General features: G+C 70.4%; 35 protein-coding genes and 1 pseudogene. 18 read left to right on the top strand and 18 right to left on the bottom strand.

All coding sequences use genetic code 11. The annotated features are described in order from the left end of the window. The first annotated feature begins 156 nt into the window (after positions 1-156). From speB to AB0E14_RS28460, 6 genes are all read left to right on the top strand, one after another. On the top strand, positions 157-1,137 hold the full coding sequence (gene speB, locus AB0E14_RS28485; protein ID WP_362424174.1) for an agmatinase: 981 nt from the start codon (positions 157-159) through the stop codon (positions 1,135-1,137). 107 nt (positions 1,138-1,244) lie between these two features. Beyond that, complete coding sequence (locus tag AB0E14_RS28480; protein ID WP_362424171.1) at positions 1,245-2,927, top strand: thiamine pyrophosphate-binding protein; 1,683 nt, start codon at positions 1,245-1,247, stop codon at positions 2,925-2,927. 70 nt (positions 2,928-2,997) lie between these two features. After that, positions 2,998-3,207 (top strand): type II toxin-antitoxin system VapB family antitoxin, encoded by a 210-nt coding sequence (locus tag AB0E14_RS28475; protein ID WP_362424168.1) that lies wholly within the window; start codon positions 2,998-3,000, stop codon positions 3,205-3,207. Then, positions 3,204-3,626, top strand: a complete 423-nt coding sequence (locus AB0E14_RS28470) for a PIN domain nuclease (protein WP_362424165.1) — start codon at positions 3,204-3,206, stop codon at positions 3,624-3,626. Before AB0E14_RS28475 ends, AB0E14_RS28470 begins: the two co-directional genes overlap by 4 nt. A 133-nt stretch (positions 3,627-3,759) precedes the next feature. Next, the gene (locus AB0E14_RS28465) at positions 3,760-7,506 is read left to right on the top strand and encodes an ABC transporter ATP-binding protein (protein WP_362424162.1); all 3,747 of its coding nucleotides are present in this window, start codon (positions 3,760-3,762) and stop codon (positions 7,504-7,506) included. A gap of 137 nt (positions 7,507-7,643) precedes the next feature. Continuing rightward, positions 7,644-7,988, top strand: coding sequence for a hypothetical protein (locus AB0E14_RS28460; protein ID WP_362424180.1), 345 nt, complete (start codon positions 7,644-7,646; stop codon positions 7,986-7,988). A gap of 126 nt (positions 7,989-8,114) precedes the next feature. On the opposite strand, the gene AB0E14_RS28455 is transcribed toward AB0E14_RS28460, so the two are convergent. The 4 genes from AB0E14_RS28455 to AB0E14_RS28440 all read right to left on the bottom strand — a co-directional run bounded on the left by AB0E14_RS28455 (position 8,115) and on the right by AB0E14_RS28440 (position 10,388). Then, the gene (locus tag AB0E14_RS28455) at positions 8,115-8,336 is read right to left on the bottom strand and encodes a DUF397 domain-containing protein (protein WP_362424159.1); all 222 of its coding nucleotides are present in this window, start codon (positions 8,334-8,336) and stop codon (positions 8,115-8,117) included. After that, positions 8,329-9,123, bottom strand: a complete 795-nt coding sequence (locus AB0E14_RS28450; RefSeq protein WP_362424156.1) for a helix-turn-helix transcriptional regulator — start codon at positions 9,121-9,123, stop codon at positions 8,329-8,331. Before AB0E14_RS28450 ends, AB0E14_RS28455 begins: the two co-directional genes overlap by 8 nt. Positions 9,124-9,585: 462 nt before the next feature. Next, complete coding sequence (locus AB0E14_RS28445; RefSeq protein WP_362424153.1) at positions 9,586-10,047, bottom strand: hypothetical protein; 462 nt, start codon at positions 10,045-10,047, stop codon at positions 9,586-9,588. Positions 10,048-10,121: 74 nt separating this feature from the next. After that, positions 10,122-10,388: an AHH domain-containing protein gene (locus tag AB0E14_RS28440; RefSeq protein ID WP_362424150.1), complete on the bottom strand. Its 267-nt coding sequence runs from the start codon at positions 10,386-10,388 to the stop codon at positions 10,122-10,124. 27 nt (positions 10,389-10,415) lie between these two features. On the opposite strand from AB0E14_RS28440, the pseudogene AB0E14_RS28435 reads away from it, so the two are divergent. Then, positions 10,416-10,811: pseudogene (locus AB0E14_RS28435) on the top strand (tyrosine-type recombinase/integrase); the annotation flags it as partial. A 164-nt stretch (positions 10,812-10,975) separates the two neighbouring features. Here the strand turns inward: AB0E14_RS28435 and AB0E14_RS28430 are convergent. Then, positions 10,976-11,548, bottom strand: a complete 573-nt coding sequence (locus tag AB0E14_RS28430; RefSeq protein WP_362424145.1) for a suppressor of fused domain protein — start codon at positions 11,546-11,548, stop codon at positions 10,976-10,978. Further along, a complete protein-coding gene (locus tag AB0E14_RS28425; RefSeq protein WP_362424142.1) occupies positions 11,545-18,888 on the bottom strand; it encodes a polymorphic toxin-type HINT domain-containing protein in 7,344 nt (2,447 codons plus the stop codon). Before AB0E14_RS28425 ends, AB0E14_RS28430 begins: the two co-directional genes overlap by 4 nt. 598 nt (positions 18,889-19,486) lie before the next feature. Here AB0E14_RS28425 and AB0E14_RS28420 point away from each other — a divergent pair. Then, positions 19,487-22,768 (top strand): VCBS repeat-containing protein, encoded by a 3,282-nt coding sequence (locus tag AB0E14_RS28420; protein WP_362424139.1) that lies wholly within the window; start codon positions 19,487-19,489, stop codon positions 22,766-22,768. Positions 22,769-22,843: 75 nt separating this feature from the next. On the opposite strand, the gene AB0E14_RS28415 is transcribed toward AB0E14_RS28420, so the two are convergent. Then, complete coding sequence (locus AB0E14_RS28415) at positions 22,844-24,310, bottom strand: hypothetical protein (protein WP_362424136.1); 1,467 nt, start codon at positions 24,308-24,310, stop codon at positions 22,844-22,846. A gap of 156 nt (positions 24,311-24,466) precedes the next feature. On the opposite strand from AB0E14_RS28415, the gene AB0E14_RS28410 reads away from it, so the two are divergent. After that, positions 24,467-25,918 carry an aminopeptidase gene (locus AB0E14_RS28410; RefSeq protein WP_362424133.1) on the top strand — a complete coding sequence of 484 codons (1,452 nt, stop codon included), beginning with the start codon at positions 24,467-24,469 and terminating at the stop codon, positions 25,916-25,918. A gap of 28 nt (positions 25,919-25,946) precedes the next feature. On the opposite strand, the gene AB0E14_RS28405 is transcribed toward AB0E14_RS28410, so the two are convergent. The 3 genes from AB0E14_RS28405 to AB0E14_RS28395 form a co-directional block, all read right to left on the bottom strand. Beyond that, positions 25,947-26,579 carry a hypothetical protein gene (locus AB0E14_RS28405; RefSeq protein ID WP_362424130.1) on the bottom strand — a complete coding sequence of 211 codons (633 nt, stop codon included), beginning with the start codon at positions 26,577-26,579 and terminating at the stop codon, positions 25,947-25,949. A gap of 87 nt (positions 26,580-26,666) precedes the next feature. Then, a complete protein-coding gene (locus tag AB0E14_RS28400; RefSeq protein WP_362424127.1) occupies positions 26,667-28,448 on the bottom strand; it encodes a glycoside hydrolase family 3 protein in 1,782 nt (593 codons plus the stop codon). Positions 28,449-28,635: 187 nt separating this feature from the next. Then, positions 28,636-29,550, bottom strand: a complete 915-nt coding sequence (locus tag AB0E14_RS28395; protein ID WP_362424124.1) for a LysR family transcriptional regulator — start codon at positions 29,548-29,550, stop codon at positions 28,636-28,638. Between the two features lie 141 nt (positions 29,551-29,691). Between AB0E14_RS28395 and AB0E14_RS28390 the strand changes: the two genes are divergently transcribed. Further along, entirely contained in the window at positions 29,692-30,651 is a 960-nt protein-coding gene (locus AB0E14_RS28390; protein ID WP_362424119.1) for an EamA family transporter, read from the top strand. Between the two features lie 61 nt (positions 30,652-30,712). On the opposite strand, the gene AB0E14_RS28385 is transcribed toward AB0E14_RS28390, so the two are convergent. Then, positions 30,713-31,759 carry a LacI family DNA-binding transcriptional regulator gene (locus AB0E14_RS28385; RefSeq protein ID WP_362424116.1) on the bottom strand — a complete coding sequence of 349 codons (1,047 nt, stop codon included), beginning with the start codon at positions 31,757-31,759 and terminating at the stop codon, positions 30,713-30,715. Between the two features lie 166 nt (positions 31,760-31,925). Between AB0E14_RS28385 and AB0E14_RS28380 the strand changes: the two genes are divergently transcribed. Genes AB0E14_RS28380 through AB0E14_RS28370 form a run of 3 tightly spaced genes read left to right on the top strand, consistent with a single transcriptional unit; the run spans position 31,926 to position 35,034 of the window. Beyond that, a complete protein-coding gene (locus tag AB0E14_RS28380; protein WP_362424113.1) occupies positions 31,926-33,077 on the top strand; it encodes a Gfo/Idh/MocA family oxidoreductase in 1,152 nt (383 codons plus the stop codon). Continuing rightward, positions 33,074-34,225 (top strand): dihydrodipicolinate synthase family protein, encoded by a 1,152-nt coding sequence (locus AB0E14_RS28375; RefSeq protein ID WP_362424110.1) that lies wholly within the window; start codon positions 33,074-33,076, stop codon positions 34,223-34,225. The genes AB0E14_RS28380 and AB0E14_RS28375 overlap by 4 nt, the downstream gene beginning before the upstream one ends. A gap of 29 nt (positions 34,226-34,254) precedes the next feature. Next, positions 34,255-35,034, top strand: a complete 780-nt coding sequence (locus AB0E14_RS28370; RefSeq protein ID WP_362424107.1) for a sugar phosphate isomerase/epimerase family protein — start codon at positions 34,255-34,257, stop codon at positions 35,032-35,034. A gap of 221 nt (positions 35,035-35,255) precedes the next feature. On the opposite strand, the gene AB0E14_RS28365 is transcribed toward AB0E14_RS28370, so the two are convergent. Both AB0E14_RS28365 and AB0E14_RS28360 read right to left on the bottom strand, forming a co-directional pair. Beyond that, on the bottom strand, positions 35,256-35,741 hold the full coding sequence (locus AB0E14_RS28365) for a DUF937 domain-containing protein (RefSeq protein WP_362424104.1): 486 nt from the start codon (positions 35,739-35,741) through the stop codon (positions 35,256-35,258). 10 nt (positions 35,742-35,751) lie between these two features. Next, positions 35,752-36,537, bottom strand: a complete 786-nt coding sequence (locus AB0E14_RS28360; RefSeq protein WP_362424101.1) for an alpha/beta hydrolase — start codon at positions 36,535-36,537, stop codon at positions 35,752-35,754. Positions 36,538-36,655: 118 nt separating this feature from the next. Here AB0E14_RS28360 and AB0E14_RS28355 point away from each other — a divergent pair, with 118 nt between their 5' ends. Together AB0E14_RS28355 and AB0E14_RS28350 are read left to right on the top strand one after the other, a co-directional pair. Beyond that, entirely contained in the window at positions 36,656-38,881 is a 2,226-nt protein-coding gene (locus tag AB0E14_RS28355) for an ATP-dependent RecD-like DNA helicase (RefSeq protein WP_362424097.1), read from the top strand. Between the two features lie 179 nt (positions 38,882-39,060). Then, entirely contained in the window at positions 39,061-40,350 is a 1,290-nt protein-coding gene (locus tag AB0E14_RS28350; RefSeq protein WP_362424094.1) for a citrate synthase, read from the top strand. A 387-nt stretch (positions 40,351-40,737) separates the two neighbouring features. Here the strand turns inward: AB0E14_RS28350 and AB0E14_RS28345 are convergent, their stop codons facing one another. Together AB0E14_RS28345 and AB0E14_RS28340 are read right to left on the bottom strand one after the other, a co-directional pair. Then, positions 40,738-42,972 (bottom strand): heavy metal translocating P-type ATPase, encoded by a 2,235-nt coding sequence (locus tag AB0E14_RS28345; protein WP_362424091.1) that lies wholly within the window; start codon positions 42,970-42,972, stop codon positions 40,738-40,740. A gap of 209 nt (positions 42,973-43,181) precedes the next feature. Continuing rightward, positions 43,182-43,415, bottom strand: a complete 234-nt coding sequence (locus tag AB0E14_RS28340; protein ID WP_362424088.1) for a cation transporter — start codon at positions 43,413-43,415, stop codon at positions 43,182-43,184. A gap of 136 nt (positions 43,416-43,551) precedes the next feature. Between AB0E14_RS28340 and AB0E14_RS28335 the strand changes: the two genes are divergently transcribed. Continuing rightward, the gene (locus AB0E14_RS28335; RefSeq protein ID WP_362424085.1) at positions 43,552-44,766 is read left to right on the top strand and encodes a cation:proton antiporter; all 1,215 of its coding nucleotides are present in this window, start codon (positions 43,552-43,554) and stop codon (positions 44,764-44,766) included. Here AB0E14_RS28335 and AB0E14_RS28330 read toward each other — a convergent pair. After that, positions 44,744-45,403 carry a TetR/AcrR family transcriptional regulator gene (locus AB0E14_RS28330; protein ID WP_362424082.1) on the bottom strand — a complete coding sequence of 220 codons (660 nt, stop codon included), beginning with the start codon at positions 45,401-45,403 and terminating at the stop codon, positions 44,744-44,746. The two genes, AB0E14_RS28335 and AB0E14_RS28330, sit on opposite strands and share 23 nt — an antisense overlap. A 283-nt stretch (positions 45,404-45,686) precedes the next feature. On the opposite strand from AB0E14_RS28330, the gene AB0E14_RS28325 reads away from it, so the two are divergent. Then, complete coding sequence (locus tag AB0E14_RS28325) at positions 45,687-47,864, top strand: MMPL family transporter (protein ID WP_362424177.1); 2,178 nt, start codon at positions 45,687-45,689, stop codon at positions 47,862-47,864. A 95-nt stretch (positions 47,865-47,959) separates the two neighbouring features. On the opposite strand, the gene AB0E14_RS28320 is transcribed toward AB0E14_RS28325, so the two are convergent. Together AB0E14_RS28320 and AB0E14_RS28315 are read right to left on the bottom strand one after the other, a co-directional pair. Then, the gene (locus tag AB0E14_RS28320; RefSeq protein WP_362424079.1) at positions 47,960-48,157 is read right to left on the bottom strand and encodes a MerR family transcriptional regulator; all 198 of its coding nucleotides are present in this window, start codon (positions 48,155-48,157) and stop codon (positions 47,960-47,962) included. 248 nt (positions 48,158-48,405) lie between these two features. Further along, the gene (locus AB0E14_RS28315; RefSeq protein ID WP_362424076.1) at positions 48,406-49,314 is read right to left on the bottom strand and encodes a sugar phosphate isomerase/epimerase; all 909 of its coding nucleotides are present in this window, start codon (positions 49,312-49,314) and stop codon (positions 48,406-48,408) included. Between the two features lie 341 nt (positions 49,315-49,655). On the opposite strand from AB0E14_RS28315, the gene iolC reads away from it, so the two are divergent. Next, the gene (gene iolC / locus AB0E14_RS28310) at positions 49,656-50,648 is read left to right on the top strand and encodes a 5-dehydro-2-deoxygluconokinase (protein WP_362424073.1); all 993 of its coding nucleotides are present in this window, start codon (positions 49,656-49,658) and stop codon (positions 50,646-50,648) included. Positions 50,649-50,799: the final 151 nt, after the last annotated feature.

The raw sequence follows: 50,799 nt of genomic DNA, 5'->3' as shown, positions 1-50,799 counted from the left end.
TTGTCTATCACCCCCCCTCCCCCCCCCACACGCCCGCGCCGGTGCCGGGGGGGGGGGGGGGGGCGGGGGCCCCCCCCCCCCCCCGGGGGGGGGCCCCCCCCCCCCCGGCGGCCCCCGGCCGGACACCACCGACACCCCCCCCAGGAGGACCCGACCATGAGCAGCAGCGACCAGAACGCGTTCCGCGGCCCGATCGACTCGTCCCGCATCCCGCGGTACGCCGGTCCCGCGACGTTCGCCCGGCTGCCGCGACTCGACGAGGTCGGCACCGCCGACGTCGCCGTGGTCGGCATCCCCTTCGACAGCGGCGTCTCCTACCGCCCGGGCGCCCGCTTCGGCGGCAACGCGATCCGCGAGGCCTCCCGCCTCCTGCGCCCGTACAACCCGGCGCAGGACGCCTCGCCGTTCGCCCTCGCGCAGGTCGCGGACGCCGGTGACATCGCCGCCAACCCGTTCAACATCAACGAGGCCGTCGAGACGATCGAGGCCGCGGCCGACGACCTGCTCGGCACCGGCGCGCGCATGATGACCCTCGGTGGCGACCACACCGTCGCGCTGCCGCTGCTGCGCTCCGTCGCCAAGAAGCACGGCCCCGTCGCGCTGCTGCACTTCGACGCGCACCTCGACACCTGGGACACCTACTTCGGCGCCGAGTACACCCACGGCACCCCGTTCCGCCGCGCCGTCGAGGAGGGCATCCTCGACACCTCCGCCCTGTCGCACGTCGGCACGCGCGGCCCGCTGTACGGCAAGCAGGACCTGACCGACGACGAGAAGATGGGCTTCGGCATCGTCACCTCGGCGGACATCTACCGCCGCGGCGCCGACGAGGTCGCCGACCAGCTGCGCCAGCGCATCGGCGACCGCCCGCTGTACATCTCCATCGACATCGACTGCCTCGACCCGGCCCACGCCCCCGGCACCGGCACCCCCGAGGCGGGCGGCATGACCTCGCGCGAGCTCCTGGAGATCCTGCGCGGCCTGTCCTCCTGCAACCTGGTCTCCGCGGACGTGGTGGAGGTCGCCCCGGCCTACGACCACGCGGAGATCACCGCCGTCGCGGCCTCGCACACGGCGTACGAACTGACGACGATCATGTCCCGCCAGATCGCGGCCGGCCGCGCCTCCGGCGCGTAGCAACCCCCTGGTGGTGTGTGGGCATGCGTTCCGCCGGAGCGGAACGGGTGGGCACACACCACCCACCGGGCCGCACCCGACCACCGAGCCACGCCCAGAGGGACCTCATGACCCACGACCACGACCTCGTGCTGCGCCCCACGGCCGCGCAGACCGCCGCCGCCCTCGACCCGCCGGCCGGGCGCAACGGCGGTGACCTCGTCGTCGAGACCCTGACCGGTCTCGGGGCGACGACCGTCTTCGGGCTTCCCGGCCAGCACGCGCTCGGCATGTTCGACGCGCTGCGCCGCTCCTCCCTCACGTACGTCGGGCTGCGCGTCGAGAACAACGCGGGGTTCGCGGCCGACGCGTACGGCCGGATGACCGGCGAGGCGGCCCCGCTGCTGCTCTCCACCGGCCCCGGCGCGCTGATGTCGCTGGCCGCGCTCCAGGAGGCGGCGGCCGCCTCGGCGCCGGTCCTCGCGATCGGCAGCCAGGTCCCGGTGGCGGGTCTCGGCGGCGGGCGGCACGGCTACCTCCACGAGCTGCGCGACCAGCAGGCGTCCTTCCGGGACGTCGTGAAGTCCGTGCACACGGTCCGTACGCAGTCCCAGATCCCGTCCGCCATCGCGGCGGCCTGGGAGTCGGCGCTGACCGCACCGCACGGCCCGGTCTGGGTGGAGATCCCGCAGGACGTCCTCCTGGCGGAGACCACGCTTCCGGTCGTCACGGCGATGGACGCGACGCCGGAGGAGGTCGTCCCGCGCCCCGAGCTGACGGCGGTGGCGGCGCACCTCCTGGCGAACGCCGAGCGCCCGGCGATCATCGCGGGCGGCGGGGTGGTCCGCTCGGACGCGTCCGGCAAGCTGCTGGCCCTGGCGGAGCGGATCGACGCGCCGGTCGTGACCACCTTCGGCGGCAAGGGCGCGTTCCCGTGGGAGCACCCGCTGTCGCTGCAGTCCTGGCTGGAGGACCGGCACACCACCGACTTCCTGGAGGACGCGGACGTCCTCCTCGTCGTCGGCTCGGGGCTGGGCGAGCTGTCCTCGAACTACCACACGTTCGCGCCCCGCGGCCGGGTGATCCAGATCGAGGCGGACGCGGGCAAGCTGGAGTCCAACCACCCGGCGCTCGGCATCCACGCGGACGCCCGCCTCGCGCTCCAGGCGCTCCTGGAGACGGTTCCGGTACGGGAGGACGCGACGGCCCCGGACCGCGTGAAGGAGGTCCTGACGAAGGTCAGGGACCGCATCGCGGCGCAGGACCTGGGCCTGGAGCAGCGGATCGTGGCGTCGGTCCGGGAGGCCCTGCCGGACGACGCGCCGAGCTTCTGGGACATGACGATCCTGGCGTACTGGGCCTGGTCGGCCTTCGACGCCCGCCGGCCGAACACCATGCACTCCGCCCAGGGCGCCGGCGGCCTCGGCTACGGCTTCCCCGCCGCCCTCGGCGCCGCGGCGGCCGACCCGACCCGCCCGGTGCTCGCGGTCTCGGGCGACGGCGGCGCGATGTACTCGATCGCGGAGCTGGCGACGGCCAAGCAGTACGGCTCGAACGTCACCTGGCTCATCGTCGACGACGGCGGCTACGGCATCCTGCGCGAGTACATGACGGAGGCCTTCGGCGAGGCCACCGCCACCGAACTGGCCCGCCCGGACTTCGTGGCCCTGGCCGAATCCTTCGGCGTCCCGGCCCTCCGCACGACCCCGGAATCCCTGACGGAAGACCTGTCGAAGTCCCTGTCGACCCCGGGCCCGTCGGTGGTGGTCCTCCCGGCACTGCTGCGGATGTTCGAGCCCACGCACCTCTGAGTGAAGGGCATTGCTGCCCTGACCTGCACGGCATATCCTCCTTATGTCCAGTACATAGGGAGGATCTGTCATGTCGAACCTGTATGTGGAAGTCGATGACGACGCTCTCGCCGAGGCCGCGGAGATACTGGGCACGAAGACGAAGAAGGACACGGTCAACGCGGCTCTGCTGGAGGTGGCCCAGCGCCACAAGCGGCTGCGGGCGCTGGAGGCGCTGACCGCGATGGCCGAGCGGGGCGACTTCGACATCCTCATGGACAAGAAGAACTACCGTCGATGAGTCCCGTCACCCACCTCGTCGACACCTCGGCCGCCGTCCGGATCCTGGCTCGTCCGCACGTGCAGGACGAGTGGCGCCAGCACACCACGGAGGGCGTCATCGGCCTCTGCGACCTCAGCGAACTGGAGATCCTCCACTCCGCGAGGTCGGCCAACGACAGGATCCTCAAGGAGGACCTCCTCGCCCAGGTGTTCAACCGGGTCCCTGTCCCCGACGGGATCTACCAGCGGGCCCGGAAGGTCCAGCAGATGCTCACCAACCGGGGCGAGCACCGGAGCGCCGGCCCGGTGGATCTGCTCGTGGCGGCGACCGCCGAGCTGGCGGGCCTGACTCTCGTCCACTACGACAAGGACTTCGACACCGTCGCCCGCCTCACGGGCCAGCCCACCCAGTGGGTCGCCCCACCGGGCACCGCCTGACGAGCCCCGGACGGTCCTAGGACCGGAGACCGGTCTTGTCGCTTCCGTCCGCGCGAAGTGTTGCGGCGGGATGAAATCGCACGCCAGCCGCGTTGGAGCCTTCCGGTAGAGCAGGACGAACGGGAGGCACCACGTGGCAGCGGCGGGGCAGAAACAGGCGGAGCGGCAGGCTGCGGCGCCGCAGGGGCAGGGGTGGGCGCGGCGGCTGAGCGCGTACGCCTGGCGGTACAAGGCCAACGTCGTGCTCGCCCTCGGCTCCTCCCTCGCCGGGATGGCCGTCCTCGCTCTCGTGCCGCTCATCACCAAGGTCATCATCGACGACGTCATCGGCGCGAAGACCCGGTCCCTGACCGTCTGGACCGGCCTCCTCATCGGCTCCGCCCTCGCCGTCTACGCCCTCACCTACATCCGCCGCTACTACGGCGGCCGGCTCGCCCTCGACGTCCAGCACGACCTGCGGACCGAGATGTACGCCACCATCACCCGGCTCGACGGGCGGCGCCAGGACGAGCTGTCCACCGGGCAGGTCGTCGGCCGGGCCACCAGCGACCTCCAGCTCATCCAGGGCCTGCTCTTCATGCTCCCGATGACGATCGGGAACTTCCTGCTCTTCCTGATCTCGCTGGCCGTCATGGCCTGGCTCTCCCTCCCGCTCACCCTCGTCGCCCTCGCCGTCGCCCCCGCCCTCTGGTTCATCGCCAAGCGCAGCCGCGCCCGCCTGCACCCCGCCACCTGGTACGCCCAGGCGCAGGCCGCCACCGTCGCCGGGGTCGTCGACGGGTCGGTGACCGGCGTCCGCGTCGTCAAGGGCTTCGGCCAGGAGGACCAGGAGACCGGGAAGATCCGCGAGGCCAGCCGCAAGCTCTTCGCGGGCCGCCTGCGCACCATCCGCCTGAACGCCCGCTACACCCCGGCGCTCCAGTCCGTGCCCGCCCTCGGCCAGGTCGCCGTCCTCGCGCTCGGCGGCTGGCTCGCCACCCGCGGCCAGATCACCCTCGGCACCTTCGTCGCCTTCTCCGCCTACCTCGCCTCCCTCGTCGGCCCCGTCCGCATGCTCGCCATGGTCCTCACCGTCGCCCAGCAGGCCCGCGCCGGCGTCGAGCGCGTCCTGGAGCTGATCGACACCGAGCCGGTCATCAAGGACGGCACGAAGGAGCTGCCGGCCGACGCCGAGGCGACGGTCGAGTTCGACGACGTGACGTTCGCGTACGAGGACGGGCGCCCCGTCCTCGACGGGTTCTCCCTCGAGATCCGGGCCGGCGAGACCGTCGCCGTCGTCGGCGCCTCCGGCTCCGGCAAGTCCACCGTCTCCCTCCTCCTGCCCCGCTTCTACGACGTGTCCCACGGCGCCGTCCTCGTCGGCGGCCACGACGTCCGCGAGCTGACCCAGGACTCCCTGCGCGCCGCCATCGGGCTGGTCCCCGAGGACAGCTTCCTGTTCTCCGACACCGTCCGCGCCAACATCGCGTACGGCCACCCCGACGCCACCCAGGAGCAGATCGAGACCGCGGCCCGCGCCGCCCAGGCGGACCGCTTCATCGCCGAGCTGCCCGACGGCTACGACACCAAGGTCGGCGAGCACGGCCTCACCCTCTCCGGCGGCCAGCGCCAGCGCGTCGCCCTCGCCCGGGCGATCCTCACCGACCCCCGGCTGCTCCTCCTCGACGACGCCACCTCCGCCGTCGACGCGCGCGTGGAGCACGAGATCCACGAGGCGCTCGCCTCCGTGATGGCCGGCCGCACCACCCTCCTCATCGCCCACCGCCGCTCCACCCTCGGCCTCGCCGACCGGATCGCGGTCCTGGACGACGGCCGGCTCTCCGACATCGGCACCCACGAGGAGCTGGAGGAGCGCTCCCCGCTCTACCGCAGGCTCCTCACCGACCCCGACGAGCTCGGCGGCGTCTCACCCGGCCACACCCTCCCCGTGGAAGTCCCCGAGGACCGCAGCCTCCGCGCCGAGCTGGACGCCGAGTTCGACGCCGAACGCGGCATCACCCCCACCCTCTGGGTCCGCGAGGAGACCGAGAGCGAGGAGTCCCAGGCCCCCGGGGCCACCCCCGAGCTGCTCGCCGCCGTCGAAGCGCTGCCGCCCGCCACGGACACCCCGGACATCGACGAGACCCGCGCGGTCACCCCCGAGGACTCGTACGGACTGCGCCGCCTCCTGCGCGGCTTCAAGGTCCCCCTCCTCATCAGCCTCGGCCTCGTCGCCGTCGACGCGGGCATGGGCCTGCTGCTTCCGGTCCTGATCCGGCACGGCATCGACGACGGCGTGAACAAGCTCGCCATGGGCGCCGTCTGGGCCGCCTCCGCGCTCGCCCTGCTCACCGTCGTCGTGCAGTGGTTCGCCCAGACCGCCGAGATCAAGATGACCGGCCGCACCGGCGAACGCGTCCTGTACGCCCTGCGTCTGAAGATCTTCGCCCAGCTCCAGCGGCTCGGCCTCGACTACTACGAGCGCGAGCTGACCGGCCGGATCATGACCCGGATGACGACGGACGTGGACGCCCTGTCGACGTTCCTCCAGACGGGTCTGGTCACCGCCTTCGTCTCCGTCACGACCTTCTTCGGCATCATGGGCGCGCTGCTCGTGCTCGACCTCCAGCTCGCCCTGGTCGTCTTCGCGACGCTGCCGGTCCTCGCCGTCGCCACGTACTTCTTCCGCCGCTCCAGCGTGAAGGCGTACGAGCTGGCCCGCGAGCGGATCAGCGTCGTCAACGCCGACCTCCAGGAGTCGGTCTCCGGCCTCCGCATCGTCCAGGCCTTCCGCCGCGAGCACTCCGGCGTCGCACAGTTCACGGCCCGCAGCGACGAGTACCGCGAGGCCCGTGTCCGGGGCCAGTGGCTGATCTCGATCTACTTCCCGTTCGTCACCCTGCTCTCCTCGGTGGCCGCGGCGGCGGTGATGATCGTCGGCGCGAACAGGATCGAAGCCGGCACCCTCACCACAGGCGCCCTGGTCGCGTACCTCCTCTACATCGACCTCTTCTTCGCCCCCGTCCAGCAGCTCTCCCAGGTCTTCGACGGCTACCAGCAGGCCACGGTCTCCCTGAAGCGCATGCAGGAACTGCTCCAGGAACCGACCTCGACCGCCGAGGCGCCCGAACCCCGCGAAGTCCTCTCCCTGCGCGGCGAGATCGCCTTCGAGAACGTGACGTTCGCGTACGGAGACGAGGAAGAGGCCCTCAAGGAGATCGACCTCCACATCCCGGCAGGCCAGACGGTCGCCTTCGTGGGCGAGACGGGCGCGGGCAAGTCCACCTTGGTCAAACTGGTCGCCCGCTTCTACGACCCCACCTCCGGCCGGGTCACGGCCGACGGCGCCGACCTCAAGGACCTGGACCTCACCTCGTACCGCCACCGGCTCGGCGTCGTCCCGCAGGAGGCGTACCTCTTTCCCGGGACGATCCGCGACGCCATCGCGTACGGCCGCCCCGAGGCGAGCGACGCCGAGGTCGAGGCGGCGGCCCGCGCGGTCGGCGCGCACGACATGATCGCGACCCTGGACGGCGGCTACCTCCACGAGGTCGCCGAGCGCGGCCGCAACCTCTCCGCGGGCCAGCGCCAGCTGATCGCCCTCGCCCGCGCCGAGCTGGTCGACCCGGACATCCTGCTCCTCGACGAGGCCACCGCCGCGCTCGACCTGGCCACCGAGGCCCAGGTCAACCAGGCCACCGACCGCCTCGCAGGCCGCCGCACGGCCCTGGTCGTCGCCCACCGCCTGACGACGGCGGCCCGCGCGGACCGCGTCGTCCTGATGGCACACGGCCGCGTCGCCGAGGACGGCACGCACGACGAACTCCTGGCGAAGGGCGGCGCGTACGCGACGCTCTGGAAGGCCTTCATCGGCGAGGAGGAGCCGGCAAGGGCCGTCTAGGACGGCCGGACGCAACCACCGGGGCCCCTCCTGCGTCGTACGCATGTACGGCAAGGAGTCGGGAGGGGATCCAGGTGTTGTTTGGGTTCAAGGTGACGAAACACGGCCGCCGCCTACTCGGCCACGCCCTGGCGGTCCTGCTCACGGCCACCACCCTCACCCTCGCCGGCCCGGCGGTCGCGACCGCCGACGCCGCCTCCCTCTGCGTGGGCCGCCCGTCGAAGACCGTCACCTTCCCGGGCGGCGAACTCCGCCTCTACCGCAGCCGCCAGTACGTCTGCGCCACCACGGTCGCCACCCACCCCGGCGCCCGCCGCGCCATGTCCCTCTCCCTCCAGCCCCGAGGCGGCCGCCCGGCGGTCGACTCCGGCCGCTACACCCGCCAGGCCGGCCCCATCACGGTCCACGCCCTCAACCGCTGCGTCCGAGCCTCCGGCTCGATCGCGGGCCGGGGGACGTCCACGGGGTGGGTGCTGTGCTGACTGGCGGATGACGTGTTGAAGCGTCAGAGAGGCCACGCGGGTGACCTAACTGATCGCGCGATGCCCTGGACCGTGTGCCGAAGAAGGTTCCCCGCCCCTTCTCGATAGTGCGATCACCGGTGGCGGTCAGACGAGGTGGTTGCCGCTCTTGAGGCTGGAGACGAACAAGGTCCATCCGACAGTCGTGAAGACAAGTGCGGGGCCGGCTGGGGACTTGGAGTCGCGGACCGGAATTCCCGAGGTATGGCCGTCCAGAACCTCGACGCAACTCCCTGACTCGTTCCCGCTGTAGGACGATTTGCGCCAGCCGCTCAGCGTGGAGGAGTCAGAGATGATGTGCTCACTCATGGTGTCCATGTTCCTTCGCGATCGCCCGCATCAGCGTCAGTGACTCTTTCAAGGGCAACGCGTCGCCCAGCGCCAGATCGTAGACGCCTTGCAGTCGCTGAACGACGGATGGGGAGTCGTGCAGCTTGCCGATCGAGACACCCTCGCTGTACGCGGCCGGTGGCTGGTCCTCGAACCACATCAGCGTCAGCATGCCCTGCATGAGCGGATGGACGCCGAGGCTCACGGGGAGGACATGCACCCGCACTCGGTCCTTCTCCACTAAGTGGATGAGGTGCGCGATCTGCTCAGCCATGACCTCCGGTCCGCCGATGGGGCGGCGCAGGACCATTTCGTCGAGCAGTGCCCACACCACAGGCATCACCGGGTCAGCCAGGATCCTGGATCGCTCGATCCGCGTGGCAACGTGCCTGTCCCGCTCCTCCTCGCTCCTGGGAGGAAAGGTCGTGCCCAGAACCGCGCGCGCATATCGCTCCGTCTGGAGAATGCCGGGCACGAAGGAGCTGGCGAACTCCCGAATCATCGTCGCCTGTTGTTCGAGCTGACGTGCGGTTTCGAAATAGTCGGCGATCGTGTCGTCGACCTGCGGCAGGAAACTCTGCAGCACGTCCCCGGTCCCCAGAGCCCTATCCAGTCGTCGCGCGTCTTCCAGCGATGGGATCCGACGGCCTGCCTCGATGTGGGCGATGTGCGAACGCGTCATGATTGCTAGGTCGGCCAGCTCCTGTTGGGTGAGGCCGGCCGCCTCCCGTTGAGCCTTCAGCCACTTCCCGTAGACGTTGCTCATCGTCAACCCCTCTGCGGCAAACGCCACGTCCCCGACCGCAGTTCAGGGTAGCCGCAGTGGTCTCAAGCCGTGAGGGAATCGCTACAGAGCGAGATCCCGGCAGACGAACGCGTCCGACCAAGCCGCCGAGGGGAGACCTCTGCGGCCGTCGTGAACAGTCGCGGCCTGCCCGTCGCCACCGTCGGCAGCACCGTCGGTGACTGCCTGACCTACCGGATTGACAGCCTCGCGGCCCACCTGCTCCGCGAGAGAATTCGCCCCGGCCAGGATGCTTCCGGCTACTCACCGCAACCGCAGCCTGCCAGTCCTGGATGCTGCCCGTGCCGCCAGCTCCCACGCGCCGTACAAACTGGCCCTGTGCACGGCCTCCGCGCCCCGGCGACCCGCCTGACGTACCAGTTGTCCGCTGGTGTTGCCGTCATTACGCCAGGAGGCCCCACCGGAATCGAACCGGTGATCTAGTTAAACCATCTCTTTCCAGATTGCAAAATCGCGAACGGTTTTCATGGCGAGGCGATTTGAAATTTCAGCTCGAGACACAGACTCCAGCCAGCTATCGAAGGAAACCTCGTCACCGGGGAACCACCACTCCGAATGGCTGCCTACACAGTCAAGGTCATCATCCAAGAAGTATCTCAATTCGAACTGCACCTGAATGTAGGACTCGTGTCCGCCAGTCGCGTCGACGACTTCAAGCTGCCGGAGAATGCCGAGAGCGAAGGTGGGCTCCGGAAACCAATTGACCTTACCGTACTGGAAGAGATATCCGTCTGCGTCGGGGAGTTCCGGCACTTCAAATTCGATCGCCGAAAACTGCCTCACCAGCTGGGTCAGTCCCGAAAGTGACCTGTCGAAGCCACCCATCTCCTCGACGAGTTGGCGTGCGATGCCCTCCGCCAAATCTACCTGCTGCTTCCTGGACATGATCACCTTTCGAGTCCTGCGGTACGCCCCCTTGCGGGCGCCCGCTCATCCCCCAGTGGTCGGGCCCCTTCGGCCTACGGCCAGCCTCCACCCTGCAGTTGGCGTCTGACGTGGTCTATGACGTCAAGCGCTTCACTCCTGTTCCTTGCTCCGCTCATCAAGTCATTCACGTACGCGTAGTACTCATTCGTGTGAATCGTAGAGTGCACCGACAACCCGTGTGGGTTGGGAGATGAACTGCTTCGCGGGAGCCAGACGCCGTTCTCGGCATCGTTCACGCCGATTCCGAATCTATCCAGCTGCACCCTTGCGGGGGCGGCCTTCGGTGAATTCCCTGCCACGATGTGGTGCGGGGAATGAGGCGTTGCTCTCTCAAGGAGCGCAAGGAACAGCAGGACGAGGAGCGCGAGACGGCAGGGCCAGCTTGGAGGGACAGCGGACTCGTCTTCACCACGCCGACTGGCGGCTCTCTCGACCCGGCCAACCTCACCCGCCGCTTCCGCAGCTTCCTCGACCGGGCTGGCCTCCGGCGCATCCGCTTCCACGACCTCCGGCACTCAACCGCGACTCTGCTCCTGGAACAGGGCGTGGACCTGGTTGTGATCAAGGAACTTCTGGGCCACGCCCATATCGGCGTCACTGCCGGCGTCTACGCCCACGTCCGACTCCGCCTCCAACGCCAAGCCATCAACGCGTTGGGACACGCCCTCGGCGGCCAGGACGACGAGCCCGACGGCCCGCCCGCCGCTGCCGTCGTCCGCTGACGTCAGCGTTGCCGTCAAACCCGCTGCAGGGCCCCGCCAGACCATATTTCTGGCGGGGCCCTACAGCGGTTTCCTGCATCCCACGGGTAGCGATTAGCAGCAGCCAGGAAGGAACCGATCGCCTTACGGCTCTCAATGCGAGCCGTAAGGCGACAAGGGTTTTCTCAGGCAATCGGACTTCTATCGGGATCCAATACGTTTACGCCTTCCGCGTCCAGCATGGATTCGAAATCGTCAAGAGTCTCGCGCTTGATGAAATCAGCCTCGCTCTTGTGGATCGGAAGCAGCCACAGGAATCGCGCACCACCCGCTTCCGTCGGAGCCCATTCAAGTTCAGGCCCGTAGGGATAGGGCAGACTCACCAGGAGGTGATCCATGCGAGAATCCGGCATCCAGGGGCGGCCAATATTGATGACCGATCCCACGTCCAACTGATGAGCCTCGAACGAGTGATAGTGACTCACCATTGCCAGCGTTTCCGAGTGAACGTCGGCAGCCACGGGCGACATTACGAAGAACTCGATTCCACCGACTGTAGATCCATGCACAGAGGACCCGACTGTCACGTAGACCCAGGCCTCACCAGCACGCTGGGGGTAGACCCGATAGGTGGCGAAGTGCGGAACTCGGTCCAGGATCGGCCCGAGATCCCAGGGGGCAGATTCCACAATATGGCCGTCCCAGAATCCCCGAACATGCCGCTCAAGGGCCGACAATCGTTCGCTTTCTTCGGTCATAGTCCCAGATTCCTCTTTATCGCCTTGGAGACCTTCGCCATCTCGGCCCCCTGCGATCGCTGGCAGACCTGACATGCAGCCCCATTGATGCCGTCATTCCTTGCGTAGGCTCTTCGCTCCGCGTTCGTCATTTCCGACCCGCCGCCGCGATAGTAGTGGAGAACAAGCGGCGGATCATGCTCGGGAACGGGGGCATGAGCGGTTCCTGATGTCATCGTAGCGCCGCACTCCGGGCACGGCTGGCCCTCACCCGCCGCTCGCGCCGCACGGCCGCCAGGGCCATTTGTCTGAGAACCGCCGTAGTGCGTAGCCCGACTGTACGGAACTGTGGCCGTGACCGGGTTTTCCAGGTCACTCGCAACCCCGCTGGAATCCACTTCGAACCGGGCGCCACCGCAATTGTGAACGAGGACCGGAGTGGCCCCCGCCAGCACATGGTACGTGTGCACGTCCGCGACTGTGAGGTTGTACGTGTCCTGCTGTGCTTCGTAGGCACGCACGCTCTCCACAGTGACAGTGGTGCCGTCGTCCGCGCGGAGGGTCATTCCGGACTTGAGGTCGCCGGCCTTGAGCCAGGTCTTCTCGGATTCTGACCAGAAGGGGTGGTGATCCGTCGTGGTGAGGTTGTCCGATTTCCCTTCGTCTGCAACGGTGAGCTCGACAAAGGTCTTGTCCGTTGCCGTGAAGATCACGGCCGTGGCGGATCTCTTCTCGGTCTGTCCAGTCTCGGGGTCGGTCGCGAGGACCTCATCACCGACTTCGACGTCCTCGATCGGCTTTGTGCTGCCATCAGCGAGGAGCACCGCTGTGCCGGCGACGAAACTGTTGTTCTCACATGGCTTGAGCGGCTTAGTCGGGTTGGCCTTCTTTAGCAAGGGTTTGAGCGGCTTGACTCGCCCAAGTCCTGGGATCGCGCCGACCATGCTCCAGCCGGCCTCTTCGTAGTCTCCATCCCAGATGTCGATGCCCGCCGAAATGATGCTGGCCGGGACCGAGAAGACAGGGAGCGGAGCCTCGGACATCACCTCGGCTGTTTCTTCCCAGTTCTTCGGGCGGTCCTGTACGACTTCCCAGGTGTAGCCGCTGCCGATTCCCCCCACGCCGTACTGGACGTAGTCACCGTCCTTGTTGGTCTTCTTTCCCTTCCAGATCCAACCGTCACTGGTGCGTGTCCAAGACTCATGGACCTGCTCCGAGAGACCAGGGTGACCACACGTGGTGTTGTTCCCGCCGCAGCGTCCGTCCGGCGCCAGACCCGATGGGTCGGACAACGTGACCGGGCTGCCGTTCGCGTACGTGTACCCGTTCATCTGGAGCGGGTCCGTGATGTCGATGATCGGGTCCGCCGATATGAAGCGGCCCGTTGTCGGGTCGTATTCGCGGGCGCCGATGTGGGTGAGGCCTGTCGTCGGGTCGTTGACGCCGGTGCCCACGAAGGTCTGGCGGCCCGGCCAGTTGTCGGTGGCCGTCGGGTCCGTGGTGCCGCGGGGGTTGCCGTAGGGGTCGAAGGCGCGGCGGGTGAGGGGCTGGCCGGTGGACATGTCGACTGCTGTTGTCGAGGTGCCCTGGTGGTCCGTGAGGAGGACCGACAACTTCGCGGAGCTGGCAGAGCCGGCCGTCGTGCGGATCGTCGTCGGCGCGCCCGGGTGGGTGTAGTAGCGCTCGGCGCTGATCGCCCCGCCAACCGTGGAGACCGTCACGCGGGCGTCCGGCAGGTAGAGCGTGCGCGTGGTCGCCGTGTTCTCGATCAGGCGGTTGCCGGACGCGTCATAGATGTACTGCGTCTCGTCGCCCGGCTGCCACTTCTGCGGGTTCTGCTCGTCGCAGGCGACGAGCTGGAGGTCCTTGCCGTCCGAGTAGTCGCCGTTCGGGATGTCTACGCAGGTGTTCGACTGCGGGTGGTAGAGCGAGTCGTCGTCAGGACGGTCGACGAACTCCTGCGCCTTGTTCCCCGCCGTGCACGTCTTGACGACCAGCTTCGTGCCCTCGGCGGTCGCGCACTTGCCCAGCACCCTGAGCGCGTCGCCGTTCGCGTTCCACCGCTGGGCGGCCGTGCCGTTGCACGTGTAGAGCTGTATCGGGGTGCCGTCTGCCGTGACCGCGCCCTGAAGGTCGAGGCATTTGCCGGAGTGGTTCTTCCAGACGCCCGAGCCGTTGCCGAAGCCGCTGACCGAGGTGACCTTGTTCCGGCGGTCCCACGTCAGGGTCTGCGTGTCGCCGCCGACCATGCGCTGGGTGGTGTTGCCCGCCGTGTCGGAGACGTAGGTGGACAGAGAGGTGACCGAGGATCCTTGTTCCTTGACCGCGCCGTCCACACGCGTCAGCGTGTGCGGCTGCACCAACTCTGGCGCCTGCGTACCGTTGTTGGTGTTCGTCCTGCCGTACGTGTACGTGAAGACGTCGTCCAGGGTGCCGTTCGCCAGGTCGTGGACCGTCATCTGCGTGCGGTTGCCGATGGCGTCGAAGGCGTACGAGTGCCAGTAGCCGCCACCGTTGATGCCGGCAGCGACCTGGGTCCGGTCAGGTTCGGCAGCTTCCTCCGTCGTCGAGGCGGTCGGGCAGCCCGTCTGGCCCGTCCAGGCGTGGACCATGCGGCCCATCGGGTCGTACGAGAAGCACTGCTGGTCCGTGGCCGTGGAGGCCACGCCGCCGTTGACGTCGGTCTGCTGGTCCGCGATCGACGTGACGTTGCCGACCGTGTCGTAGCCGTACGTCCGCTTCGAGATCGTCGAGTTGGGGATCGTGGCTTCCCGTAGGCTCTGGGTCTCCTGCAGCCTGCCGGTGAACTCGTCGTACAGGTTGTTCGTCCACACCCGCAGCGGAGCCTTGCCCGACGTGGTGCGCAGGACCTGGCCGAGGGGGCCGTAGAGCGTGCCGGACGTGTACCAGGCGGAGCCCGAGGTGGTGACCGGGGCGCCTTCCTCGTCGTACCGGGTGATCAGCTTCTCTGCGGCGAGGCCGGCCGGGGTGGCCGGAAGGCTCGTCGACTGGAGCTTGCCCGTCGGGGTGTACGTGTAGGTGTACGCGTACGTTCCGGCGAGGCCGGTCGTCTCCGTGCCGGCCGGGATGGTGAGCTTGCTGCCTGTGGGGCGGTACTCGATGTCATAGCCGGTGACTTCACTGGTGTAGGCGCCGCCTTCGGCGTAGTGGATCGTCGCGACCGGCTGCCCCTTCGCGCCCGGTAGATCGTCGTACGTCCACTTGGTGACCAGCGGTCCGGTGAGAGAGTCGTTCCGCAGCTCGGTCGTGCGGCCCAGGCTGTCGTACAGCGTGTACTGCACGTGCTTCCGGGAGTCCTCCGACGAGACCTTGCGGTCCAGTTCGTCGTAGCCGAAGGCCGACTGGCCCATATCAGGGTCGGTGGTCGTGGTCAGTCGGCCTCGGACGTCGTACGTGTACGTCCAGGCGTTGCCGTTGGCGTCCGTGACCTTCGCGAGCTTGCCGCGAGGATCGTAGGTGTACGAGGTGGTGACCCCGGCAGGTACAGGACCGGTGAGGTTGGTCGTCGTGTAGTGCCGGACCTCGGTGGTGCGGCCGAAGGCGTCCGTCGTGGTTCGGGCGGAGCGGCTGCCCGCGAGCGGGGTGGTGCCGTCCGCCGACATCCCGGTGCGGCTCAGCGTCCAGTCCGGGCCGTACTGGGTGACCGCGGAGTGCTGCGGGTCGTCGTTCTTCATCGTGGTGACCCGCACCGCGCGGCCGAGTCCGTCGTACGCGGTCTCCGTGGAGTGCGGAACCTCGAACACGGTCTGCGGAACGAACACCTCGGCGACCGGGTCGCCCGGCGCGAGGTAGGCGCTCTTGGTCTCGCTCACCGCGCCGTTTGCGTTGTACAGGGTGTCGGTGACGATACGGCCGGGGCCGTGCGCCTCGCTCTGCGTCTGGCGCGGGCGCAGCAAGCCGTCGTAGAGGGCGACGGACGAGGCGTACGTCCCGTTGTCGCGGAGCGTCCGGGTGGTGACCGAGGGGACCGCGTTGTCGGAGAGCTGGTAGTCGAACCGTACCGATGCCGGCGCAGGGGCCTTGCGCGACGGGGACCAGACGGCTGTGACGCGTCCGAACGCGTCGTACTCGCTCGTCGTCGTACGGTCGTTCGTGTCCGTCGCGGACAGGACGGAGCCGCGGGCCGGGTCGACGGTGGTGATCGACGTGTGGGCCTTGGCGTTGGTGGTCTTCACCTGGAACGCCGGGCCCGTGGCGGGAACGTACTCGGTCGTCGTGGAGTTGTTCTTCGCGTCCTGCACCTTCGTCGCGCGCCCCAGGGCGTCGTACTCCGTGCGTGCGGACGTGATCCAGCCGTCGCCGTCACCGTCGATGGTGTCGACCTGGCGCGGCAGACCCTTGGTGGGGGCGGCGCCGAAGGCGTTGAGGGCGTCGTAGGAGGTGCGGGTCTCGGCGATGATCCGGTCGGGTGAGGGGCCGGCCACGAGGCAGGAGCCGGTCACGCTCCGCATGTGGGACGGCAGGCCGATCAGGTGTGCCCCGGTGTTGTGGACGTACTGGGTGGACCTGCAGGACTCGTCGGATCGGGTGGTGCCGTCGGCTGCGACCGCGTAGGTGCGTTCGGTGAGCGGGAGGCCGTACGTGTCGTCGTGGTCAATCTCGGTTCGGATGGTGCGGGCGCTGGTTCCGCCGAGGGACTGGATCTTGTCGGTACGGACCGTTCCCGTGCGGTACGCCTTGAGCGCGGGCAGACCGTCGCCACGCGCACGCGTGGCGGTCTCCTTCACGTACGGCCAGAACAGTTCGCGGGCGTGGACGGTGCCCCCGGCCCCGGCCTTGGTGTACGTGAGGGATTCGGCGACACGGCCCTGGTAGGCGGGCAGGTCTTCGGCAAGCGTCAGCTCGCCCTCGGAGTCCTTGACGGTGATCTCCGCACGGCCGGCGTCACCGGACATGCCTCGGAAGTAGCGCGTGACCGACTTGGACTGCTCTGTCGCCTTGGACGTGCCGCTGTTCGCCGTCTCGCCGCGCGTGACGGTGACCATGGAGTGACCGCGCCACTGGTTGAAGGTGCGCAGCTCGGCCTTGGAGAACTCGTCGGTGTCCTTGGCCCAGCCCGCGCCCTCGTAGGAGTAGGCGGTGACGACATCAGGCTGCCGGGTCGCCCGGTCCTTTTCGACGATGCGGTCGACCACGTACTTGTTGAACCACTCAGTCTTCGGCTTTTCGACCTCCGGATCCGGGGACCAGTGAGCCGGGAAGCAGAGCGTGCCGTTCTTGTCCGGCGCAGGGTGGTTGGCGCCGACCGGGCACGGGTTTGAGTAGTCGACGTAGATCTCCCCACCGGTTTCGGTACGGATCGTCTCTACGCGCAGCCGGTCGAAGTCCGGCGTGTGGTCATCTTCACCCGTCCGGACACGGTTGGGCATGTCGACGACGTTGGGGAGGAAGGAGACCGCAGGCATCGGTGCGCCGATCGGGTTGCCTTCGGCGTCCTTCGTGGTGCCGTACCCGGTCCGCGAGATGGACTCCAGCCACAGCGGAGGGTGCGTGTCGGTGCGCTGCTTGGGGAAGGAGTGCTTGAGGCTCCACGAGTCGACGGGAGACAGCGCCGTGGATCCCGGCGTGCGCTGGCCGAAGGTCTCGATCGTGGTCAGCCTGACCCGGGTCCAGAACGTCGGTGCCGTGACATAACACTTGGCCTGGCCCGTCTTGCAGTAGAGCGTCGACGGCGTGTCCCACCAGGGCTGCTTGTCACCGTAGTTCTTCGAGTCGAACTCGGCGTCGCTGCAGGCGGTTGCCCCTTCCTTGATGCACCTCTGGTCGGTCTTGAACACGACCTTGCCCGCCGGCGGACCGCTGAGGTTGTCGCTGCGGAGCCCGTAGAGGATCTGCGTCGGGTGGCCGGCGCGCTCGTACGCCTTCGCTGCGGTGAACTTGCCGTTCTGGGCGTAGCGGTTGACCTCCGACTGCCAGTCGATGGTCATGGCGTTGCCGTGGACGTCCTCGACCTGGTCGAGGTTCCAGCGCCATGCCTGGGTGCAGAGCGAGGAGGCGTACGAAGCCTGGTGGCATGGCTCGCCCGAGTGGTTTCCGGCGACGGGGACCGTGAGGACCGAGTCGGTGAGCGAGGGCTCGGCGGCGACGACGCCGTCACGGCCGAACCGGTAGCGGGTGCCGTCGCGGGTGGTGACCTGCCAGTACTCCCCGGAGTACGCGCCCGTCTGCTTGGCCTTCTTCGTGCCGTCCTTGCCCAGGTACTCGATCTTGGCGCCGTCGTCGCCGGCCGACACCCAGGTGCCGTCGGCGTCGTTGCGTACGAGTTCGGTCGTGCTGCCGCCCAGGGACAGGACGAGGTTCTCGCTGGCCCAGCACAGGTCCGCCTTCTCCTTGTCCGCGGAACCGGTGTTGTTGGGGGCGCCGGGGTTGTTCTTACGGTCGTCGGAGCAGGTGCGGTAGCGGCGCTCGACGTAGCCGGGGTGGTAGTCCCAGCCGTCTCCCACCCAGGAGGCCTGGCCGTTGGCGACGGAGGTCTTGCCGTCGACGGCCTGCGAGGAGTAGGAGAGGTTGATCTTCGGCGCCGGTCCCGCCGGAGGCGCCGGCACACCCAGCGGGTAGGTCCAGGAGAAACCGCCGCCGCTGCTGCCCGCCGTCCAGGAGCCGGATGGGGAGAGGGAGCTGGCCCTGTAGTTGCCGCCCGCACCCGCGCCCGAGTCCGTGGCTGCCAGAACCGTGGTGCCGCCGCCCGCCTGGGCGGAGAGGCCCTCCGCCTGACCAGCCGCCGGGTCGATGGTGGCGCGCACGGTGTCCGTCTCGGCATCGTTGACGCTGGGCACGTCCACCGGGGTCGAGCACTCGTCCAGTTCGGGAGTCGTGAGGAAGCACTCCGGGAGTTGGACGAACTGGAGGCGCGAGGCCCACTCGGTGCCGTACAGGTCCTCGAACGTGCCGTAGTTGAGCTCGACATCGAGCGGAGTCGACCCGGTCGGCGGCGGGGTGACGGTGATGATCGCGCCGTCGACGTCCGCGGATTCGGTCGCGGTGCGAGCCTCGACCTCGACGTTCCAGGTACCCGAAGGGGCCGGTGGGGCCGGTTCGCCTTGGGGTGCGGAGGCCTGACCGATCTTCACCGGGAGGTCCTCGACGGGGACAAGAGCACCCGCCGCCTGGGTGAGGTCCACCGAGCCCGTGTCGGCGGCGGGCGGGACGACCTCGTCCGGGTTCGGGTTGAACTCCTCCGGCGGGTTAACCGGTTCGCCGGACCAGCTGGTCAGCTCTTCGGTCTTGGCCTCGTCCTCGGGGGCCTTCTCGGTCTGTTGGAGGTCCGGCAGCTGCACGCTGTGCGACTCGGGGTCGTCCGGTGGAGGGGTCGCCAACGCCTCTGTCGGCAGAAGCGACATGGCCACGAGCGCCGACAGGACGACGCCGGCGCGGCGCGTGGCACCCCGCCTTCCGCGCCGAGACGCACGGAACGGACGCCCCGAACCGGACCAGGACATGAAACCCCCCATTTCCGCTGCGGTCGGGGAGAGCCGGCCGAGCGGGAAACCAGCAAATATTCACAGGATTGTGGAGGCAGTCGCCACAGGAAATCCACACCAGAGGCTTGCGCGGTGACATTCCTCACGCACAATTGCCGCAGAATTCAAGGGATATGAGGGCGAACGCTTCATGGTGAAATGATTGACCCGAGGAAGATCGTTCCGCTCGAAGTCGACCAACCGGATGAATGGCGACAAGTCCACCCGAAAGCAGGGGTGTTTGTCCGGTCTCGCCGGAACTCCGGTCCCTGAACGGGGCCTTCATTGCTGGAGAGACTCCTCCAGAGCGCTTCCGGTTCCCTCCCGCTCCCCATCTGTGCACGCAGGGGCGGGGAGTGACGAAAACGTGAAGATGGGCCATGCTCTGCTGGCGCTTCTGTGCGCACAGCAGGAATCCAAGGGCAGCGTGCCATCAAAGAGGCGCAGTCTCCATCTGCCCACGGGGGGAAAGGGACTCATGGACGCGTCGACGGAAACGGAACCGGACGACATAGGAAGAGCCCGGTCTTCGGATGGCCAGGCCGAATCCGCATCCGCTCCCACGGCAGCCGACGAAAGGCGGACGCGGTGGACTCGCCGTCGGTACGCGGTGCTGTCCGTGCTTCTAGTCGCCGCCGTGGCCCTCCCCTTCGCCGTGCACGTTGCTGGGGATGCGCCCGAGGCCGCCCCGCAGGCGCGGCGCGAAGCGACCGCCCGGCAGCAACTCGGTCTCTCCGACGCCCTCCGTGAGGCAAAGCGCGTCGGCAAGGACGTCGAGGCGACGGCCGAGCGCACCGCGAACTCCACGACCTGGGCCCAGCCTGACGGCTTCCTGCGCACGCGCACGAACAGCGACACGATCCGCGCCAAGGTCGACGGAGAGTGGAAGAAGATCGACACCACTCTGCGGAAGGTCGAGGGCGGCTACGCGCCCGCGGCCGTGAACGATCCGCTGCTGTTCAGCGCGGGTAACTCCGAGTCGAACCGCGCTTCGCGCGCCGTGCAGCGTGCTGGCCTGGCCGCGGTGCCCGCCGAATCGCCAGTGCGTGCCGATTCCGCAGACGCGCGCATCTGGAGTGAACTGGTACGACTGACGGTCGACGGCCACGACCTCGTCGTCAGCTGGCCCGGTCCGCTCCCTGCGCCCGTCGTCGACGGTCCCCGTGCCCTCTACGAGAACGTACGACCCGGGATCGACCTCCTGCTCACCGCCCGCGACGGCGGCTACTCCCACGTCCTGATCGTTCATTCCCGTGAGGCGGCGGTCGATCCCCTCCTGAAGGACCTGGACTACCGCCTCTCCTCGCCCACGCTCACTTTCCGGCTGAACTCGGAATCCCACGTGGTCAGCGCCCTGAACCCCGCGGGCGACGAGATCGCCGCCGCGCCGACCCCCTACCTCTGGGACTCGGCAGGCGCCATCCGGCAGACGGAGGGTGAGCCGGCGCCGGCGCCGGACCCGGCGGTCGCGGACACGGCCCTGGCCCTGCCCGGGCTGGCCGGCCCGCAGCCCGGAAGTCACGACAGCGTTCTCGGCGCCACGCTCTCCTCCGACGGAGTTCTCCAGCTGGCCGTGAGCCCCGCGTCCCTCACGGACCCCGATGTGGTTTACCCCGTCTTCATCGACCCCTCCTTCAAGGGGCGCAAGAACGATTGGACGCTGCTCTACGCGAAGCACCCGCGCTCGAGCTTCTACAACGGGCAGAACTTCAACGACGGCAGCAACGAATCCCGTGTCGGCTATGAGGCGACCACCCAAGGTCTTTCCCGGTCCGTCTTCACCTTCAACCACGACAAGAAGCTGTACGGCGCTGTCATCAAGTCCTCGTACTTCCGGGTCCTTCAGACCTACTCCTGGGGGTGCGCGGCCACTCAGTACAACGTGTATCTGACCAGTACCATCACCCCAACCACGAACTGGGACAATCAAGGCAGTCCAAACATCTGGGGACGCGTACTCGGCAGCCAGACGAACGGTCACGGCTACAAGGCCGGAAGCTGCCCGGACAAGTGGGTGGGAACAGATATCAAGTCCGCCGCCCAGGAGGCGGCGACGAAGAAGTGGTCTCTCATCGGTATTGGTCTGCGCGCCGCCAACGAGTCCAACACCAACTACTGGAAGAAGATCATCGCCAACGGCGAGAACTCGCCGTACATCGAGACCATCTACAACCACAACCCGAATGAGCCGCTCCAGGGCGGCATGTCGACGAGCCCCGGCGGCATGTGTGACATCAACGCCCCCTACGTCGCCATCGGCAAGAGTGACATCACCTTCCGCGTCACAGGTGTCGACGTCGACGGCGACCTGAAGCACGTCCACCTGAAGGTCTGGCGTAACGACACACCCGGAACTCCTCTGCTTGACACTGACAAAGAGCCTGCCAGCAACGGGGCGATCAGCGTTCCGCTCGACTGGGAGAAGTTCGTCAGCGGCAAGACGTACTCCTGGACCGCCTGGACGATCGACACGGAGGGTGGTGTCTCGGCTCACGGCCCCGCCGGAACCACCGCCTTCTGCCAGTTCACGGTCGACCACACCGCACCCGGAAGCCCCAAGGTGACCTCCGCCCCGTTCCCCGCACCCGGGGACGACCACGATCAGTGGAGCACGGTGGAATTCGGCACGGCTGGGGAGTTCACCTTCGCCACCGAGACCGCCGCCGGAACGCCCGACGAGAGTGTCGTCAAGTACGAGTACGCCTTCAACGCCCCGAACCCCACGACCAACCCCGCCCTGGCCACCACCAAGGGCGCGCCGGTCAAGAAGACGCTGTCCCCGCCGGCCGCAGGCGTGAACGTCCTCTTCGTCTGGGCGGTCGACAACGCCGGCAACCGCTCCGCGGCACCGATGAAGTACATCTTCTACGTCAAGCCCCGCAAGGTGCCCGACCCTCCCGGCGACCTCAGTGGCGACGGGTTCCCCGACCTTCTCGCCATCGACTCCTTCGGCAACCTGCGGCACTACGCTGCCTCGACCCGTGGCGATGTCGGCATCCACATGCCGGCGGCCATCGACGCCAACGGCCTGCTCGAAGACGGCTACTGGCAAGGTGACGGCGGTCCTGCGCTGCTCAGCCACCATGGTGACTGGTTCCCGGGCGACGGCGTCAACGACCTCATGGCGCGGCTGCCCGACGGCAAGCTGTACGTCTTCCCCGGCGACGGCTACGGCAGCTTCAACACCGCCCAACGGGTGGAGATCCTGCTGCCGTCGAACGCCCCCGCCACCACGGGTCTCACCCAGATCGTCGCCACCGGAGACATCACCGGCGACGGCCTGCCCGATGCCATGGCCAAGGCCGGGGATCAACTGTGGGCCTTCACCGGCTACACCGGGGCCGCCTTCACCGAAGCCCGGCTCTTCGGTGGTGGATGGTCCACCAGCGACATCGTCGGCCTCGCCGACTACTCCGGTGACGGAGTGGCCGACCTGCTGAGGCGCACCGACGACACCGCTCGCGGCCTCGTTCTTCGTACGGGCAAGGCGGCGGCCGGCGGAGGCGTCGATCTTGGGTCCCTGGCGTCCGCGGGTGCCTCAGGGGCGGGGCAGGACCTCACGTACGGTCTGGGCGGGTGGACGCGGGCGAGTATCCCGATGATCCAGGGAATCGCCGACGCCACCGGTGACCGTATCCCCGATCTGTGGGCCGTCATGGCCGACGGCACACTCCGGTTCTACCCGGGTGGCCCGGACACCCACGGTGCTCCGACCAAGGTCGGAGAGGTCGGCTGGACCGGGCTGCTCGCCCTCGGCTGAGGAGTGGCCGGACGAGAACGGGCGGACCGGGATGCCCGGTCCGCCCGCTCGCGTTTCTACGATCTCCGATCGCTGCTACGGCGTCACGCTGAACAGCATCCGCTTGCCCGGGTGTTCGGTGACCGTCCAGAGGCGGTTCGGTGTGCCGGGCCAGACCGAGTAGTCCTCGACGCCGATCGCCGAGGTGCGGCGGGGGGACGTCTCGACGAGGCGGCCGGTGGCGGTGTCGGGCCTGGCGACGAGCATCCGGCCGTTCGCCTGGCCGCGGCTCTGGCTCAGGTAGTACGTGCCGTCGATGACCGCGGCTCCCTGGATGCCGCCGTTGTCCTGCTCCGAGGCGAGGAACGGCACGCGGTACGCCTCGTTCGCCGCCCAGTAGCCGTTGGCGTTCAGGGAGGGTGTGCCGCCGCTGGTGTTCATCGGCCAGCGGATCACCCGGCCGGTCGTGAACGCGTCGGTGACCTTCGCCTTCTCGCACCACTCACCCGTGGTGATGTGCCGGGTGGCCGAGGAGCGGTCCAGGCTCGCGAAGCTGGTCTTCGGGGTGACGTCCGTGGCCTGGCAGGTCTTTTCCTCGTCCTGCATGTCGCACGGAGTGCCCGGCGGCGGCTCGACCGTGTCGCAGGCGGAGTTCGTCCAGCCGTCGCTCTGCGGGAGGATGTAGCGGTAGCCGTGGGCGTTGTACACGCCGTCCTGCCTGCCGATCGCGGTCTTGGACTTGCCCCACTTCTCGGCCGGCAGCGCGCCCAGGTCGATGATGTTGCGCAGGTCGAAGACGCGGAAGCCGCGGTTGGTGTCCGCCACGTACAGGTAGTAGCCGTACCAGACCATGCCGCCCGCGTGCAGCGAGCCGTACTGCTTCCCGCCCGGCGTCGAGTAGTGCTGCGACGTGCGCACACTCATGTAACTGGCGTTGCCCGAGTCGTTGATGAAGGGGTACACCAGCAGGACGTGGGCGTACTTCCCGGTGCTCGCGTCGATGAAGGAGATCCGGACGCCCTTGCGCTCGGTGTTCGTGCCGCCCTCGTCGACGTCGTCGGCCTTCTTGTCGCCGTCCCAGTCGTCCTTGTTGTACCAGGTGACCAGCATCGGCTTGTGGTCCGCCGGGTTCCAGCCGGTCTCCGGGTCGCCCCAGGTCTGGTCCTCGTCGGCGTCGGCGACCGTGGTCACGCCCTGGGGCCACCACTCGGAGTCGCTGTTGCCGTTGTCGGAGTCGTCGAAGCAGAAGCTCTTGGCGAAGCCCTGCGGGGTCGTGCCGGACTCGACGGCCGCCGGGTTGCAGACGCTGTTGCTCCACTGGCCCGTACGGCCGCTCGTCTGCGCTTCCTTCAGGAGCGAGTTCACGCCGATGTTGGGCAGGTCGGCGTTGAGTTTGGCTATGCGCCCCTGGAGCTCCGTCTTGTTGGAGAGCGGGCGGAGCTCGAAGTTGGAGAGGTCGAGCCCGGGGTCGGGCGCGGCCTGCGCGGGTGTCGTGACCAGCAGTGAGGCGGCGACGGTGGCCATCAGCGCCACCATCGCCCTCACCCGGTAACTCCTCGTCATCGGTGTCTCCCGTGTCGTGCCTTGTGCTGCATGGCGTGCGGGAGTTTAGGTGATCGGTACACAGATCCTGAGGGCGGGTAAGGGGCAACTGGGTCTGGCGGTACGCACGTTGCCCCGCTAGGTTCGCGGCACCGTTGTGAATCAAGGGGAGGGTGAATGCGCAAGTCGCTGAGATGGCTGATGTCGCTCACGGTGCTCATAGGCACCGTCGGCGCGAGCGGCGCGGCTACCGCCGCCGAGCCGGCCACCGGCAGCCCGACCGCCGTCGCGGACAGCGCCGTCGGTACGGACATCAAGGACCGCATCCTGGCGATCCCCGGGATGAGCCTCATCGAGGAGAAGCCGTACGCCGGTTACCGCTACTTCGTCCTCGAGTACACCCAGCCGGTGGACCACCGCCGTCCCTGGAAGGGCACGTTCAAGCAGCGGCTCTCGCTGCTGCACAAGGACACCGACCGGCCCACCGTCTTCCACACCAGTGGCTACGGTCTGAGCACCACCCCCAGCCGCCGCGAGCCCACCCGGATCATCGACGGCAACCAGGTCTCCATGGAGTACCGCTTCTTCACGCCGTCCCGGCCGCAGCCCGCCGACTGGACCAAGCTGGACATCTACCAGGCCGCGAGCGACCAGCACCGCATCTTCACGGCGCTGAAGAAGATCTACGGCAAGAAGTGGCTCTCCACCGGTGCCTCCAAGGGCGGCATGACGGCGACGTACTACGAGCGCTTCTACCCCCGTGACATGGACGGCGTCGTCGCCTACGTGGCGCCGAACGACGTGAACAACAAGGAGGACTCGGCCTACGACCGGTTCTTCGAGAACGTCGGCACCAAGGAGTGCCGCGACCGGCTCAACGCGATGCAGCGCGAGGCGCTGATCCGCCGTGAGCCGCTGCAGAAGAAGTACAAGGAGTGGGCGGAGACCGAGGGCGCTACCTTCAACACCGTCGGCTCCCTGGACAAGGCGTACGAGGCCGTCGTCCTCGACTTCGTCTGGGGCTTCTGGCAGTACTACGGCCAGGACGTCTGCGCCGACGTGCCCGACGCGGCCACCGCGAGCGACGACACCGTCTACCAGACGATCGACGCCTACTCGGGCTGGTCCTTCTACACCGACCAGGGCCTCGACCCGTACACGCCGTACTACTACCAGGCGGCCACAGAGCTGGGCTCGCCCAGCATCAAGCTGCCGCACCTCGACGGCCTGACCCGCTACGGCTACCAGCCCGCGCGGAACTTCGTGCCGAGCGAGATCCCGACCACGTTCAAGCCGTGGGCCATGCGGGACGTGGACACCTGGGTCCGCAACAACGCGCACCAGATGCTCTTCGTCTACGGCGGCAACGACCCGTGGGGAGCCGAGCCGTTCCGCCTCGGCAAGGGCGCCCGTGACAGCTACGTCCTCACGGCCCCCGGCGCCAACCACGGCGCCCAGGTCGCCGGTCTCGTCGAGGCCGAGCGCACCAAGGCCACGGCCCGCATCCTGGCCTGGGCCGGGGTCGAGGCACCGGCCGTCCAGGCCGGACAGCCGCTGGCCCGCTTCGACGCCCGCCTCGACAAGCCGGCGGACGACGAGCTGGAGCGGGAGCGCGGCGTCCGTCCGTAACGAAGCACCTGTGCCCGGCGGTCAGGCTTCACAGCCGCCGGGCACAGCCCACCGGACGCTCCCCGCCCAGCGCCACGAACAGCGCGGTCGTGGACGGGCAGTGCTCACGGCTCGTGACCGCCGACACGACCCGGAAGGCGGGCGGTCGTTCCCCCGAACCGTCACAGGCGGTCTCCTTCACCCGGCCCCCGCCCGAGGGCTCCGAGGGCGAGACGCAGTCCCCGACGACGGTGTTCGGGCCGCCGCCCTCCCCGGGGTCACCCGGATGCGGCGGTTCCAGATTGCGCATGCAGGCGTAGCCGCGCGGTACCGAGCCGTCGCCGTCCTCGTCCGCCGCCGGGCGGCCCTCCGAGACGTGCAGGACGAAGTCGGTGCTCGGCGGGCAGGTCGGAGCGCCCGAGGTGAGCCCCTGGTACCGGGTGGTCACCCGGGCGACGGCCTTCTCGCTCGTGCACGGGACCTCGCGGAAGACCGTCCCGCGCGTCGAGCAGTCCCCGGGGCCGAGGAACGACGCCCCGGGATCGTGCGGCGGACCCGTGCCCGTGCCCGTGTACGTGACGGGGTGCGGCGGCCCGCCGTCCGGGGCCTGCCCGCACCCGGTCAGGGAGAGCAGGAGCAGCAGCCCCGCGGTCCACGCCACGGGGCTTGTGAGAGCGCGCATGAAAGACCCCCCGATCTCGGTGTCCAGCGTCGCCCGCCGGAGCGGGCGGACGCCAGGGAGAACGGGGGGCCTGCGTCACTGGTTACGTCAGGCGTAGGACAGGCCGTGGCCGACCGGGTACAGCAACCGTGTCGGATCGTCCGCCCGCTGCACGGGGACGGGCAGACGGCCCTGTGGCCGGGCGTGCCCGGCGATCACCCGGACGGCGGCGCGCAGTTCGACGTCGGTCCAGGAGTACGCGGCGAGGGTGGCGCGCTGCCCGGAGAGCCGGGCGATGTCGTACGGGTTGCGGATCGCGACCGTCACCACGGGCACCCCGGTCGCCACGAGCCGGTCGACGAGGGTGCGTTGCGGGCTGGTGGCCGAGACGTTGTACGTGCCGACCACGATCAGGTCCTTGCCCGCCGCGGCCGCCACCGCCTCCTCGATCCTCGCCGCCGTCGGGGTGATCCCGGTCGACAGCGCGGTGGCGGTGAAGCCGAGCGAGGTGAACTCGGCGGCCAGGGTGGTCGTCGGCGGCCCGGTGGTGCCCGAGGGCGAGGCCGGGTCGGCGCCGACGACGAGCACCTTGCCGTGGCTGCGGCGGCTGACCGGCAGGAAGCCTGCCTCGTTGAGGAGCAGGGTGGTGGTGGACTCGGCGATCCGGTCGGCCCGGGCGAGATGGGCGCGGGTGCCGACCGTACGGCCCACTCCGGCGAGCGTCACGTACGGGCGGCGGAAGAGCCCCAGCTTGGCCTTGAGGCGCAGGATCCGCAGGATCGATTCGTCGAGCCGCGCCTCGGTCAACTCGCCGTCCTGGACGGCCTTGAGGACCGCGTTCCAGGCGACGTCCAGCTTCGGCGGGTTGAGCAGCTGGTCGACGCCGGCCTTGAGCGCGAGGACCGGCACGCGGTCGTCGCCGTACTTCGTCCGTACGCCCTCCATGCCGAGGGAGTCCGTCACCACGACACCGTCGTAGCCGAGCTCCTCGCGCAGGATGCCGGTGAGGATCGGGCGGGAGAGGGTCGCCGGGTCCTCGCTCGGGTCGAGCGCGGGGACGACGATGTGCGCGGTCATGATCGAGTCGATGCCGGCGGCGATCGCGGACCGGAACGGCGGGGCGTCGAGTTCGGTCCACTGCGCGCGGGTGTGGGTGATGGTCGGCAGGCCGTAGTGGCTGTCGACGGCGGTGTCGCCGTGCCCGGGGAAGTGCTTGGAGGTCGCCGCGACCCCGGCCGACTGGTACCCCCTGACCTGCGCCGACACCAGGTCGGCGACGGCCTCGGGGTCGGAGCCGAAGGAGCGGACGCCGATGACCGGGTTGGCCGGGTTGACGTTGACGTCGGCGACCGGTGCGTAGTTCTGCCGGATGCCGACGGCCGCCAGCTCGGCGCCCGCGATCCGGGCGGCCTCGCGGGCGTCGGAGCGCGAGCCGCCGGCGCCGAGCGCCATCGCGCCCGGGAGCAGGGTGGCCGGCTCGCCGACCCGGCAGACGATGCCGTGCTCCTGGTCGGTGGAGATGAGGGCTGGTACGGGCGTGGGCTGCGCGAGGGCGGCCCGCTGGATGCCGTTGGAGAGGGCGGCGATCTGGTGCGGGTCCCGGGTGTTGTGCGCCCAGGAGAAGTAGATGACGCCGCCGACGTGGTACTTCTCGACCAGCTCGGCGGCGGTGCGGACCCCGATCTCCGAGAGGTTCAGGTCGATGTCGGCCTGGTCGGGGGCGGTGGCGGAGTGGCCGTACACCCGCATGACGAAGAGCTGGCCGACCTTCTCCTCCAGGGACATGCGGGAGATCAGCGCTTCGAGCGTACGGTCGTGCGTCGTGTCGCCGGTCGCCCGGGCGGGGGCGGCGGCTCCGGTGACGGCGGCAGCGGCGGCTGCGGCGGACACCGTGAGAAGGGTGCGTCGGGAGGGGGCGGAGGCGGGAGAGGGGGAGGGGGAGGGGGCGCGGTGGTGCAACTGATGCTCCTTCCGGCCGTGCAGGATGGGGGAGGGACGTCGATGAAGGAAACTTCCAAGGAGCACGGATAGCCCGAAAGTAACTGCCAGGTCAAGGATCTGAGCAGGAATCGGCGCTTCAGGTCGTCGCCGACGCCACCCGTGGCCAGTGCTCCTGGAGGGTCCTGACGGTCTCGGTGATCGCCGGGCGGCGGGCCGCGCCCCTGCGCCAGAGCGCGTGCAGCCTGCGCCTCGGCACCGGGTCGAGCCGGACCGGGGTCACCTCGGGCGGCAGCGCTCCGCGCCCGAGGCGCGGCACGAGCGCGATTCCGAGGCCGGCCGCGACCAGGGCGACCTGGGTGTGGTTCTCCTCCGCCTGGTGGACGACGTGCGGTTCACAGCCGGTGGACCGCAGGGTCTGCATCAGCCAGTCGTGGCAGACCGACCCCGGCGGCTGGGTGATCCACCGCTCCTGTGCCAGCTCCTCCCGCCGTACCGACGCCCGGGCCGCCAGCGGATGGTCGTGCGGCACGAGGACGTCGCACAGGTCGTCGCCGATCACCGCCTGGTCGAGTCCGGGCGGGGACGGCATCGGGGAGATGTCCCAGTCGTGGGCCACGGCCAGGTCGATCACGCCCCGGCCGACCAGCTCGATCGAGAGGTGCGGGTCGACCTCCGTGAGGCGGGCGTCGAGCGCGGGGTGACGGGCCGCCAGGTCGGCGAGCACCCGGGGCATCAGGCCGCGCGCGGCGCTCGCGAAGCAGCCGATGGAGAGCCGCCCGGCGGGCAGCCCGCGGCGCTCTTCGAGCCGTACCTCCGCCTCCTCGACGATCGACAGCAACCGCTCGGCGGTGGCGGCCAGTTGATGCGCCTCGTCGGTGAGCCTGACCCCGCGGCCCCGGCGTTCGAGCAGGGTCGTCCGGGTCTCCCGCTCCAGCTTGGCGATCTGCTGGGAGACGGCCGACGGGGTGTACCCGAGGGCGGCGGCCGCCGCCCCGACGGAGCCGTGGACGGAGACGGCGTGGAGGGCGCGCAGGCGGCCGAGATCGAGCATGGGCGGGCGCTCCTCAAGGGTTCTCGGGGGTTCTCGGGGGTTCTCGGGCGTTCTCGGGGAGATTGGATGAAGCGTTGCTTCATCCAATCATGAAGAGATACGCGCTGGTGCTACACGTTCGGGATGGGTGACGCTCTTCCCATGCGCCCTGCCCACGTCGCCCTGGCCGCGCTCGTCGCCGCCGTCTGGGGAGTCAATTTCGTCGTCATCGAGATCGGCCTCGACCACTTCCCGCCGCTGCTCTTCTCCGCCCTCCGCTTCCTCGTCGCCGCGCTGCCCGCCGTGTTCCTGGTCGGCCGCCCGACCGTCGCGTGGAAGTGGATCGTGGGGGTCGGACTCGCCCTGGGCGTCGCGAAGTTCGGGCTGCTCTTCACGGGCATGGACCTCGGCGCGCCCGCGGGCCTCTCCTCGCTGATCCTGCAGATCCAGGCGGTCTTCACGGCGCTGTTCGCCTTCCTCGCGCTCGGCGAACGGCCGGGGAAGGTGAAGATCGCGGGCATGGCCGTCGCGCTCGCGGGCATCGGTGTCGCGGCGGTCGACGAAGGTGCGTCAGGGCCGCTGGTGGGCTTCGCGCTGTGCGTCGCGGCCGCTGCCTGCTGGGGCGTCTCCAACGTCCTGACCCGCAAGGCGGCCCCGCCCGACGCGCTCAACTTCATGGTCTGGGTCAGCACCGTGCCCGTCCTGCCGCTGCTCGCCCTCTCCCTCCTCCTGGAGGGTCCGGAACGCGATCTCGAAGCGCTGCGCGGCCTCGACCGGACCGGCGTGGGCGTCGTCGTCTACTGCGCCTGGGTCGTCACCGTCTTCGGCTTCGGCGCCTGGGGATGGCTCCTGCGCCGCTACCCGGCGTCCTCGGTGGCCCCCTTCTCGCTGCTCGTCCCGGTCTTCGGGATGTCGTCGGCGGCGCTCTTCCTCGACGAGAACGTCACCCCGCTGCGCTGGTGCGCGGCGGCGCTCCTGGTCGGGGGAGTGGCACTGACGTCGCTGTCGCGGGGGCGCGCGGCCGGTGCGCCGGTGGAGGGGGGCGCCTTGCCGGTACCGGTCCGGGGCCAGGCCCCGGTCCAGACCCCGGACGCGGAATCGGGAGCGCCGGCGCGGATGTGACCTGTGCCCCCGGCAGCGCCCAGCACCCCGCGCCGCACATGTCACCCCGCGTCGGCCCCCGTCACCCCCGCGGCCGGGCCGTCGATGCCCGGACCAGGAGTTCTGCCGGGATCGTCGTCACGCCGCCCGGCGGGGGCTCCTCCGTGCCCACCGCGAGCCGGCCCGCGCGGGCGCCCGCCTCGTGGAGCGGGAGACGTACGGTCGTCAGGGCCGGGACCGCGTCGATCGAGAACGGCAGGTCGTCGAAGCCCGCCACCGAGACGTCTTCCGGAATCCGCAGACCCCGGTCCCGCAGCGCCGCGCACGCGCCCAGCGCGACCGTGTCGTTGGCTGCCAGGACCGCCGTCAACTCCGGCTCCCTGCGCAGGAGTTCGAGCGTCGCGTCGTAGCCGGAGCGGCGGTCGTACGGGCCGTGCACCACCGGTCCCTCGGGCAGCCCGGCCGCCGCCAGCGCGTCCCGGTGGCCCTCCAGGCGGTGCCGGGTCGTCGTCCGGTCCGCGGGCCCCGCCACGTACCCGATCCGCTGGTGGCCCAGCGAGAGCAGGTGCTCCGTGAGCCGCCGCGCACCCGCCCGGTTGTCGAAGGTCAGCGCCGCGACGCTCGCGTCCCCCGCCACCGGCGGCCGGCCGCACAGCACGATCCGGGTCCCGGCGTCCGTCAGCTTCGCGAGCTTCGTCGACACCGCCGCCACATGGTCCGGGTCCTCCAGCGCCCCGCCCGTCATGATCACGGCGGCGGCACGCTGCCGCTGGAGCAGCGTCAGGTAGGTGAGCTCGCGCTCCGGGGAGCCGCCGGTGTTGCAGACGACGGCCAGCTTCTCGCCACCCGCCCGGCCCGGCGCCCCTTCGCCGATCGCGTTCTGCGCCGCGCCCGCCATGATCCCGAAGAAGGGGTCGGCGATGTCGTTGACGAGGATGCCGATCAGGTCCGAGGTGGCGGCGGCCAGCGAGCTCGCCGGCCCGTTCAGGACGTAGTCCAGCTCGTCCACGGCCCGCAGCACCCGCTCCCGGGTGGAGGCGGCGACCGGGTAGTTGCCGTTCAGGACGCGGGAGACGGTGGCGGGGGACACCTGGGCACGCGCGGCCACATCCGACAGCGTGACGGTCATCGCGTACCTCCGGAAAAACGCGGGCGGGAGCCGGGTCGAGAGCCGGGTCGGGGGCGTCGAGACGAGTCCGGCGGACCCCTTGTCCGGTGTGTTGTCGGCAGGCTAGCGTCTCCGTTCGTAGAAAGCGCTTTCTGTTAGAGCTTGTGTACGTGATGGAGGCACCTTCGTGACACGCAGGACGGTCCGTATCGCCATGAACGGCGTCACCGGACGCATGGGATACCGCCAGCACCTCGTCCGCTCGATCCTCGCCCTGCGCGAGCAGGGCGGCCTCGACCTCGGCGACGGCACGACCCTCTGGCCGGAACCCGTCCTCGTCGGCCGGCGCGAGCACGCCCTGCGCGCGCTCGCCGAGCGGCACGGCCTCACCGAGTGGTCCACCGACCTGGACGCCGTCCTCGCCGACGACTCCGTGGAGATCTACTTCGACGCCCAGGTCACCTCCGCCCGCGTCGAGGCCATCCGCAAGGCCGTCGCCGCCGGCAAGCACGTCTACACCGAGAAGCCCACCGCCGGTGACCTCGCGGGCGCCCTCGAACTGGCCCGGCTCGCCACCGAGAAGGGCGTCAAGCACGGCGTCGTCCAGGACAAGATCTTCCTGCCGGGCCTGCTCAAGCTGAAGCGCCTGATCGACGGCGGCTTCTTCGGCCGGATCCTCTCCGTGCGCGGCGAGTTCGGCTACTGGGTGTTCGAGGGCGACTGGCAGGACGCCCAGCGCCCCAGCTGGAACTACCGCACCGAGGACGGCGGCGGCATCGTCGTCGACATGTTCCCGCACTGGGAGTACGTCCTTCACGAGCTCTTCGGCCGGGTCACGAGCGTCACCGCGCACGTCGCCACGCACGTACCGGAGCGCTGGGACGAGGAGGGCAAGCCCTACGCCGCGACCGCCGACGACGCCGCGTACGGCATCTTCCAGCTGGAGGGCGGCGCGGTCGCCCAGATCAACTCCTCCTGGACGGTCCGCGTCAACCGCGACGAACTGGTGGAGTTCCAGGTGGACGGCACCCACGGCTCGGCCGTCGCCGGGCTGCGCAACTGCCGCGTCCAGCACCGCTCGGCCACCCCGAAGCCGGTCTGGAACCCGGACATCCCGGCGACCGAGCCCTTCCGGGAGCAGTGGCAGGAGGTCCCGGACAACGCCGCGTTCGACAACGGCTTCAAGGCGCAGTGGGAGCTGTTCCTGCGCCATGTGGTCCTCGACGAGCCGTACCACTGGGACCTGCTCGCGGGCGCGCGCGGCGTACAGCTCGCCGAGCTGGGGCTGCGCTCCTCGGCCGAGGGCGTCCGCCTCGACGTCCCGGAGGTCCACCTGTGATCCGGCTGCCCGACGCGTCCGGCGGGATGCGGGAGTACCTCCCACGCCCCGCCCGCACCCCGGCTCCCGGGGGCGGCGCCCTGACCTCCCGTACGGTCTTCTCCGCGGCCCATGTCGTCGCCGACCCGTACGCCGACACCACCCCCGACGGCCCGGCCGCCGTCGACTGGGACGCCACCCTCGCCTTCCGGCGCCACCTCTGGTCGCACGGCCTGGGCGTCGCGGAGGCCATGGACACCGCCCAGCGCGGGATGGGCCTCGACTGGGCGGGCGCGGCCGAACTCATCCGCCGCTCGGCGGCCGAGGCGAAGGCGGTCGGCGGCCGGATCGCCTGCGGTGTGGGCACGGACCAACTGACCGGGCCCGCGGACCTGGTGGCGATCAGGACGGCGTACGAGGAGCAGCTCGCCCTCGTCGAGGACGCGGGCGCCCAGCCGATCCTGATGGCCTCGCGCGCCCTCGCGGCGGCGGCCCGGGGGCCGGAGGAGTACCTGGAGACGTACACCCACCTGCTCCGCCAGGCCGCCGAGCCGGTGATCCTGCACTGGCTCGGCCCGATGTTCGACCCGGCGCTCGGCGGGTACTGGGGCTCGGCCGACCTCGACACGGCGACCGACACCTTCCTGGAGGTCATCGCCGCCCACCCGGACAAGGTCGACGGCATCAAGGTCTCCCTCCTGGACGCCCGGCGCGAGGTCGAGCTGCGCCGCCGCCTCCCGCAGGGTGTGCGCTGCTACACGGGCGACGACTTCCACTACCCCGAGCTGATCGCGGGCGACGACCAGGGCTTCAGCCACGCGCTGCTCGGCATCTTCGACCCGCTGGGTCCGCTGGCGGCGGAGGCCGTGCGGATCCTGGACACGGGCGACGCGAAGGGGTTCCGGGAGCTGCTCGATCCGACCGTGGAGCTGTCCCGGCACCTCTTCGAGGCGCCGACCCGCTTCTACAAGACGGGAGTCGTGTTCCTGGCCTGGCTCGCGGGCCACCAGGACCACTTCACGATGCTCGGAGGCCTGCAGTCGGCGCGCTCGCTGCCGCACCTGGCCCGGGCGTACGAACTGGCCGACGGGCTCGGCCTGTTCCCCGATGCGGAGCTGGCGGAGTCGAGGATGAGGTCCCTTCTGGCGGTGTACGGAGTCGAGCGGTGAGCCTGCTTTCGCGTTTCAGCATCAACCAGATGACCGTGAAGCAACTGTCCCTGCCGGAACTGGTGGAGCACTGCGTGCGGCTCGGTGTCCCGGGCGTCGGCCTGTGGCGGGAGCCGGTCGCGGAGTACGGACTGGAAGCGGCGGCGAAGCTGGTCCGCGACGCGGGCCTGACGGTCACCTCGCTCTGCCGGGGCGGCTTCTTCACGACGGCGGACTCGCTGGACGACAACCGCGCCGCGATCGACGAGGCGGCCACCCTCGGCACGGACACCCTGGTCCTGGTCTCCGGCGGCCTCGCCCCGGGCAGCCGCGACCTGGTGGCCGCCCGCGCCAGGATCGGGGAGGCCGTCGCCGAACTCGCGCCGTACGCGGGGGAGCGGGGCGTCCGGCTCGCCATCGAGCCCCTCCACCCGATGTACGCGGCGGACCGCTGCGCGGTCTCCACCCTGGACCAGGCCCTGGAGATCGCCGAGCCCTTCCCCGCCTCGCAGGTGGGCGTGGTCGTCGACACGTACCACGTCTGGTGGGACGACCGGGCCCCGGCGGCGGTCGCCCGCGCGGGCGCGGCGGGCCGCGTCCACGCCTTCCAACTGGCCGACTGGACGACCCCCTTGCCGGCCGGCGTCCTCACCGGCCGGGGCCGGCTGGGCGACGGCGCGATCGACCTCCGGTGGTGGCGCGCCCTCGTCGAGGAGGCCGGGTACACGGGCCCCATCGAGGTGGAGCTCTTCAACGACGAGCTGTGGGCCCGGGACGGCGTGGAGGTCCTGGAGGAGACGGTGGCCGACTTCGTACGAGAGGTGGGCTGACCTTCTCGGGCGGACCTGGTGGGGCCGACCTTCCAGGCTCGCCTTCTCGGGCCGACCTGCTGGTGCCGACGGCCGAAGGGCCTCCCGGGGAGGCGGGCGCGCGTCGGCCCGCGTACGCCACCGGGCGCGCGTCGGCCCGAGTGGGCGCCGGTGCGCGCGTCGGCCGGAGAGGCATGCGGGGCGAGGGCTGTCCACGGGTCGACCCACGGGCCCGCCCTGGGCTACTTCGCGGGCCCGCCCAGGATGTCGCCCAGGCCGCCCGCGCCTCCCGCCGTGCCGCCCGCGCCCGTCTTCCTGCTCGCCGCGCGCTTGGTGATCACGGCGAGGACCACGGGGACGAGCAGCTCGATCGCGCGGGAGACCGTCGCCGCGGGGATGCCCGTCCGCTTGGCGACCGCGGTGGCCGCGGGCTTCGCGAGCCTGCCGAGCACCCCGGCCAGCAGGCCGCCGCTCACCAGGCCGCCGAAGCCCGCCACGCCCTGGAGCGGCGGCTCGGCGGAGGCGACCTCCTCGAAGGCCTGCCGTACCTCGTCCGCGCTGCTCGGCTCGGACGCCGCCTGCCGCAGCTCTCCGTCGAGCGCGGACACCGAGTCGCCCACGACCTCCTGCGCTCCGGCCGCGTCCGTGCCGATCAGCGCGGCGATCTCCTGGAGACGGTCGTCGCCCAGCTCGTGCAGCACGTCGTCCTGGAACGATTCATCAGTCATGCCGGAAACGCTACGGTTCGTCCGGCCGCTCGGCACCTCGGAGTTCCGCCGCGCACGCGCGGACGAAGGCCTCCGGGTTGTCCAGCATGATGTTGTGCCCGCAGTCGCGAACGGCGACGACCGACACCCCCGACGCGGCGAGCGCGTCGGCGCCCGGGAGGAACCCGTCGGCCTCGGGCCACAGGTAGGCGCGCGGGATGTCGAGCCCGAGCAGCAGCTCGCGCATCGTGGGCACGGTGCCGCGCGTGAGGTGGACCGCGCTGCGGTGCAGGGCCTCCCGGCCCGTCAGCCGCATCGTGGACCACCAGTGCGCGCTGGCCCGGTCGCGGACCTCCGCCCAGCCGCCCGCCAGGAACTCCTCCTCGGAGTACGAGGCGAGGCCGCTGCTGCCGGCGGCGGAGCCGGGCGGGATCGGGTCGAGGTTCGCGTCGACCAGGACCAGACGGGAGACCAGGTGCGGATGACGGGCCGCCAGGACGATCGCCACCGAGCCGCCCATGCTGTGCGCGATCAGCTCGGCGCCCGTGACGTCCGCCGAGGCCAGCGCCGCGGCGAGGGCGTCCGCGTGGGACTCCAGGGTGTAGTCGAAATCCGTCGGCCGGTCGCTGTGGCCGTGCCCCATCAGGTCGACGAGGAGCGAGCGGTGCCCGGCGAGCAGCGGATGGACCGCGACCTCCGTGAAGTACGCGGGCGAGGTGGCGCCGAGCCCGTGCACGTACACCCGCACCGGTTCCCGCCCCGGCAGCTCGACCCAGCGGATGCGGTCACCCGCGGGCGTCACGGCGGCACTGCGCACGGCCTTCTCCCCTTCGTGCAAGATCGTCGGAGGGACGAGCCTAACCAGTGCCGCCGGGATGTCCACAGGCTCCCGGCCGCCCGCCCCCGATGTCCGAGCCCTTCGCTACCGTCGGTCCATGTCCAACGAGGGTCGGGGCCACGGTCACGCGGTGGTCGAAGGGGTGCTGGAGCGGATCACGTACGCCAACGAGGAGAGCGGGTACACGGTCGCCCGCGTCGACACCGGGCGCGGTGGCGGCGATCTCCTCACGGTCGTCGGGGCGCTGCTCGGGGCCCAGCCGGGGGAGTCGCTGCGGATGGAGGGGCGTTGGGGCTCCCATCCGCAGTACGGCAGACAGTTCACGTGCGAGAACTACACGACGGTGCTGCCCGCCACCATCCAGGGCATCCGTCGCTATCTCGGCTCCGGGCTCGTCAAGGGCATCGGTCCCGTCTTCGCCGACCGCATCACCCGGCACTTCGGCCTGGACACCCTCGACATCCTCGAGGCGGCGCCCGCGCGTCTGATCGAGGTGCCGGGCCTCGGCCCCAAGCGGACGAAGAACATCACGGCCGCGTGGGAGGAGCAGAAGGCCATCAAGGAGGTCATGGTCTTCCTCCAGGGCGTCGGCGTCTCCACCTCCATCGCCGTGCGGATCTACAAGAAGTACGCGGACGCCTCGATCTCCGTCGTCCGCAACCAGCCCTACCGGCTCGCCGCCGATGTCTGGGGCATCGGCTTCCTCACCGCCGACCGGATCGCCCAGGCCGTCGGCATCCCGCACGACAGCCCCGACCGGGTCAGGGCCGGGCTGCAGCACGCCCTGTCGCAGTCCAGCGACCAGGGCCACTGCTTCCTGCCCGAGGAGCGGCTCATCGCCGACGCGGTGAAGCTGCTCCAGGTCGACACCGGGCTCGTCATCGAGTGCCTCGCCGACCTCGCGGCGGATCCGGAAGGGGTCGTACGGGAGTCGGTGCCGGGCCCCGAGGGGGAGCCCGTCACGGCCGTGTACCTGGTGCCGTTCCACCGCGCCGAGCTGTCCCTCGCCGGGCAGGTCCGCCGGCTGCTGCGTGCCGAGGAGGACCGTATGCCCGGCTTCCAGGACGTCGCCTGGGACAAGGCGCTCGCCTGGCTCGCCGACCGCACGGGGGCCTCCCTCGCGCCCGAGCAGGAGGAGGCGGTGCGGCTCGCCCTGACCCGTAAGGTCGCCGTGCTCACCGGCGGCCCGGGGTGCGGCAAGTCGTTCACGGTCCGCTCGATCGTTGAGCTGGCCCGGGCCAAGCGGGCCAAGGTCGTGCTCGCCGCGCCCACCGGCCGGGCCGCCAAGCGCCTGGCCGAGCTGACCGGCGCCGAGGCCTCCACCGTCCACCGCCTCCTGGAGCTGAAGCCCGGCGGGGACGCGGCCTACGACCGGGACCGGCCGCTCGACGCGGACCTGGTCGTCGTCGACGAGGCGTCCATGCTCGACCTGCTCCTCGCCAACAAGCTGGTCAAGGCGGTGGCACCCGGTGCCCACCTCCTCCTCGTCGGGGACGTGGACCAGCTGCCCTCGGTCGGCGCGGGGGAGGTGCTGGGTGACCTGCTGGCGCCCGAGAGCCCGGTGCCGGCCGTCCGGCTGACGCGGATCTTCCGCCAGGCCCAGCAGTCCGGGGTGGTCACCAACGCCCACCGCATCAACGCCGGGCAGGCGCCCGTCACCACCGGGCTGCCGGACTTCTTCCTCTTCGTGGAGGACGAGACCGAGGACGCCGCCCGGGTCACCGTCGAGGTCGCGGCCCGGCGACTTCCCGCCAAGTTCGGCCTGGATCCGCGCCGGGACGTGCAGGTCCTGGCGCCCATGCACCGGGGCCCGGCCGGCGCGGGCGCGCTCAACGGGCTGCTCCAGCAGGCCGTCACACCCGCCCGACCCGACGTCCCCGAGAAGCGTTTCGGCGGCCGGGTCTTCCGCGTCGGCGACAAGGTCACCCAGATCCGCAACAACTACGAGAAGGGGGAGAACGGCGTCTTCAACGGCACGGTCGGCGTCGTGACCGCGCTCGACACCGTCGAACAGCGCCTGACGGTCCGCACGGACGAGGACGAGGAGGTGCCGTACGACTTCGACGAGCTGGACGAACTGGCCCACGCCTACGCCGTCACGATCCACCGCTCGCAGGGCAGCGAGTACCCGGCGGTCGTGATCCCCGTCACCACCAGCGCGTGGATGATGCTCCAGCGGAACCTGCTCTACACGGCCGTCACCCGGGCGCGGAAGCTCGTCGTCCTGGTCGGTTCGCGCAAGGCGATCGCCCAGGCCGTGCGCACGGTTTCCGCAGGCAGACGCTTCACCGCACTGGCCCACCGGCTCTCGGCAGCCAGGTGAAAGGGGACCCCGGACTTCCGGAAGCGGGGCGAAGGGGGCAAGATGAGCAGGTTGACGGCACTGAGTGCCGCCAATTGGCCCAATGGTCGACCCCGAGTGCACTCTCCTGAGCCAAATGGGGGATGGTAGAGACAGTCAGGGCACCTCGAAGAAGAGGCACTACGTCGGTGAGGGATGACGTGAGCGACAACTCTGTAGTACTGCGGTACGCGGACGGTGAATACACCTACCCGGTGGTCGAGAGCACCGTCGGTGACAAGGGCTTCGACATCGGGAAGCTCCGAGCCCAGACCGGTCTGGTCACCCTGGACAGCGGATACGGCAACACCGCCGCCTATAAATCCGCCATCACCTACCTCGATGGCGAGCAGGGCATTCTGCGGTACCGCGGCTACCCCATCGAGCAGCTGGCGGAGCAGTCCACCTTCCTCGAGGTGGCCTCCCTGCTGATCAACGGTGAGCTTCCCAAGGTCGACGAGCTGGCGTCCTTCCAGAACGAGATCACCCAGCACACGCTGCTGCACGAGGACGTCAAGCGCTTCTTCCAGGGCTTCCCGCGTGACGCCCACCCGATGGCGATGCTCTCCTCGGTGGTCTCCGCGCTGTCCACGTTCTACCAGGACAGCCACAACCCGTTCGACGAGACGCAGCGTCACCTCTCGACGATCCGGCTGCTCGCCAAGCTGCCGACGATCGCGGCCTACGCCTACAAGAAGTCGATCGGTCACCCCTTCGTCTACCCGCGCAACGACCTCGGGTACGTCGAGAACTTCCTGCGCATGACCTTCTCGGTCCCGGCCCAGGAGTACGAGCTGGACCCGGTCGTGGTCTCGGCGCTCGACAAGCTCCTGATCCTGCACGCGGACCACGAGCAGAACTGTTCGACCTCCACCGTCCGTCTGGTCGGTTCGAGCCAGGCGAACATGTTCGCGTCGATCTCCGCCGGCATCTCGGCCCTCTGGGGCCCGCTGCACGGTGGCGCCAACCAGTCGGTCCTGGAGATGCTCGAGGGCATCAAGGCCAACGGCGGCGACGTCGACTCCTTCATCAACAAGGTGAAGAACAAGGAGGACGGCGTCCGCCTGATGGGCTTCGGCCACCGGGTGTACAAGTCCTTCGACCCGCGCGCCAAGATCATCAAGGCGGCGGCGCACGACGTCCTCTCCGCGCTCGGCAAGTCCGACGAGCTGCTGGACATCGCGCTCAAGCTGGAGGAGCACGCGCTCTCCGACGACTACTTCGTCTCGCGCAACCTCTACCCGAACGTGGACTTCTACACGGGCCTCATCTACCGCGCGATGGGCTTCCCGACCGAGATGTTCACCGTGCTCTTCGCGCTCGGCCGCCTTCCGGGCTGGATCGCCCAGTGGCACGAGATGATCAAGGAGCCGGGCTCCCGCATCGGCCGCCCGCGCCAGATCTACACCGGCGAGGTCCTGCGCGACTTCGTCCCGGTCGAGAGCCGCTGAGCCTCGGGCCGCAGGCTCTCCCGCGCAACGAAAAGCGCCCCGCTGTCGATCCCCCCACGGGTCGACGAGCGGGGCGCTTTCCATATCCCCGGTGCGGATTCCCCCCACGGGATCCGGGCCGGGCGTCTGCCGGGTTCAGCAGAAGCTACGCGGGTCTGCGGCGGTCTGCCGGGGTACGTACGTACGGGAGGGCCGCTCAAAGCTCCCCGGTGCACGTGCCCCGGCCAACGCTGCTGCCTGGGACGTCCCCCAAGACATCCCATGAACGTCCCCCAAGACGTTCTTGGCATCGCCCACTTAGACTCGCGAACGGCCCGAATGGTTACCCCCAAATATCTGTGATCTAGGTCTCTTTGTGAAGGTCCTGTGCGTCACGTGTAGGTGAATTCACGTGAAGCGCCGAAGTCGCAGGCTGTTTGTCACGACAAAGACGGACGAAAAGGCCATGGCCAAACCGGCGATCATCGGGTTCAGCAGGCCGAGAGCGGCCAACGGGAGCGTCGCCACGTTGTAACCGAAGGCCCATCCCAGGTTTCCCTTGATCGTGGCCAGGGTCCGGCGGGCGAGCCGGATGGCGTCCGCCGCCACCCGCAGGTCCCCGCGGACCAGCGTCAGGTCGCTCGCCTCGATCGCGGCGTCCGTCCCGGTGCCCATCGCCAGGCCCAGATCGGCGGTGGCCAGCGCGGCGGCGTCGTTTACACCGTCCCCGACCATCGCGACCGTCCGGCCCTCCGCCTGGAGGCGGCGGACCACCTCGACCTTCTCCTCGGGCAGGACCTCGGCGAAGACCCGGTCCGCGTCGATGCCGACCTCGGCCGCCACCGTCTCGGCCACGGCCCGCCCGTCCCCGGTCAGCAGCACCGGCGTCAGGCCGAGGGCCCGCAGCCGCGTGACCGCCTCCGCGCTGGTCTCCTTCACGGCGTCGGCGACCGTCAGCTCCCCGCGCGCCCGCCCGTCCCAGGCGACAAGCACGGCCCCCGGTTCGGCCACCTCCGGAACGCCCTCGACGCCCTCGGCCTCCAGGAGGGCCGGGCGGCCCACCAGGACGGCGTGCCCGTCGACGGTGCCGCGCACCCCGAGACCGGGCACGTTCGCGAAAGCCGTCGGCGCGGGCAGCTCGCCGAGCTTCTCGGCGGCGCCCGCCGCGACCGCCCGGGCCACCGGGTGCTCGGAGGCGTGCTCCAGGGCGCCCGCGAGCCGCAGCAGCTCCGCCTCGTCCACGCCCTCGTACGCGTACACCTTCGTCAGCCGCATCCGGCCCGTCGTGACCGTGCCGGTCTTGTCCAGGACGACCGTGTCGACGCGCCGGGTGGACTCCAGGACCTCGGGGCCCTTGATCAGGATGCCGAGCTGCGCGCCGCGCCCGGTGCCGACCATCAGCGCGGTCGGCGTGGCGAGGCCGAGCGCGCAGGGGCAGGCGATGATCAGTACGGCGACGGCGGCGGTGAACGCGCCGGTGGTGTCCTCGACCACGAACAGCCAGGTCAGCAGGGTGGCGAGGGCGATGTAGAGGACGACGGGCACGAAGACGGCGGAGATCCGGTCGGCGAGCCGCTGCACCTCTGCCTTGCCGTTCTGGGCGTCCTCGACCAGCTTGGCCATCCGGGCCAGCTGGGTGTCGGCGCCGACCCGGGTCGCCTCGACGACGAGGCGTCCCGAGGTGTTGAGGCAGCCGCCGGTGACCGGGTCGCCGGCGGTCACGTCGGCCGGTACGGACTCGCCGGTGAGCAGCGAGGCGTCCACGGCGGAGGCACCCTCGACCACCGTCCCGTCGGTGGCGATCTTCTCGCCGGGGCGGACGACGAAGCGGTCGCCGGTCCGCAGCTCGGCCACCGGGACCCGTACCTCCGTACTGCCCCTCAGGACCGCCACGTCCTTGGCACCGAGCCGCATCAGGGCGCGCAGCGCCGAGCCGGCCTTCCGCTTGGCGCGGGCCTCCAGATAGCGGCCGAGGAGGATGAAGGTGGTGACCCCGGCCGCGACCTCCAGGTAGATGGCGGAGGCGCCGGCGGCGCGGTCGACGGTGAGGTCGAAGCCGTGGCGCATGCCGGGCATGCCGGCGTCTCCGAAGAACAGCGCCCACAGGGACCAGCCGAAGGCGGCCAGCGTGCCGACGGAGACGAGGGTGTCCATGGTCGCGGCGCCGTGCCGCAGATTGGTCCAGGCGGCCCGGTGGAACGGCAGCCCGCCCCAGACGACGACCGGCGAGGCGAGGGTCAGGGAGAGCCACTGCCAGTTGTCGAACTGGAGGGCCGGGACCATGGCGAGCAGGACGACCGGGGCGGACAGGACGGCCGAGACGGTCAGCCGGTGCCGGAGCGCGGCGAGTTCGGGGTCCTCCGTCGGGGTGTCCGACGGCTCGGGGGCCGGGTCCGGCGGCGCGGGTTCCTCGGCGGTGTAGCCGGTCCTGACGACGGTCGCGATCAGGTCGGCGACCGCCGTCTCCGGAGTGTGTGCGATCCGCGCCTTCTCCGTCGCGTAGTTGACGGTGGCCGTGACGCCTTCCATCCGGTTGAGCTTCTTCTCGACGCGGGCGGCGCAGGAGGCGCAGGTCATCCCGCCGATGACGAGCTCGGTGACATGCTCGGTCGTCTGCGTGGCGGGCGCGGGGCTCGGAGTCATGTGCGGATCCAAAGGGGAGCAGGGCCGTACCACGTAACGGTACGGCCCTGCGCGGGTGGTGCGTGAGTCGGTCCCGGCCAGGTGTGGGGCCGGGGTTTTCCCGGTCTCAGGCCTGGCGCGGGGCCAAGGGCCGACCTGGCCTCAGGCCTGGTGTCGGGCTGAGGGCCGTCCGGCCTCGGACGTGCTGCCGGGCCAGGTGCCGTTCGGCCTCAGGCCTGGTCGACCAGCTCGTAGCCGGCCTCGTCGACGGCGGCGCGGACGGCCTCCACGTCGAGGGCGGCCGCGGAGACCACGGTGACCTGGCCGGTGGAGGCCACGGCCTTGACGGAGGAGACCCCGGCGATCTCGGAGATCTCGCTGGAGACCGCGCCCTCGCAGTGCCCGCAGGTCATCCCCTTGACCTGGTACACGGTGGTGAGTTCGGTCGTCGTCTCGGCGGTCATGACGGTCTCCTCTTCGAGAGGTCGTGCTGGTGCGGACTCGTACAGAACCATAGTTTATACCCCTAGGGGGTATGGCTTCCAGTCGAGTACCGGTCACGCCCCGTCCGGGCGGGTGACTCTATGGTAGATACCCGATATGTCGCATTCGGGGACCACTCTGATCCTGATCATGTCGATCGCCGTCCTGGCGCCGCTCCTCGCCTACGCGGTGGGCCGCAGGCTGCCCGTCCCGCTCGTCATCTTCGAGATCCTGCTCGGCATCCTCATCGGCCCCGACGTCCTCGGCTGGGCGCACACGGACGCCCTCATCGACGGACTCTCCCAGCTCGGCCTCGCGATGCTGATCTTCCTCGCGGGGTACGAGATCGAGTTCGGGAAGGTGCGGGGTGACACCCTCACGCGCTCGGTGTGGGCGTGGCTGATCGCCCTGGCGCTCGGCCTCGGGGCCGGCCTGCTCCTCGGGGACGGGTTCCACAACGGCGTCTTCATCGGTGTCGCGCTCACCAGCACCGCGCTCGGCACGGTGCTGCCGGTGCTGCGCGACGCGGGGGATCTGCAGGGCCGGTTCGGCTCGGTGGTGATGGCCTTCGGCGCGGTGGGGGAGTTCGGGCCGATCATCGCGATGGCCCTGCTCCTCAGTGGCCGCGGCGCGGCCGAGTCGACGGCGCTCCTCGCCGTCTTCGCCGCCCTCACGGCGGGGGCCGTCTTCTGGGCGCTGCGGCCGAGTCCGCCGTGGTTCTCGTCGGTCATCCGCAAGACCCTGCACAGCAGCGCCCAGTTCGCGGTCCGCTTCGTCTTCCTGCTGCTCGCGCTGATGCTGGGCGCCTCGCAGGCGCTCGGGCTCGACGTGCTGCTCGGCGCGTTCGCCGCCGGGATGATCACCCGGCTCGTCCTGGCCGGGGCCGCGCCGGAGGCGGGTCCCGCGATCCTGGAGAAGGTGGAGGCGGTCGGCTTCGGCTTCCTTGTGCCGGTGTTCTTCGTCGTCACCGGTATCGAGTTCGACCTGGCCTCGCTCCTCGACGGCGGCCGCACGCTGCTCCTGCTGCCGCTCTTCCTGCTGCTCTTCCTCGTGGTGCGCGGCGGCCCGGTCTGGTTCCTGGCCCCCCAGGACCTGGCCCGCAAGGAGCGCGGCGCGCTGGTGCTCTACGAGTCCACGGCGCTGCCGCTCGTCGTCGCGATCACCACCATCGGCGTGGACGACAAGGCCCTGTCGGAGGGCGAGGCCGCGGCGCTGGTGGGGGCCGGCATGGTCTCGGTCCTGGTCTTCCCGCTCATCGCCCTGAAGATCCGGGCGGGGGCCGGCGAGAAGGCCCTGCCGAAGGAGGCGATCAGGGGGTCGGAGTCGTGGTGAGAGCCTGCTTGGGGGCGAGGGCGGAGCCGACGAGCGGGTCGAGGTAGCGGAAGAGCACCCGCTTCAGCTCGGCGGAGGTCGCGTCCCGCTCCGGACCCTCGGGCGCGGCGAGGACCAGGGCGAGGCCGCCCTTGAAGACGGCGAAGGTCATGTCGGCGACGAGGGCGCGCTCCGCCTCCGGCATGCCGGGGATGTAGACCCCCAGCAGGTCCCGGATGCGGGCGAGCAGGGAGACGTGCAGGGCGTCGTGCTCCTCGGCGATCCGGCCGGGGACGTCGGAGCCGTGCATCAGGGCGAGGAAGGCCGGGTTCTGGCAGTTGAACTCGATCATCGGGTCGACGACGGCGTCGAGCATCTCGGGCAGCGGCAGCGCGAGGTTCTCCGCCGAGAAGGCCTGGCCGTGGGCCTCCCGCATCTCGTGCATGAGGCGGTCGCCGAGCTCGATCGCGATGGCCTCCTTGTTCGGGAAGTACTGGTAGAGCGTGCCCGGCGAGACGTGCGCCTCGCGGGCGATGGCATTGGTGCTGGCCGCGGTGTAGCCGCTGGTGCAGAAGACGTTCGCGGCGGCCTGGAGCAGCTGCGCGATGCGGCGCTCGCCACGGGCCTGGCGGCGGCGCGGCCTGGGTTCCTCGGACATGGCTGTCCACAGCCTCCTCGACGCGATTGACAAACGCGAGTGGTCGCTCGCATTCTTGAGAAACGCGAGCGGTCGCTCGTGTTTGCCATTTTATGGCAATGGTCGACCCATGCGGCCTGCCGGGGAACGGAGCGCATGGGTCAGGTGAAGGGGACACCGCGTCATGGCCGAAGTCAAGAACGCAGCGACCGCCCAGGGCGGTCCGCGGGGTGGTTCACCGGGCGGTGCGCCGGGTGGTTCACCGGGCGGGGGGTGGACCCGGTTCGTGACGGCCAGGCCGCGCATGTCCCTGCTGGTCGCGCTCGTGATCACCGCACTGGCCGTGCTCGCGGGCGGCGGCGTCGCCGACCGGATGGGCAGCGGCGGCTGGGAGGACCCGGACGCCGAATCCACGTACGCGACGCAGGTCCTGGAGCGGGAGTTCCCCGCCTCCCAGCCCAACCTGCTGCTGCTCGTGGACGCGGGGGAGCGCCGGGTCGACGATCCGGCCGTGGCCGCCGAGGCCCGTCGGCTCGCCGAGCGGCTCGACGCCGAGCAGGGGGTGAGCGGCATCGGCTCCTACTGGGGGACCGGGGCCCCGGCCCTGCGCTCGGAGGACGGCCGGCAGGCCGTGATCGCCGCCCGCGTCGAGGGCGACGACAAGGCGGCCGGCGAGATCCTGGAGCGGATCGCCCCGGAGTACCGGGGCACGCACGGGCCGGTCGAGGTCTCCCTCGGCGGGTCGCTGGCCGTGCAGCACGAGATCCAGACGGTCATCCAGGAGGACCTGCTGCGGGCCGAGCTGATCGCCCTGCCCGTGACGCTCGTCCTGCTCGTCATGGTCTTCGGCAGCGCCGTCGCGGCCGTGCTGCCGCTCGGGATCGGCATCGTGGCCATCCTGGGGACCAACGCGGTGCTGCGCGGCATCACGGAGTTCACCGACGTCTCCGTCTTCGCCCAGAACCTCACCACCGCGCTGGGGCTCGGACTCGCCATCGACTACGCCCTGTTCGTGGTCCGCCGCTTCCGCGAGGAACTGGGGACCGGGGCCGACCCCCTGACCGCGATCGGCACCACGCTGCGCACCGCCGGCCGGACGGTCCTCTTCTCGGCGCTCACCGTGGCCGTCTCGCTCGCCGCGATGCTCGTCTTCCCGCAGTACTTCCTGCGCTCCTTCGCCTACGCGGGCATAGCGGTCGTGCTGCTCGCCGCGGCGGCCGCGTTGACCCTGCTGCCCGCCGCGCTGCTGCTGCTCGGCGACCGGGTCAACGCGCTCGACCTGCGCCGCCTGTTCCGCCGCCGCGGCGCGACAGGACCGAAGTCCGAGGCCGCCGAGGCGGGGACGGGCTGGGCGCGCACGGCGGCGCTGGTGATGCGGCGGGCGCCGGTGTTCGCCGTGGCCACGGCCACCGGTCTGATCCTCCTCGGACTGCCCTTCCTCGGCGTGAAGTTCGGTACGGTCGACGACCGCCAGCTGCCCACCACCGCCGAGTCCCGGGTGGTCCAGGACGAACTGCGCGCGGGCTTCCCCGGCAACCCAGGCGGCGGGCTCACCGTCCTCGCCGAGGGCGCCGCCACCCCGGAGGCCTACGCCGGGTACCGCGAGCGGATCCAGGCCCTCGAAGGGATCGTCCGGGTGGACGGACCGGTGACCGCCGGCACGGGCGGCGGCGCCGCGAACCACGCGTACTTCACGGTGGTGCCCGAGGGTGAGGGCGTCGGCGAGACCGCCCAGCGGGTGGTGGGCGAACTGCGCGCCGCGCCGGCCCCGTTCGACACCTCGGTGACCGGCCAGGCCGCCGTCCTCGTCGACTCCAAGGACGCCATCGGCGACCGGCTGCCCTGGGCGCTGGCGATCATCGTGGTCGTCACCCTGGTCCTGGTCTTCCTGCTGACCGGCAGCGTGGTGATCCCGATCCAGGCCGTCGTCCTCAACGCCCTCAGCCTCACGGCGATGTTCGGCGCGGTGGTCTGGGTCTTCCAGGACGGCCATCTGTCGGGGCTGCTCGGCTTCACACCGACCGGCGACATCGAGACGAACCTGCCGGTGCTGATGTTCTGCGTCGCCTTCGGACTCTCCATGGACTACGGCGTGTTCCTGCTCTCCCGCATCAAGGAGGAGTACGACGCGACGGGCGACCACGACCACGCGGTCCGCTTCGGACTGAGCCGCACCGGCGGCCTCATCACCGCGGCCGCCGTGATCCTCGCCGTCGTCATGGTGGCCATCGGCACCTCCCGGGTGACCAACACCAAGATGCTGGGACTCGGGGTCGCGCTCGCCGTCCTGATGGACGCGATGGTGGTCCGCAGCCTGCTCGTCCCCGCGGTCATGAAACTGACCGGCCGACTGACCTGGTGGTCCCCGCCCGCGCTGCGCCGCTTCCACGCCCGCTTCGGCATCAGCGAGAGCGACGCCCCGAAGCCGACGCCGCCCTCCACTCCGATACCCGAACGGGACAAGGAACCCGTCGGGGGCTGACCCCCGGAACCGCGCCGTGCCGGACGGCCGGTCCCGCCGACACCCCAGGTGCCGGTGGGACCGTGCGGCGGTGCGGGGCCGACGGCGGTGCGGGGTCAGTCGCGGCGGTTGCGGTTGCCGGGGCGGTTGGCCACCCAGGAGCGGATCGTGTCCGCGTACCAGTAGGGCTTGCCCGACTCGACGTGGTCGGGCGGCGGCAGCAGGCCGTGCTTCCGGTAGGAGCGGACGGTGTCCGGCTGCACCTTGATGTGCGCGGCGATGTCCTTGTAGGACCAGAGCCTTCTGTCCGTCATGTGCGGCACCTCCCTGCCCGCCTCGCAGCGGCGCGGCGGGGGTGCCGTTCGGGGGAGCTGCGGGGCGGACGCTGGCGATCACCCAGCCTGTGCCCCTTGCAACGACCCCTTCCAACGGGAGGGGAGCGCCTGTCGAGCGGCTGTGACGTAAAGCCCGCGTAATGGAGATATGTGTGACGACAGGAGGACGGATGTGACGTAAGTGGCGCATGGTCACATCGGCGTGGCGCGCGGCGCTCCGGAGCCTCCTACGCTCCGCACGAGCGCAGGAAGCGGCGGGTGCGGACCGCGATCGGATACGGCTTGTCGGGCTCGCACGGGTACATGTCCTGCTCGACGATGGCGAAGAGGTCCACGTCGAGCGCCTGGGCCGCCGCCAGGACCGGTTCTAGGGCGGGCACCCCCGAGGGCGGCTCGCACATCACGCCCCGGGCCACGGCCGGCCCGAACGGCACCCCGTCGGCGACCACCCCGGCGAGGATCTCCGGGTCGACCTGCTTGAGGTGGAGATAGCCGATGCGCTCGCCGTACGTCTCGATCAGCTTGACGCTGTCGCCGCCGCAGTACGCGTAGTGCCCGGTGTCCAAACAGAGGGAGACCAGCTCCGGGTCGGTCGCGTCCAGGAACCGGGCCACGTTCTCCTCGCTGTCGATGTGCGTGTCCGCGTGCGGGTGGACGACGATCCGCAGCCCGAAGCGGTCCCGTACCTCGCGGCCCAGACGCTCGGTCAGACCGGTGAGATCGCGCCACTGTTCGGGAGTGAGCGTGCGGTCCTCCAGGACCTCGCCCGTCTTGTCGTCACGCCAGAAGGACGGGATGACGACCAGGTGCTCGGCGCCCATCGCCCGCGCGAGCGCCGCGTTGTCCGCGACATGGGCCCAGGTCCTCTCCCAGACGGAGGGGCCGTGGTGCAGCCCGGTGAAGACCGTGCCCGCCGAGACCCGCAGGCCCCGGCGGCCCGTCTCCTCGGCCAGGACGGCCGGATCGGTGGGCAGATAGCCGTACGGGCCGAGTTCGATCCAGGCGTACCCGGCGTCGGCGACCTCGTCGAGGAAGCGCTGCCAGGGGACCTGCCGGGGATCGTCGGGGAACCAGACGCCCCAGGAGTCGGGGGCGGAGCCGATACGGATGCGGGACAGCGGCGACGGCTTCGTCATGTGAGCCACCTTGACCGCGCCCGGAACGGCGCGTCAAGACGCGCCGAGGCGCTCGTCCGAATGTAAGGACATAGCGTTGACAGGGTTCGGGACGGACGACTAGACCTGGGTGAGGGGCGTAGGGCCTGTCGTTTGGATCAGGCCGGATCAGGGAGCGGGGTCTGGTGCATGGGGTCTCCCCAGGCCCTCTGGGCCTAGGGGACGGATCGCAAGGCGGAGGAGGGAGTCAACGCGGAGCGTTGGGGACCGACGACAACGCGGCGAGGCGCGGTGCCAGGGCCCGCGAGCCCGGCATGATCCAAATGAGAGGGCCTAGGTGGCCGACGTGAGAGGTGGCGCGCGTGGATGCGGAGCCGGAGCCGTACGAGCTGATCACGATGGGGCGTCTCGGGGTGGACCTCTATCCGCTCCAGGTCGGCGTCCCGCTCGCCCGGGCGGAGACCTTCGGGAAGTTCCTCGGCGGTTCGCCCGCGAACGTGGCCGTCGCGGCGGCCCGGCTCGGCCGGCGGACGGCGCTGGTCAGCCGGACCGGGGCGGACCCGTTCGGCGCGTATCTGCACGCGGAGCTGCGCGGGTTCGGGGTCGACGACCGCTGGGTGACGCCCGTGCCGGCGTACCCGACCCCGCTCACCTTCTGCGAGATCTTCCCGCCCGACGACTTCCCGATCCACTTCTACCGGCGGCCCCGGGCGCCGGACCTGGAGATCCGCCCGGAGGAGCTGGACCTCGGGGCGATCCGGGCGGCCCGGGCGTTCTGGGTGACCGGCACCGGGCTGAGCGTCGAGCCGAGCCGCGCGGCGACGCTCGGCGCGCTGCGGGAGCGCGGCGAGGCGGGCACCGGCGACCTGACCTTCCTCGACCTGGACTGGCGCCCCGCGCTCTGGCCCGACCCGGACGAGGCGGGCCCCCTCTACCGGGAGGCCCTGCGCGGCGCCACCGTCGCCGTGGGGAACCTGGACGAGTGCGAGGTCGCGACGGGCGAGCGCGAGCCCCACGCGGCGGCCCGCGCGCTGCTCGCCGCCGGAGTGCGGATCGCGGTCGTCAAGCAGGGCCCCAAGGGCGTCCTCGCGCTGACCGCCGACGGAGAGAGCGCGGAGGTAGCGCCGCTGCCGGTCGAGGTGGTCAACGGCCTCGGCGCGGGCGACGCGTTCGGCGGGGCGCTCTGCGACGGGCTGCTCGCCGGCTGGGACCTGGACCGCACCCTGCGCCGGGCCAACGCGGCGGGTGCCATCGTCGCGGGCCGCCTCGCCTGCTCCCCGGCGATGCCCTACGCCGACGAGATCGACCTGGCCCTCGCCACCGGAACCGGCACGCTCCCGGAGCGCACCCCATGACCCGCCACCCCGCCGACGGTTGGCGCACCCGGGCGGCCCACCGCCGCGCCGGCGGCCCCAAAGCCCCACCGCCGCCCACCCCACCGCCGCCCGCATCGCCACCGCCCACCCCACCGACGCCGCCCCAAGGCGCCCCGGGCGCCCCGGCGTC

Source organism: Streptomyces sp. NPDC047981 (assembly GCF_040653315.1).
Taxonomy (GTDB): Bacteria; Actinomycetota; Actinomycetes; order Streptomycetales; family Streptomycetaceae; genus Streptomyces.
This window is presented reverse-complemented; position numbering and strand designations above follow the sequence as displayed.

What these genes read in the sequence shown, in the direction of transcription:
- speB (WP_362424174.1), top strand. Translation starts at nt 157, where the DNA reads ATGAGCAGCAGCGACCAGAACGCGTTCCGCGGCCCGATCGACTCGTCC.
- AB0E14_RS28480 (WP_362424171.1), top strand. Translation starts at nt 1,245, where the DNA reads ATGACCCACGACCACGACCTCGTGCTGCGCCCCACGGCCGCGCAGACC.
- AB0E14_RS28475 (WP_362424168.1), top strand. Translation starts at nt 2,998, where the DNA reads ATGTCGAACCTGTATGTGGAAGTCGATGACGACGCTCTCGCCGAGGCC.
- AB0E14_RS28470 (WP_362424165.1), top strand. Translation starts at nt 3,204, where the DNA reads ATGAGTCCCGTCACCCACCTCGTCGACACCTCGGCCGCCGTCCGGATC.
- AB0E14_RS28455 (WP_362424159.1), bottom strand. Translation starts at nt 8,336, where the DNA reads ATGAGTGAGCACATCATCTCTGACTCCTCCACGCTGAGCGGCTGGCGC.
- AB0E14_RS28450 (WP_362424156.1), bottom strand. Translation starts at nt 9,123, where the DNA reads ATGAGCAACGTCTACGGGAAGTGGCTGAAGGCTCAACGGGAGGCGGCC.
- AB0E14_RS28445 (WP_362424153.1), bottom strand. Translation starts at nt 10,047, where the DNA reads ATGTCCAGGAAGCAGCAGGTAGATTTGGCGGAGGGCATCGCACGCCAA.
- AB0E14_RS28430 (WP_362424145.1), bottom strand. Translation starts at nt 11,548, where the DNA reads ATGACCGAAGAAAGCGAACGATTGTCGGCCCTTGAGCGGCATGTTCGG.
- AB0E14_RS28425 (WP_362424142.1), bottom strand. Translation starts at nt 18,888, where the DNA reads ATGTCGCTTCTGCCGACAGAGGCGTTGGCGACCCCTCCACCGGACGAC.
- AB0E14_RS28420 (WP_362424139.1), top strand. Translation starts at nt 19,487, where the DNA reads ATGGACGCGTCGACGGAAACGGAACCGGACGACATAGGAAGAGCCCGG.
- AB0E14_RS28415 (WP_362424136.1), bottom strand. Translation starts at nt 24,310, where the DNA reads ATGACGAGGAGTTACCGGGTGAGGGCGATGGTGGCGCTGATGGCCACC.
- AB0E14_RS28410 (WP_362424133.1), top strand. Translation starts at nt 24,467, where the DNA reads ATGCGCAAGTCGCTGAGATGGCTGATGTCGCTCACGGTGCTCATAGGC.
- AB0E14_RS28405 (WP_362424130.1), bottom strand. Translation starts at nt 26,579, where the DNA reads ATGCGCGCTCTCACAAGCCCCGTGGCGTGGACCGCGGGGCTGCTGCTC.
- AB0E14_RS28395 (WP_362424124.1), bottom strand. Translation starts at nt 29,550, where the DNA reads ATGCTCGATCTCGGCCGCCTGCGCGCCCTCCACGCCGTCTCCGTCCAC.
- AB0E14_RS28390 (WP_362424119.1), top strand. Translation starts at nt 29,692, where the DNA reads ATGCGCCCTGCCCACGTCGCCCTGGCCGCGCTCGTCGCCGCCGTCTGG.
- AB0E14_RS28385 (WP_362424116.1), bottom strand. Translation starts at nt 31,759, where the DNA reads ATGACCGTCACGCTGTCGGATGTGGCCGCGCGTGCCCAGGTGTCCCCC.
- AB0E14_RS28370 (WP_362424107.1), top strand. Translation starts at nt 34,255, where the DNA reads ATGACCGTGAAGCAACTGTCCCTGCCGGAACTGGTGGAGCACTGCGTG.
- AB0E14_RS28365 (WP_362424104.1), bottom strand. Translation starts at nt 35,741, where the DNA reads ATGACTGATGAATCGTTCCAGGACGACGTGCTGCACGAGCTGGGCGAC.
- AB0E14_RS28355 (WP_362424097.1), top strand. Translation starts at nt 36,656, where the DNA reads ATGTCCAACGAGGGTCGGGGCCACGGTCACGCGGTGGTCGAAGGGGTG.
- AB0E14_RS28345 (WP_362424091.1), bottom strand. Translation starts at nt 42,972, where the DNA reads ATGACTCCGAGCCCCGCGCCCGCCACGCAGACGACCGAGCATGTCACC.
- AB0E14_RS28340 (WP_362424088.1), bottom strand. Translation starts at nt 43,415, where the DNA reads ATGACCGCCGAGACGACGACCGAACTCACCACCGTGTACCAGGTCAAG.
- AB0E14_RS28335 (WP_362424085.1), top strand. Translation starts at nt 43,552, where the DNA reads ATGTCGCATTCGGGGACCACTCTGATCCTGATCATGTCGATCGCCGTC.
- AB0E14_RS28330 (WP_362424082.1), bottom strand. Translation starts at nt 45,403, where the DNA reads ATGTCCGAGGAACCCAGGCCGCGCCGCCGCCAGGCCCGTGGCGAGCGC.
- AB0E14_RS28325 (WP_362424177.1), top strand. Translation starts at nt 45,687, where the DNA reads ATGTCCCTGCTGGTCGCGCTCGTGATCACCGCACTGGCCGTGCTCGCG.
- AB0E14_RS28320 (WP_362424079.1), bottom strand. Translation starts at nt 48,157, where the DNA reads ATGACGGACAGAAGGCTCTGGTCCTACAAGGACATCGCCGCGCACATC.
- AB0E14_RS28315 (WP_362424076.1), bottom strand. Translation starts at nt 49,314, where the DNA reads ATGACGAAGCCGTCGCCGCTGTCCCGCATCCGTATCGGCTCCGCCCCC.